The sequence below is a fragment of the Arthrobacter woluwensis genome, from assembly GCF_900105345.1.
Lineage (GTDB): Bacteria > Actinomycetota > Actinomycetes > Actinomycetales > Micrococcaceae > Arthrobacter_E > Arthrobacter_E woluwensis.
This window is the reverse complement of sequence record NZ_FNSN01000003.1, coordinates 1,018,883-1,075,269: the sequence shown is the minus strand read 5'-3', so window position 1 is coordinate 1,075,269 and position 56,387 is coordinate 1,018,883. Positions and strand designations below refer to the sequence as shown.

52 protein-coding genes and 1 tRNA gene (2 of these 53 running past the window's edge) are annotated in these 56,387 nt (G+C 68.9%); 26 read left to right on the top strand and 27 right to left on the bottom strand.

What is annotated here, in order from left to right:
- Together BLV63_RS05510 and BLV63_RS05505 are read left to right on the top strand one after the other, a co-directional pair.
- A protein-coding gene (locus tag BLV63_RS05510) for an HAD-IC family P-type ATPase (protein WP_082724036.1) crosses the window boundary here: on the top strand, positions 1-1,660 show its 3' portion. It extends 794 nt beyond the left edge of the window; the window shows 1,660 of its 2,454 coding nt (coding positions 795-2,454); its start codon lies off the left edge, out of view; its stop codon occupies positions 1,658-1,660.
- A 195-nt stretch (positions 1,661-1,855) separates the two neighbouring features.
- Positions 1,856-3,994: a phosphocholine-specific phospholipase C gene (locus BLV63_RS05505; protein WP_066211704.1), complete on the top strand. Its 2,139-nt coding sequence runs from the start codon at positions 1,856-1,858 to the stop codon at positions 3,992-3,994.
- Positions 3,995-4,106: 112 nt separating this feature from the next.
- Here BLV63_RS05505 and BLV63_RS05500 read toward each other — a convergent pair whose 3' ends face one another.
- The gene (locus BLV63_RS05500; protein WP_066211706.1) at positions 4,107-5,426 is read right to left on the bottom strand and encodes a polysaccharide deacetylase family protein; all 1,320 of its coding nucleotides are present in this window, start codon (positions 5,424-5,426) and stop codon (positions 4,107-4,109) included.
- A 543-nt stretch (positions 5,427-5,969) separates the two neighbouring features.
- Between BLV63_RS05500 and BLV63_RS05495 the strand changes: the two genes are divergently transcribed.
- Positions 5,970-6,341, top strand: coding sequence for a helix-turn-helix domain-containing protein (locus BLV63_RS05495; protein ID WP_066211708.1), 372 nt, complete (start codon positions 5,970-5,972; stop codon positions 6,339-6,341).
- A 21-nt stretch (positions 6,342-6,362) separates the two neighbouring features.
- Here the strand turns inward: BLV63_RS05495 and BLV63_RS05490 are convergent, their stop codons facing one another.
- From BLV63_RS05490 to BLV63_RS05465, 6 genes are all read right to left on the bottom strand, one after another.
- Positions 6,363-6,950, bottom strand: coding sequence for a ClpP family protease (locus tag BLV63_RS05490; RefSeq protein ID WP_066211710.1), 588 nt, complete (start codon positions 6,948-6,950; stop codon positions 6,363-6,365).
- Positions 6,947-7,576, bottom strand: coding sequence for a ClpP family protease (locus BLV63_RS05485; RefSeq protein WP_066211712.1), 630 nt, complete (start codon positions 7,574-7,576; stop codon positions 6,947-6,949). Before BLV63_RS05485 ends, BLV63_RS05490 begins: the two co-directional genes overlap by 4 nt.
- An 81-nt stretch (positions 7,577-7,657) precedes the next feature.
- On the bottom strand, positions 7,658-8,443 hold the full coding sequence (locus BLV63_RS05480; RefSeq protein WP_066211714.1) for a VOC family protein: 786 nt from the start codon (positions 8,441-8,443) through the stop codon (positions 7,658-7,660).
- Positions 8,444-8,741: 298 nt separating this feature from the next.
- Entirely contained in the window at positions 8,742-9,908 is a 1,167-nt protein-coding gene (locus BLV63_RS05475; protein ID WP_066211715.1) for a cystathionine gamma-synthase, read from the bottom strand.
- Between the two features lie 36 nt (positions 9,909-9,944).
- Positions 9,945-11,330, bottom strand: a complete 1,386-nt coding sequence (locus BLV63_RS05470) for a cystathionine beta-synthase (protein ID WP_066211716.1) — start codon at positions 11,328-11,330, stop codon at positions 9,945-9,947.
- A gap of 100 nt (positions 11,331-11,430) precedes the next feature.
- Positions 11,431-11,979 (bottom strand): Chromate resistance protein ChrB, encoded by a 549-nt coding sequence (locus BLV63_RS05465; RefSeq protein ID WP_139244651.1) that lies wholly within the window; start codon positions 11,977-11,979, stop codon positions 11,431-11,433.
- Positions 11,980-12,061: 82 nt separating this feature from the next.
- Here BLV63_RS05465 and BLV63_RS05460 point away from each other — a divergent pair, with 82 nt between their 5' ends.
- From BLV63_RS05460 to BLV63_RS05440, 5 genes are all read left to right on the top strand, one after another.
- A complete protein-coding gene (locus BLV63_RS05460; protein WP_066211718.1) occupies positions 12,062-13,246 on the top strand; it encodes an MFS transporter in 1,185 nt (394 codons plus the stop codon).
- A 213-nt stretch (positions 13,247-13,459) separates the two neighbouring features.
- Entirely contained in the window at positions 13,460-14,206 is a 747-nt protein-coding gene (imuA', locus tag BLV63_RS05455) for a DnaE2-dependent mutagenesis accessory factor ImuA' (RefSeq protein ID WP_066211720.1), read from the top strand.
- On the top strand, positions 14,203-15,924 hold the full coding sequence (locus BLV63_RS05450; RefSeq protein WP_082724037.1) for a Y-family DNA polymerase: 1,722 nt from the start codon (positions 14,203-14,205) through the stop codon (positions 15,922-15,924). Before imuA' ends, BLV63_RS05450 begins: the two co-directional genes overlap by 4 nt.
- Positions 15,925-15,990: 66 nt before the next feature.
- Complete coding sequence (locus BLV63_RS05445; protein WP_066211724.1) at positions 15,991-19,989, top strand: error-prone DNA polymerase; 3,999 nt, start codon at positions 15,991-15,993, stop codon at positions 19,987-19,989.
- 85 nt (positions 19,990-20,074) lie between these two features.
- Complete coding sequence (locus BLV63_RS05440; protein ID WP_306306589.1) at positions 20,075-21,082, top strand: DNA-3-methyladenine glycosylase family protein; 1,008 nt, start codon at positions 20,075-20,077, stop codon at positions 21,080-21,082.
- Between the two features lie 19 nt (positions 21,083-21,101).
- Here BLV63_RS05440 and BLV63_RS05435 read toward each other — a convergent pair whose 3' ends face one another.
- The 3 genes from BLV63_RS05435 to BLV63_RS05425 form a co-directional block, all read right to left on the bottom strand.
- Positions 21,102-21,395: a DUF1905 domain-containing protein gene (locus tag BLV63_RS05435; RefSeq protein WP_066211726.1), complete on the bottom strand. Its 294-nt coding sequence runs from the start codon at positions 21,393-21,395 to the stop codon at positions 21,102-21,104.
- Between the two features lie 63 nt (positions 21,396-21,458).
- A complete protein-coding gene (locus tag BLV63_RS05430; RefSeq protein ID WP_254780480.1) occupies positions 21,459-22,589 on the bottom strand; it encodes an NAD(P)-binding domain-containing protein in 1,131 nt (376 codons plus the stop codon).
- Positions 22,586-23,086: a MarR family winged helix-turn-helix transcriptional regulator gene (locus BLV63_RS05425; RefSeq protein ID WP_066211727.1), complete on the bottom strand. Its 501-nt coding sequence runs from the start codon at positions 23,084-23,086 to the stop codon at positions 22,586-22,588. The genes BLV63_RS05430 and BLV63_RS05425 overlap by 4 nt, the downstream gene beginning before the upstream one ends.
- Before the next feature lie 82 nt (positions 23,087-23,168).
- Between BLV63_RS05425 and BLV63_RS05420 the strand changes: the two genes are divergently transcribed.
- Positions 23,169-23,831 (top strand): NADPH-dependent F420 reductase, encoded by a 663-nt coding sequence (locus tag BLV63_RS05420; RefSeq protein ID WP_066211729.1) that lies wholly within the window; start codon positions 23,169-23,171, stop codon positions 23,829-23,831.
- A gap of 61 nt (positions 23,832-23,892) precedes the next feature.
- Here BLV63_RS05420 and BLV63_RS05415 read toward each other — a convergent pair whose 3' ends face one another.
- The 4 genes from BLV63_RS05415 to BLV63_RS05400 form a co-directional block, all read right to left on the bottom strand.
- Positions 23,893-24,813 (bottom strand): hypothetical protein, encoded by a 921-nt coding sequence (locus BLV63_RS05415; protein WP_066211731.1) that lies wholly within the window; start codon positions 24,811-24,813, stop codon positions 23,893-23,895.
- A 127-nt stretch (positions 24,814-24,940) separates the two neighbouring features.
- A complete protein-coding gene (locus BLV63_RS05410) occupies positions 24,941-26,626 on the bottom strand; it encodes an AMP-binding protein (RefSeq protein ID WP_066211733.1) in 1,686 nt (561 codons plus the stop codon).
- Positions 26,627-26,636: 10 nt separating this feature from the next.
- Positions 26,637-27,266, bottom strand: coding sequence for a rhomboid family intramembrane serine protease (locus tag BLV63_RS05405; protein ID WP_066211735.1), 630 nt, complete (start codon positions 27,264-27,266; stop codon positions 26,637-26,639).
- Between the two features lie 101 nt (positions 27,267-27,367).
- Positions 27,368-27,760: a thioredoxin family protein gene (locus BLV63_RS05400; RefSeq protein WP_066211737.1), complete on the bottom strand. Its 393-nt coding sequence runs from the start codon at positions 27,758-27,760 to the stop codon at positions 27,368-27,370.
- 95 nt (positions 27,761-27,855) lie between these two features.
- Here BLV63_RS05400 and BLV63_RS18760 point away from each other — a divergent pair, with 95 nt between their 5' ends.
- The 4 genes from BLV63_RS18760 (at position 27,856) to BLV63_RS05380 (ending at position 30,754) form a co-directional block, all read left to right on the top strand.
- Positions 27,856-28,224, top strand: coding sequence for a hypothetical protein (locus BLV63_RS18760; RefSeq protein ID WP_217640441.1), 369 nt, complete (start codon positions 27,856-27,858; stop codon positions 28,222-28,224).
- A 71-nt stretch (positions 28,225-28,295) separates the two neighbouring features.
- Entirely contained in the window at positions 28,296-28,952 is a 657-nt protein-coding gene (locus BLV63_RS05390; RefSeq protein ID WP_066211743.1) for a TetR/AcrR family transcriptional regulator, read from the top strand.
- Position 28,953: 1 nt separating this feature from the next.
- Positions 28,954-29,961, top strand: a complete 1,008-nt coding sequence (locus BLV63_RS05385) for an ABC transporter ATP-binding protein (protein ID WP_074784060.1) — start codon at positions 28,954-28,956, stop codon at positions 29,959-29,961.
- Between the two features lies 1 nt (position 29,962).
- Complete coding sequence (locus BLV63_RS05380) at positions 29,963-30,754, top strand: ABC transporter permease subunit (protein WP_139244650.1); 792 nt, start codon at positions 29,963-29,965, stop codon at positions 30,752-30,754.
- Positions 30,755-30,783: 29 nt separating this feature from the next.
- Here the strand turns inward: BLV63_RS05380 and BLV63_RS05375 are convergent, their stop codons facing one another.
- Both BLV63_RS05375 and BLV63_RS18315 read right to left on the bottom strand, forming a co-directional pair.
- Positions 30,784-31,326, bottom strand: a complete 543-nt coding sequence (locus BLV63_RS05375) for an acyl-CoA thioesterase (RefSeq protein WP_066211746.1) — start codon at positions 31,324-31,326, stop codon at positions 30,784-30,786.
- A 16-nt stretch (positions 31,327-31,342) separates the two neighbouring features.
- Positions 31,343-32,149: a N5-glutamine methyltransferase family protein gene (locus BLV63_RS18315; protein ID WP_066211748.1), complete on the bottom strand. Its 807-nt coding sequence runs from the start codon at positions 32,147-32,149 to the stop codon at positions 31,343-31,345.
- A 170-nt stretch (positions 32,150-32,319) separates the two neighbouring features.
- Between BLV63_RS18315 and BLV63_RS05365 the strand changes: the two genes are divergently transcribed.
- Complete coding sequence (locus BLV63_RS05365) at positions 32,320-32,529, top strand: hypothetical protein (protein WP_066211749.1); 210 nt, start codon at positions 32,320-32,322, stop codon at positions 32,527-32,529.
- 107 nt (positions 32,530-32,636) lie between these two features.
- Here BLV63_RS05365 and BLV63_RS05360 read toward each other — a convergent pair.
- Both BLV63_RS05360 and BLV63_RS05355 read right to left on the bottom strand, forming a co-directional pair.
- Positions 32,637-32,721: transfer RNA gene (locus BLV63_RS05360), tRNA-Tyr, on the bottom strand.
- A 116-nt stretch (positions 32,722-32,837) separates the two neighbouring features.
- Positions 32,838-33,140 carry a hypothetical protein gene (locus BLV63_RS05355; RefSeq protein WP_066211752.1) on the bottom strand — a complete coding sequence of 101 codons (303 nt, stop codon included), beginning with the start codon at positions 33,138-33,140 and terminating at the stop codon, positions 32,838-32,840.
- 193 nt (positions 33,141-33,333) lie between these two features.
- On the opposite strand from BLV63_RS05355, the gene BLV63_RS05350 reads away from it, so the two are divergent.
- Positions 33,334-33,825, top strand: coding sequence for a YajQ family cyclic di-GMP-binding protein (locus BLV63_RS05350; protein WP_066211754.1), 492 nt, complete (start codon positions 33,334-33,336; stop codon positions 33,823-33,825).
- On the opposite strand, the gene BLV63_RS18640 is transcribed toward BLV63_RS05350, so the two are convergent.
- Complete coding sequence (locus BLV63_RS18640) at positions 33,822-33,986, bottom strand: hypothetical protein (RefSeq protein ID WP_175533606.1); 165 nt, start codon at positions 33,984-33,986, stop codon at positions 33,822-33,824. The two genes, BLV63_RS05350 and BLV63_RS18640, sit on opposite strands and share 4 nt — an antisense overlap.
- A 103-nt stretch (positions 33,987-34,089) precedes the next feature.
- Here BLV63_RS18640 and efeU point away from each other — a divergent pair, with 103 nt between their 5' ends.
- From efeU to efeB, 3 genes are read left to right on the top strand one after another with little or no spacing between them, the layout of a single operon-like run.
- The gene (gene efeU, locus BLV63_RS05345) at positions 34,090-34,989 is read left to right on the top strand and encodes an iron uptake transporter permease EfeU (protein WP_066211756.1); all 900 of its coding nucleotides are present in this window, start codon (positions 34,090-34,092) and stop codon (positions 34,987-34,989) included.
- A 32-nt stretch (positions 34,990-35,021) separates the two neighbouring features.
- On the top strand, positions 35,022-36,194 hold the full coding sequence (gene efeO, locus BLV63_RS05340) for an iron uptake system protein EfeO (protein ID WP_066211758.1): 1,173 nt from the start codon (positions 35,022-35,024) through the stop codon (positions 36,192-36,194).
- Positions 36,195-36,196: 2 nt separating this feature from the next.
- Positions 36,197-37,552, top strand: coding sequence for an iron uptake transporter deferrochelatase/peroxidase subunit (efeB, locus tag BLV63_RS05335; RefSeq protein WP_066211761.1), 1,356 nt, complete (start codon positions 36,197-36,199; stop codon positions 37,550-37,552).
- Between the two features lie 104 nt (positions 37,553-37,656).
- Here efeB and htpX read toward each other — a convergent pair whose 3' ends face one another.
- From htpX to BLV63_RS05320, 3 genes are all read right to left on the bottom strand, one after another.
- Positions 37,657-38,526 carry a zinc metalloprotease HtpX gene (gene htpX, locus BLV63_RS05330; RefSeq protein WP_066211763.1) on the bottom strand — a complete coding sequence of 290 codons (870 nt, stop codon included), beginning with the start codon at positions 38,524-38,526 and terminating at the stop codon, positions 37,657-37,659.
- A gap of 92 nt (positions 38,527-38,618) precedes the next feature.
- On the bottom strand, positions 38,619-39,890 hold the full coding sequence (locus tag BLV63_RS05325) for an MFS transporter (RefSeq protein WP_066211765.1): 1,272 nt from the start codon (positions 39,888-39,890) through the stop codon (positions 38,619-38,621).
- Between the two features lie 3 nt (positions 39,891-39,893).
- Complete coding sequence (locus tag BLV63_RS05320) at positions 39,894-40,505, bottom strand: TetR/AcrR family transcriptional regulator (RefSeq protein ID WP_066211766.1); 612 nt, start codon at positions 40,503-40,505, stop codon at positions 39,894-39,896.
- 190 nt (positions 40,506-40,695) lie between these two features.
- Between BLV63_RS05320 and BLV63_RS05315 the strand changes: the two genes are divergently transcribed.
- The 6 genes from BLV63_RS05315 (at position 40,696) to BLV63_RS05290 (ending at position 47,722) form a co-directional block, all read left to right on the top strand.
- Complete coding sequence (locus BLV63_RS05315; protein ID WP_066211767.1) at positions 40,696-41,310, top strand: DUF6230 family protein; 615 nt, start codon at positions 40,696-40,698, stop codon at positions 41,308-41,310.
- On the top strand, positions 41,301-41,882 hold the full coding sequence (locus BLV63_RS18905) for a DUF6114 domain-containing protein (protein WP_254780478.1): 582 nt from the start codon (positions 41,301-41,303) through the stop codon (positions 41,880-41,882). Before BLV63_RS05315 ends, BLV63_RS18905 begins: the two co-directional genes overlap by 10 nt.
- Positions 41,879-42,715, top strand: a complete 837-nt coding sequence (locus BLV63_RS18310; protein WP_066211769.1) for a hypothetical protein — start codon at positions 41,879-41,881, stop codon at positions 42,713-42,715. Before BLV63_RS18905 ends, BLV63_RS18310 begins: the two co-directional genes overlap by 4 nt.
- A gap of 87 nt (positions 42,716-42,802) precedes the next feature.
- On the top strand, positions 42,803-43,273 hold the full coding sequence (locus tag BLV63_RS05300; RefSeq protein WP_066211771.1) for a Fur family transcriptional regulator: 471 nt from the start codon (positions 42,803-42,805) through the stop codon (positions 43,271-43,273).
- Between the two features lie 62 nt (positions 43,274-43,335).
- Positions 43,336-45,510: a catalase/peroxidase HPI gene (gene katG / locus BLV63_RS05295; protein WP_066211773.1), complete on the top strand. Its 2,175-nt coding sequence runs from the start codon at positions 43,336-43,338 to the stop codon at positions 45,508-45,510.
- Positions 45,511-45,613: 103 nt separating this feature from the next.
- A complete protein-coding gene (locus tag BLV63_RS05290; protein WP_066211774.1) occupies positions 45,614-47,722 on the top strand; it encodes an acyltransferase family protein in 2,109 nt (702 codons plus the stop codon).
- Positions 47,723-47,796: 74 nt separating this feature from the next.
- On the opposite strand, the gene BLV63_RS05285 is transcribed toward BLV63_RS05290, so the two are convergent.
- The 4 genes from BLV63_RS05285 to BLV63_RS05270 form a co-directional block, all read right to left on the bottom strand.
- The gene (locus BLV63_RS05285; protein ID WP_066211776.1) at positions 47,797-48,219 is read right to left on the bottom strand and encodes a hypothetical protein; all 423 of its coding nucleotides are present in this window, start codon (positions 48,217-48,219) and stop codon (positions 47,797-47,799) included.
- A gap of 117 nt (positions 48,220-48,336) precedes the next feature.
- Positions 48,337-48,894: a TetR/AcrR family transcriptional regulator gene (locus BLV63_RS05280; RefSeq protein ID WP_066211778.1), complete on the bottom strand. Its 558-nt coding sequence runs from the start codon at positions 48,892-48,894 to the stop codon at positions 48,337-48,339.
- 216 nt (positions 48,895-49,110) lie between these two features.
- Complete coding sequence (locus BLV63_RS05275; protein ID WP_066211780.1) at positions 49,111-50,607, bottom strand: APC family permease; 1,497 nt, start codon at positions 50,605-50,607, stop codon at positions 49,111-49,113.
- A gap of 130 nt (positions 50,608-50,737) precedes the next feature.
- Positions 50,738-52,219 (bottom strand): FAD-dependent oxidoreductase, encoded by a 1,482-nt coding sequence (locus tag BLV63_RS05270; RefSeq protein WP_066211782.1) that lies wholly within the window; start codon positions 52,217-52,219, stop codon positions 50,738-50,740.
- A gap of 63 nt (positions 52,220-52,282) precedes the next feature.
- Between BLV63_RS05270 and rarD the strand changes: the two genes are divergently transcribed.
- Complete coding sequence (gene rarD / locus BLV63_RS05265; RefSeq protein ID WP_074784054.1) at positions 52,283-53,278, top strand: EamA family transporter RarD; 996 nt, start codon at positions 52,283-52,285, stop codon at positions 53,276-53,278.
- 85 nt (positions 53,279-53,363) lie between these two features.
- On the top strand, positions 53,364-55,802 hold the full coding sequence (locus tag BLV63_RS05260) for a polysaccharide lyase 8 family protein (RefSeq protein WP_373277814.1): 2,439 nt from the start codon (positions 53,364-53,366) through the stop codon (positions 55,800-55,802).
- A gap of 133 nt (positions 55,803-55,935) precedes the next feature.
- On the opposite strand, the gene gabT is transcribed toward BLV63_RS05260, so the two are convergent.
- A protein-coding gene (gene gabT, locus BLV63_RS05255) for a 4-aminobutyrate--2-oxoglutarate transaminase (protein WP_066211784.1) crosses the window boundary here: on the bottom strand, positions 55,936-56,387 show its 3' end. 901 nt of this gene lie beyond the right edge of the window; the window shows 452 of its 1,353 coding nt (coding positions 902-1,353); its start codon lies beyond the right edge, outside the window; it ends in the stop codon at positions 55,936-55,938.

Here is a 56,387-nt window from a genome sequence, read left to right as displayed (position 1 = left end):
AGGCCTGGTCCTCATGACCACCATCGCCTTCGCCGTCGGCGTCATCCGCCTCGGCCGCCGCCAGTGCCTCGTCAACGAACTGCCGGCCATCGAGGGCCTGGCGCGCGTGGACGTGGTGTGTGCGGACAAGACCGGAACGCTCACGGAGAACGCCATGCGGCTGGGCTCCGTGGAGACCCCCGGCGACTTCTCCGCGGACGACGACGCCGGCGCCACCCCCGGCGCCGACGGAGCCGCCCGGCAGCTGGCCGCCTCAGCCCTCGCGGCGCTGGCGGCGAGCGACCCACGGCCCAACGCCTCCATGGAAGCCATCCGCGAGGCGTACCCCACCGCACCGGCCTGGGAGGTAGCCGAGACCCTGCCCTTCGCCTCCAGTCGCAAGTACAGCGGCGCGACCTTCCGGGGCGACGCCGCCGCGGACGCCTCCGGCAGCTGGCTCCTCGGAGCGCCGGACGTCCTCCTGGACGCTGCCGAGGCCGCAGGCGTCACGGGGCTGGAATCGTGGCGTCGCGAGACCGACCGCTTCGGCTCCACCGGCCTGCGCGTGCTGCTCCTGGCCCGTGCCCGCGACCTCGACTCCGCCACGATCCAGGCGCCGGCGGCCCTCGTGATCCTGGAACAGAAGGTCCGGGCCGAGGCGCCCGCCACCCTGGAGTACTTCGCGGAGCAAAACGTGAAGGTCAAGGTGATCTCCGGGGACAACGCCGATTCGGTCGGCGCCGTGGCCCGGTCCCTGCACCTGGCCGGGGCGGAGCGCACCGTGGACGCCCGCACCCTGGACGCCGATCCGGCCACGCTGGCGGACGAGGTGGACCGCGGGACCGTCTTCGGCCGGGTGACCCCGGATCAGAAGCGCGCCATGGTCAAGGCCCTGCAGTCCAAGGGCCACACCGTGGCGATGACGGGCGACGGCGTCAACGACGTCCTGGCCCTCAAGGATGCGGACATCGGGGTGGCCATGGGCGCCGGCAGCCCCGCCACCCGTGCCGTGGCCCAGATCGTGCTGCTCGACAACTCCTTCGCCACCCTCCCTCACGTCGTGGCCGAGGGGCGCCGGGTCATCGGCAACATCGAGCGCGTCGCCACGTTGTTCCTGACCAAGACGGTCTACTCCGTGCTGCTGGCCATTCTCGTGGGGCTGCCCGGCTTGATCGGGCTGGACCAGGTGCCGTACCCGTTCCTGCCACGCCACGTGACGATCGTGGGGTGGTTCACCATCGGCCTGCCCGCCTTCGTCCTGTCCCTCGCGCCCAACCATGACCGGGCTCAGCCGGGCTTCGCCTCCCGGGTCCTGCGGCGCGCGCTGCCGGCCGGCGTCGTCGTCGGCATCGCGGCGTTCGTGTCCTATCTGATGGTGCGCGGCGATGCCGTGCCGCAGGCGCAGAGCTCGACCGCGGCCCTGCTGACCCTCATGACGATCGCCCTGTGGGTGCTCGCGATCGTCGCGCGGCCGTACACCTGGTGGAAGGCGCTCCTGCTGACCGCGATGATCGGCGGGACCGTGGCCATGTTCGCGATCCCCTGGGCCCGCTCGGTGCTGCAGCTCGAGATCGGCGGACCGGCGCAGCTCTGGACGGCGTTCGGCGTCGCGGCCGTCGGCATCGTGCTGGTGGAGATCGCCTGGTGGTTCGGCAACCGGAAGACCCGCGCCGCAGTCTGACCCTCTCCCTCACGCGAACCGCCAGTTGTGGCCCGTATCCCAGGTGAATACGGGCCACAACTGGCGGTTCGCGTGCGAGAGTAGCCCCGCGCACTTCTGTTCGGGTGGTTGCCGGAAGATGTACAGACAAGTCACCGTGGGTTCACCGGGGCCTTCTAGCGTGGGAGGTCCCAACCCCTCACGGAAGGCATTCGCATGACGTCGCTACCTCCCGCTTCCCCGGACGACAACCCCACCGGCGCCACCGGCCTCTCCCGCCGCGGCTTCCTCGGCGCCACAGCCGCCGCCACCGCACTGGCCGCAGCGGGCTCCCTGCTCCCGCCATCGGTGCAGGCAGCCATGGCCCGGCCCGTCCGCCCGGGTGGCCTCCAGTCCATCAAGCATGTGGTGATCCTGATGCAGGAGAACCGCTCCTTCGACCACTACTTCGGCTCGCTGCGCGGCGTGCGCGGCTACGGCGACCGGTCGATCACCCGCCTGCCCAACGGCAAGAGCATGTATGAACAAGCCCGCCCCACCGGCGAGACGGTCCTGCCGTTCTCGCTCCGCAAAGCCGCGGAGCTCGCCGGCCGGCCGGATTCGGACATCCAGTACCTCGGCGCCCTGGACCACTCGTTCGCCGGCACCACCAAGGCCTGGAACAACGGCTGGTGCGACCAGTGGATCCCCGCGAAGGGCCCGTCGACCATGACGTTCTACGAGCGCGCGGACATCCCGCTGCAGTACGAACTCGCGGACACCTTCACCATCTGCGACGCCTACCACTGCTCCGTGAACGGCTCCACCAACCCCAACCGCACCTACCTCTGGAGCGGCACCACGGGCTACGAACCCGGCTCCACGCAGCGCGCCGTCACCAACGCGGCGTACGACTACGCCCACGGCGGCTACGACTGGACCACCTACCCCGAGCGCCTCGAAAAGGCCGGGGTGTCCTGGCGGATCTACCAGGACTGGGACAACTTCACGGACAACGCCGTCGAGTACTTCCAGACCTTCAAGAAGATCGGGCACACCATGCTCGCGGCCGTGGACGGGAACTTCCGCACCACTGAGGAGTTCTACGACTCCCTGCACGGCAAGACCCCCGCCGAACAGGACCGTCTGCTGGCGCAGCTCGACGCCGGGCGCGCCCGCCTGAGCAAGGCCGACCAGGCCCTGTTCGACAAGGCCATGCACCGCGGGCGCCCGGACACGCTGCTGGAACGCTTCGCGGCGGACATCACCGGCCGCACGCTCCCGAAGGTCAGCTGGCTGGTCCCCTCCGCCGCCGACTCGGAACACCCCAGCTCCTCCACGCCCGTCGGCAGCGCGAACTTCGTCTACCGGATGCTGGACATCGTCGCCAGCGACCCGGAGACCTGGGACAGCACCGCGATCTTCCTGAACTTCGACGAGAACGACGGCTACTTCGACCACGTCCCGCCGCCCGTCCAGCCCCGCCCGGCCTCGGGCGAGTCCACCGACTGGACCACGGCCCGGCCCATCGGCCTGGGCCCGCGCGTTCCCATGACCGTGGTCTCTCCCTGGACCATCGGCGGGCACGTCAGCTCCGAGGTCTTCGACCACACCTCCGTGCTGCGCTTCCTCGAACAGTGGACCGGCGTGCAGGAACCGAACATCTCAGCCTGGCGGCGCGAGGTCTGCGGCGACCTCACCGGGGTCTTCGACTTCACGGCGGGCGGCACCCCGCCGCAGCTGGATCACCCGGCGCCCGTGCCCGCCGCCGTGGGCCGCTGGCACCCGGTTCCCCCGGTCGCGCAGGTGGCCCCGATCCAGGAACGCGGCACCCGCCCGGCGCGGCCGCTCCCCTACCGGCCGCGCGTCGCCGCTTCGCTGCACGACGACGGCGTCGAGCTGTCGCTGCGCAACACCGGCACCCGCTCCACGCACTTCACCGTGTACGGCTACGCGGGCGAGGTCACCGAGCCGCGGCACCTGGACGTGAAGTCCGCGGAGACCGTCCGTCTCCCCGCGCCGAACGGCCGGGTCGACCTGATCGTGACCGGCCCGAACCGCTTCCAGTATGAGCTGAAGGGCACGACGACGGGCGCCGCGGCCGGCGTCGACGTCTCCGTGGACCGCCGCACGGGTGACTCACTGCACCTGGAGCTGCGGAACAACGGGACCGCAGCGGTGACCCTGCGCCTGACTTCGCTGCAGTACCGGGACCGGACGACCACGGTGCGCCTGAAGCCGGGGGCGCGCAAGCCGCTCGGCTGGGAGACGAAGAACGGCTGGTACGACGTCGAGATCACGTCCGAGCAGGACCCGACGTTCCGCCGTCGTCTGACCGGCCGGGAGGAGAACGGCCGGCCCGGCATCTCCGGCTAACGCCTGGTTCCGGCCCGGAACGCCGGTCGCGCGCCGTTCCCCTTCGGGGTGCGGCGCGCGGCCGGCGTTTCGCTGCCTGGGGCAGGGGCGTCCGCACCTGGGAGCGAACGTACTATTTCCCGGTCGCTCCCGAGTAGTAAGCGCTCCCTGGGCTCAGCTGGGGGATGAGATCTGAGACGGTGACCAAGGTGTATCCCTGACTCTTGAGCTGGTCGATGATGCCGGGGAGGGCCTTGGCTGTCGAGGGATGAATGTCGTGCATGAGGACGATGGCGCCACGATGGGCGCCTTCGATCGCTCGACGGGTCGTGATGGCGGCATCACGGTTCTTCCAATCCTCCGTGTCGACGTCCCAGAGGATGAAGGGGAAGCCCTCATGAGGGGTCGACTGGTCGAAAGCCCCGTAGGGTGGCCGAACCCCCATCGGCCGCCGGCCGGTGAGGCCCTGAATGACGTCCGCTTGAGAACGGACCTCCCGCTTGACCTCGTTCGGCGAGAGGAGGGTGAACTGCGGATGGGACCAGCTGTGATCGCCGAGATCCATTCCGAGGGCAGCCATCCGTCGCACGATGTCGGGCTGCGACTGCGCCGCAGGGCCGAGCATGAAGAACGTGGCCTTGGCCTTCTTCGCTTCGAGGGTGTCGAGGATCTGCGGCGTGTACGGGCCGGGGCCGTCGTCGAAGGTCAGGGCGATGCACTTGGCCACGGCGCAGTTCGTGCGGCTCGACGCACTGGGAGCCGGTGTGGCGGACGCAGATGGCGTGGAACGGTTCTCGCGTCCCTGGGCCAGGACCGCGGCCCGCACCTTTTCCCCGATAGGCGACAGGTGCTTCTCGGGAATCGTGAATTGCAGGACTCCCTGCGACATCGATGCCAGTTCGCCCGGCCTGACCCGGATCTGGACTTGCCCGGCATCGGTGAAACTCACGTCCTGAAAGACCTGGTCCGAAGGATCCGCAGGCGGGATGCCGGGATCCGGGGTTTCGCGGGTGAACTTCTGAGCGGCCTCCCGCATCATCGTGGCGAGCGCCGGACGGTCCTCGCTCCGCAGCAGGTCCTTCGAAGTCCACGGGTTCGCCGGGTCTCCGTAGAGGGCGACGCTCTCCGTCGCACTGTCGGCTGCCGTGGTCTCCGCTGTCAGGCGGACTCCCACGATGCCCTCGTGGTTCAGCATCGCCGACCAGTAAGCGCTCAGGTTCGCACGCTCGGCTCCTCGCATCGAGGTCACGTACGACTTCTTCCACGCCTCCATTTGCTCCCGGATCTTCCGTGTCAGACCGTCATGCCCGGGCACTGCGGGCCATTGAACCAGGTAGCGAGGCAGGTCCCAGGAAGACTCCGCGTGCAGGTCGGCCGGCGTCAGGCGCAGGAGCTCTGCACTCCTCGTCGACTCGGCGTCAGAGCTTTCGGCGCTCGTGTTCACGGCCTGCACGGCGAGTTCCTGGGTGGCGGCCGATGAGGGCGCAGGCTGTGCCGGATCTGCGGAACAGCCGGCGACTGCCAGGAGGGTGCACAGAGCTAAAATCAGGGGGCGGATCGGTCGACGGAGTGGCACAACGATTCCTTCGGCCCGCGCGGGGTGCGGACACAGTCGGTAGAGGGTGAGGCGTTTTCGGCCCCGGTGCGAGTCAGTTTAAAGCAGACTTCCCAACGCCACCTGAACGCGCCATGACGTCGAATCACCTGCGCAGCGTCCGGCGGCCCAGGCCTGGTTCAAGTCCACCGCCCAACACCTCCTGGCCAGGGTCGACTTCTACGTCGACCTCCTGCGCCGCTACGACGTCGCCTGCGAGCTGTTCCACTCCGACGATCCCGGCCGGGTCGTCTACGAGGACGACGTCCAGATCGTCGTCGTGCCGGAGAGGGGTTTCTCCCCGGAGCCGCCGTCCGAGGCGGCAGCGCTCTCGCCACGGTGAGGTTCTCTGCTGACAGCAGAGAACCTCCTGCCCGGCAGCCCGCCGTCTTACGATGAAGCATGGCTGAGAATCCCTTCCCCGGACAGCGTTCCGAAGCCCCCGACGTCGTCGCTCACCTCTCGCCGGTGAGCCCCCTGAGGCGGGAGCCGCTGTGGCGTCACCTCCTCGGCGGTTCGCTGCGCCGCCGGCGGACCGAGCGGGGCGAGACCCTGGAGACGGTCGCCGCGCGGGCCGGCGTCTCGACGCAGTACCTGTCCGAGATCGAGCGTGGCCGCAAGGAGCCGTCGAGCGAGATCATCGCCGTCGTGGCCCGTGCCCTGGACGTGACCCTGGTGGATCTCACGCTCGACGTCGCGCAGGCACTCACGGTCGAGCGTCCGGCGGTGGAGCAGAGGACAGCCAGCGCGACGTGCTTCGCGCTGGCCGCCTGAACCTCATTCCCGGCGCGGCCCTCAGCGGCTCGTGATCACGAGGTCGAGGAGACCGTAGTCGCGCGCCGCCTGAGCGGTGAACGTCCGGTCCCGATCGGTGTCCCTGCGAAGGGTCTCGACACTCTGGCCCGTGTGGAGCGCGAGTGCCCCCTCGATGTCCGACCGGATCCGGATCACCTCGTCGGCCTGAAGGATGAGGTCGGGAATCGTCCCCCGGCCCTGCGCCGCGGGCTGGTGGAGCACGATGCGGGAGTGCGGAAGCGCCGCCCTCTTGCCGGCCGCGCCGGCGGCGAGCAGCACCGCGCCCACCGCGACGGCCTGGCCGACACAGGTGGTCGCCACGTCCGGCTTGATGAACGTCATGGTGTCGTAGATCGCCAGCATGGCGCTCGGATCGCCGCCCTCGCAGTTGATGTAGAGGTGGATGTCGTGCTCCGGGTTCTGCGCCTCGAGATACAGCAGCTGCGCGATGAGCGCGTTCGCGACGCCGGCGTCGATCCCCGTGCCGAGGTAGACCACCCGCTCGGTGAGCAGGTGCGAGTAGACGTCCATGATGCGTTCACCGCGCGGATGCTGGGCGATGACATTCGGGATGGTGTAGCTGCTCATCGGACGGCCCCTCCCATGGAATGCGCGAACCCTGCGGCGACGCGCGACGACGGCCGGAAGTCCTCGAAGGAGCCGACCACCGTGTCGACGAACCCGTAAGCCCTGGCCTCCTCGGCCGTGTACCAGTGGTCGTGCAGGGAGTCCTCGTGGATGCGCTCCACCGGCTGCCCGGTGTCCTGGGCGATCAGCCCGAGGACGGTGTCGCGCATATGGCGAAGATCGTCAGCCTGCAGGGCGATGTCCACCGCGGTGCCCCCGATGCCCGCCGATCCCTGGTGCATCAGGATCCGGGCGTGAGGGAGCGCCTTCCGTTTGCCCAGGGCGCCGGAGGAGAGCAGGAACTGCCCGGCGCTGCATGCGATCCCGAGGGCGAGCGTGGAGACATCATTGGGGATGGTCCGCATGATGTCCCGGATCGCCAGCATCGCGGGAACGGAGCCGCCCGGGGAATGGATCCAGAGGGCGATGTCCGCCGATGGGTCCTCGGCGGCCAGCAGCATCAGCTGGGTGGCGAGGACGGTGCCGTTGTCGTCGTCGAGGACGCCGTCCAGGACCAGGACCCGGCGCTCGAAGAACTCGCGCCGCATGGACTCGGAGAAGAGGGATTGTTTCGGAGCATCAGTCATGAAGCCATCGTCACCCTCGGCGCTCCGGTCCGGGACCCTTCTCTGCCACGGGCAGAGCAGCCCACAGCAGAGGGGTCCGGGTCACCTGATGATCTGGCTGAGAGCGAGCACGCCGCCCTGGGGGTCGGCGATCAGAGCGTTCCGGAAGCCCGGCGCATCCGTCGGCGGCATGAGCACGGCCCCGCCGAGCTCGACGACGCGGCGCGCGATGTCGTCGACGTCGGCGGCCTGCACATTGATGGCCCAATGGGTCGGCACGCCCGAGGCGGCGGGGGTTTGGGTGGCCACGGCGACCACGTCGTCGGGAAGGGTCGGATCGGAGGCCTTGCGGGTGCTGCCGTCCAAGCGCCAGAGGGCGAGCGCCGAACCGGGCACCGGCTCCATCCGCCACCCGAAGACCGTGGCATAGAACGCCCCGGCCGCCTCGACGTCGGGGGTGTGCAGCGCGCTCATCTGCCAGGCATCAGTCACGTCGACCGCTTCGCTGACGGTCGAAGCGATGCCTTCGCGTGCTCCGAACGCCGCGCCTGCCGGGTCCGTGAAGAGCGCGGAGCGCTCACCCTCCCGGATCTCCAGGGGCCCGGCAAGGACCGTGCCCCCGGCTTCCTGGACGGCATCGACGGTCGCGTCCAGGTCACCCACCAGGACGTACATCACCCAGGCGCCGCGGTCGAGGATCGACGGTGCCTGCGCGACGCCGGCCACGCGCCGCCCGTCGAGGCGCGCGACACGGGAGCCGTCCGGCGCTGCCTCGTCGAACGTCCAGCCGAACAGCTCACCGTAGAAGGACGCCGCGGATTCCGGGTCGGGCTGAAGCGTCTCGACCCAGCAGGGCGACCCTGCGGGAAATGAAGGGGTGCCGGTCATGCCATGAGCTCCTCACCTGAGAGACATCGTTGTTCCTGAAACTGCCGCAGGCCGACTGGACCACACCGGAGGTGTCTTCCGAGGCGTTCACCCAGAGTCGGCTGCGCGTTCCCTGTCCAGCCTAGACGTCGGGCTGCTTGGGGTCTTGGCGGAGGAACAAGATCAGCGAAGTCTCGAGTGGGCTCACTGTCGCTCTTTGAGGAAGTGGACCCAGCGCCTCAACGCACAACGCCGGCCGAGCACCGCCCCGTGAGGGGCCTCGTGCTCGACCGGCGCTTCAGGCCGGAGTCCCGGGGAATCAGAACTGTGCGAAGGCCTGCTCCAGGTCCGCCAGGAGATCCTCGACGTCCTCGATGCCGCAGGAGAGGCGCAGCAGGTTGTCCGGAACGGCCAGCTCCGTGCCCTTGACCGAGGCGTGGGTCATCTCGGCCGGGTAGTTCATGAGGGACTCGATGCCGCCCAGGGATTCCGCCAGGGTGAAGACCCGGGTGGACTCTGCCACCTTACGAGCCGCCTCGGCGCCGCCCTTGAACTGGACGGACACCATGCCACCGAAGCCGCGCATCTGCTTCGCGGCGAGCTCGTGACCGGGGTGGTCGGGCAGTCCCGGGTACAGCACGGCCTCCACTTCGGGACGGGTCAGCAGCCACTCGGCCACGGCCTGTCCGTTCTGGCAGTGACGGTCCATGCGCACGCCCAGGGTCTTCAGACCGCGGGTGGTGAGGAACGCGTCCATGGGGCCGGAGACGCCACCGGCGGCGAACTGCAGGAACTGCACCTTCTGAGCCAGTTCCTCGTCGTTGAGCACCACGGCGCCGCCCACCACATCGGAGTGTCCACCGATGTACTTGGTGGTGGAGTGGATGACGATGTCGGCACCCAGCGCCAGCGGGTTCTGCAGGTACGGGGAGGCGAAGGTGTTGTCCACCACCAGGAGGGCCCCGGCGTCGTGGGCGATGTCCGCGAGCGCCGCGATGTCGCTGATGCGCATCATGGGGTTCGACGGCGTCTCGACCCAGAGCAGGCGGGTCTGGTGGTCGCGCACGGCCTGAGCGGTGGCTTCCAGATCCGCCAGGTTCACGGCGGTGTTGCCGATGCCCCAGTCCCCGTGGATGCGGGAGATCAGACGGTACGTGCCACCGTAGGCGTCGTTGCCCAGCACGATGTGGTCCCCCGGGCGGCAGAGGGCCCGGATCAGGGCGTCCTCCGCGGCCAGGCCGGAGCCGAAGGAGTAGGCATACTTGCCGCCTTCCACCGCGGCGAGCTGCTCCTGGAGTGCGTCACGGGTGGGGTTGCCGCCACGGCCGTACTCGTACCCGTCGCGCAGGCCGCCGATGCCGTCCTGTGCGTAAGTGGAGGAGAAGTGCAGGGGCGGGACCACGGCGCCGGTCCGGGGTTCGAAGGCCTGGCCGGCGTGGACTGCGGTGGTGTTGAACCCCGCGGGGCGGTCAGCTGCGTGGGACATGGGATTTCCCTTCGATGAGGCGTGTGCCGGTGGGCGTCAGTTGCTGAGATAGGCGAGGAGATCGTGACGGGTCACGATGCCGACGGGCGCTCCGACGAACGTCACCATGATGGTGTCCGACTCGGAGAGCAGGGCGCGGGCCGCGGAGATGGACTCGAGGGAGCCGATCACGGGCAGCTTCTCCCCCATGTGATCCGCGATCTTGTCCGTCATCTTGGCTTCGCCGCGGAAGAGCTTGCTGGTCAGGGTGCGTTCGTCCACGGATCCCAGGACCTCACCCATCACCACGGGCGGTTCGGCGGAGAGCACGGGGATGTGGTCCACCCCGTATTCGGTCATGATGTTGATGACGTCGCGAACGGACTCGTTGGGGTGGATGTGGACCAGGTCCGGCAGGGACCCGTTCTTCCCCTCCAGCACGGCGCCCACGGTGTCCTCTTCGGCGCCCGGGAGGAATCCGTAGGACCGCATCCACTGGTCGTTGAAGATCTTGGCGAGGTAACCACGCCCGGAGTCCGGGAGGATCACCACGACGACGGCGTCCTTCGGGAGGTCTTTGGCCGCGCGCAGAGCGGCGACCACGGCCATACCGCTGGATCCGCCCACCAGGAGGCCCTCTTCACGGGCGAGCCGGCGGGTCATGGCGAACGAGTCGGCATCGGAGACGGCGATGACCTCGTCCGGCACGGACTTGTCATAGTTGCCGGGCCACATGTCCTCGCCCACACCCTCGACGAAGTACGGGCGTCCCGTGCCGCCGGAGTAGACGGAGCCTTCCGGGTCCGCGCCGATGACCTTGACCTGGCCGCCTTCGGATGCGGGACGGTCCGCGGAGACCTCTTTGAGGTAGCGGCCGGTGCCGGTGATGGTGCCTCCGGTACCCGCGCCGATCACCACGTGGGTGATCTTGCCGTCGGTGTCCTGCCAGATCTCGGGACCGGTGGACTCATAGTGGCTGCCCGGGGCGGCGGGGTTGGAGAACTGATCCGGCTTGTAGGCGCCGGGGATCTCGCGGACCAGACGGTCCGACACCCCGTAGTAGCTCTGCGGGCTGTCCGGGGCGACGGACGTGGGGGTCACCACGACTTCAGCGCCGTACGCCTGCAGCACGGCGCGCTTGTCCTCGCCCACCTTGTCCGGGACCACGAAGATGCACTTGTAGCCCTTCTGCTGAGCCACGAGAGCCAGACCCACACCCGTGTTGCCGCTGGTGGGCTCCACGATGGTGCCGCCGGGCTGGAGTTTGCCGCTCGCCTCCGCATCGGCGACCATCTTCGCCGCGATGCGGTCCTTGATGGACCCGCCGGGGTTGAGGTATTCGAGCTTGACCAGGACGGTGGCTTCGATGCCTTCCGTCACGTGGTTGAGCTTGATGAGGGGCGTGTTGCCGATCAGGTCCAGGACGGACTCCGCGTACTTCATGGCATCAACTCTATCCGCTGCCACTGACAGTGCGGGGGCGGCGGGAGGGATGTGGAAATCCAAGGTCACGCGGACTTGTGGAAAGGCCCCGCGAGGGGGTTCAGGCTCCCGGCTCGCGCGTCGCCCGGTAGACGTGCTCGGAGAACCGGGTGAGGTCGTTTTCGCACCCGGAGAGCCGGCCGGCAGCCTCCTGCGCCTCCGGGAGGGCGAGGACGTCGCGCCTCTTCAGATCCCGGTACCAGCGGCGCAGCCGGTCCAGACTCTGTTCCTCCTCCTCGAGTTCGGCGAAGGTGAATTTCTCCTTGGCGATCTCACGGTCGATCTCGTCGGTGAATTTCCCGCAATCGGCCAGGAACTCACGCCATTCATCCACCCGTGCCGCCCGGAACGCGGCATCGACGAAGTCCCGTGAGGCGCGGTCCCGCGGGCCGGCGTCGAACGTCGCGAGAGTCCCGCCGCCGTCGGCCGCGAGCTGTGCCGCCTTCTCCAGTGCCGAGCGGAAAGGTTCGGTGGCAGGCAGCGCCCAGGTGCTCTGCGAAATGAGGACGGCCCCCGCACGGCGCAGCTCACGCCAGACGGCCACCCGGTGCCGCGACGGCTCGGCCGGGACCTGGACGACGGCAAGAACCCATTCGATCTCTGCACCCATGCCTTGGACCGTAACACCTGACAGACCTTGATCGCCCACCCCGGACACACCAGAATTTGTAACAGGTGTTACATTATCTGATGTGACGGCATCGAATGACGCGGCTCGGCCTCTCATCCCCCTCTATCTGGCGGGCTTCACCTCCGCCTTCGGAGCGCACGGAGTGGCCTCAGTCCTGGGCGCGGAATCCGCCGATCTGGGGCTGACCCTTCTGGGACTCGGGGCGGTCCTGGCGCTGTACGATCTGGCCGAGGTCGTCCTGAAACCGATCTTCGGCGCGCTCAGCGACCGGATCGGCGCGAAACCGGTGATCATCGGTGGGCTGATCGCCTTCGCCGCGGCGTCCCTCCTGGCTCTGCTCAGCGCCTCCCCCGCCATGCTGGCCCTCGCCCGGCTGGGGCAGGGCGCGGCCGCATCGGCATTCTCCCCGGCGTCGTCGGCCGCGGTCGCGCGACTGGCCGGCAAGGAGCGGCTCGGCCGCTACTTCGGACGGTACGGCGCCTGGAAGAGCCTGGGGTATGTGCTGGGACCGCTGATCGGGATCGCCCTCACCGGCTGGTTCGGGATCCAGTCCCTCTATCTGGCTCTCGCGCTCTTCGCCCTGGCCGCGACCGTCTGGGTGAGCCGCGGCCTTCCGGCGCTGCCCCCGGCGCCCCGGCAGCGCTCGACCCTCAAGGATCTGATGCGCCAGACGACGACGCGCGGCTTCCTGCTGCCCACCCTGCTGATGGCCATGACCACCGGAGTTCTCGGCGTCACGGTCGGCTTCCTGCCCCTGCTGGCGGTCCGCCTGGAGCTTCACCCCCTGACGGGCGCCGCCGCCGTGGCCCTGCTCGCGCTGACCTCGACAGCCGTACAACCGGTCATCGGACGCCTGCACGACGAAGGACGGCTCCGGACCTCGACCGGCAGCGCCATCGGCATGGCCCTGGCCGCTGGCGGCCTCGCCCTCCTCGCCCTCTGGCCGAACGCCGCCACCCTCTTCACCGCGACCTTGTCATTCGGCGCCATGGCGGGCACGTTGACGCCGCTCGCCTTCGCGCACCTCGCCGCGACGACGCCCGAGGAGCGGATGGGCCGGACGATGGGCAGCGCCGAAATGGGACGTGAACTCGGCGACGCCGGCGGACCCCTCCTCGTCGGCGCGCTCGCCACCGTCTGGACCCTGCCGGCCGCGCTCCTCACGCTGGCAGGCCTCAGCGCGGTCGTCGGCGCGGCAGGCTGGAGCGGTCTCCGCCGCGACGACGACGGCGCACGACGCGCCTGACCACGCCCGGCCGGGCGCCGCCACCGCTCGCCGGACACCTGACCAGCGACGACGTCACCAGCCGCTCCGGAAGGGTCCCCGGAACCCGCAGAAAAGCGCCCGGAACAGCCCCTCCCGAAGCTTCGCCGGCCCCTCCGAAAAGGGGCCCGAAGTATCCACAGGCACCTCTTCGCCCGATTGACTTAATCGAACATACTTTCGAATAATGGAGGCATGCCACTCCCGCTCAGCTCCGTCTCCACCGCCTCCGCGGAGGACGGTCTGCGCGCGCTCCAGGAACGCATCCACGTGATGCAGGGCAGGGGCAACAGGGAGGGCTCCCACCCCGTGATCCCGGGGTTTCGAGGGCTTTTCCCCTATGGACTGAAGGGTGGTGCCGCGTATTCGCTCGCGGCCCCTCTTTCGGTGGCCATGGCCCTGCTCGCCGGGCCGTCCGCGAACGGCCAGTGGTGCGGCGCGGCGGGCATCCCCGACTTCGGCGCCGAGGCCGCCGCGGGCTTCGGCGTCGCGCTCGAACGGTTCGTGCTCGTCCCGGACACCGGACCGGAGTGGGTCCCTGTCATCTCGACCCTTGCGGACGTCCTCCCCGTGCTCCTGGTGCGGCCGCCCGGCAAGGTCTCCCCCGGGGATGCCGCGCGCCTCGCCTCACGCCTGCGCGAACGCGGCGGAACGCTCCTGGTTCTCGGGCCCTGGCCGCAGAGCGAGGGACTGCTCCGGGTACGCGGCTCGCACTGGGAAGGACTCGGTGACGGCCATGGGCATCTGCGGCGGCACCGGGTGGAACTGGAGCTCCAGCACCGCGGGCGCACCCGGACCGCGTCCCTGGATCTCGCGGCACTGGATTCCTCCGGAAACCTGGACGGCGCCGGAATATGGCAGGGCACCGGAGGACAGTCAGCGTCCCGGGCTCCGCGCACGTCGACGGTTCGCCGCCCTGCCCTCGTGCAGGTCTCACCATGAACGCGAGAACACCGGACACGGGAACACCGGACACGGGGACGCCGGACACGGGGACGCCGGACACGGGAACGCCGGGCACGGGGACGCCGGACACGGGAACGCCAGCCGGCGTCCCCCGGGCCCTCATCGTGTGGTTTCCCGACTGGCCCCTCGTCGCGGCCCAGCTGGCCGAGGAGATCCCTGAACGCGTCCCCGCCGCGCTCCTCGAGAAGGGTCTCGTCGCGGTCTGCTCGTCCGAGGCCAGGGCAGCCGGTGTGGTCCGGGGCATCCGCGTCCGCGAAGCGCAGTCCCGTTGCCCCGACCTCGTCACGCTGCACGCCGACCCTGACCGGGACTCCCGGGAGTTCGAACCGGTCGTCACGGCCCTCGAGGCCGTGCTGCCGGGGGTGCAGATCCTCCGGCCCGGGCTGTGTGTCATCCGTGCCCGGGGCGCCGTCCGGTACTACGGGAGCGAGGAGGCCGCCGTCGGCGCCGCCCTTGAAGCGGCCGCGCAGCTGGGACTCGAGGCGAGGGCCGGGATCGCCGATTCGGTGTTCGCGGCCGAACAGGCAGCGCGCAGCACCACGGAGCTCTCACCGCTGTTCATCGTGAAAGAAGGAGACTCCCCCGCTTTCCTCGCCGGGATCCCGGTCACGGTCCTGGGCGAGCCCCGGCTCGTCTCCCTCCTGATCCGGCTCGGCATCCAGACCTTGGGCAGCCTCGCGGCCCTGTCGCCGTCGGATGTCCGTTCCCGGTTCGGCTCCGCAGGGTTCCTGGCCCACGCCTGCGCCTGTGGGCGGGATCCACGGGAGATCGTGCCACGGATCCCTCCCCCTCCGCAGGACCGGACCATCACGTTCGAACCCGGCCTGGACCGGGTGGATCAGATCGCTTTCGCCGTGCGTCCGACCGCGGAGGAATTCGTGGAGCGGCTGCGCCGGCAAGGACTCGCCTGCACCACCCTGCGGGTGAGCATCACGGACGACGCCGGGCATCGTTCCGAACGCAGCTGGGGACACCCGCATCACTTCGGCGCGGGCGACGTCGTGGACCGCGTCCGCTGGCAGCTCCAGTCGTCGGGGACTCCGGCTGCGGCACGCCGGAAGACGAGCCCGGCGAACACCTCCGCTCCGGGCGCCCGATGGCGGATGACGGGCGAAGCCCTCGGCGCGCCCATCATCCAGATCAGGATCATCCCGGATGCCGTGGATCTGCTGGGCCGCCGAGGTCAGGCCTTGTTCGGCGGGGTGGACGAGCGCCTCGATCACGGTCTCCGGCGTCTCCAGACGATGCTGGGCCATGGCTCCGTGCTGCACCCCGTGCCGGGAGGCGGCCGGCTCCTGGCGGAACGCAGCCTGCTGGTGCCCTGGGGCGAGGAAGCCCCCTCCGGCACGGCGGCACGTGCCGGACGGCCCTGGCCCGGCGCCGTCCCGGATCCCTTGCCCGCCACGGTGTTCCCCGAACCCCTCCCCGTCCGCCTGCTGGACGAACATTCCGGCACCTTGCAGGTCGGGGAACGGGGGGATCTGGCCGCACCGCCGGCCTGGTTCTCGCCCGGCCCGCGCGCCCTGCGCCGGGCTGTCGTGGGATGGGCCGGACCCTGGCTGCTGCGGCAGCGCTGGTGGGATGCGGAGGAGAAACGCCAGGCCGAGCGCTTTCAGATCCTCGACAGCGAGAACGAAGCCTGGCTTCTGCTCGGCGAGGGCGGCGAATGGTGGGCGGAAGCACGGTACGACTAGCAGCGTGAGCGGGCGGGGCAGCCACTCTGAACAGCGGTCACTCTGAACCGCGGAAAGGAGAAGACGGTGGGCTGGAACAACCCCTCCATGCCATGGCAGCAGCTCCATGACATCCTCGACGGCACCGAGGTCCGGCGTGCCGGGAAACGGAAGACCAAACGCACCGACGCCGGACGGGCTCCGATCGAGCGCGACGGCGGTGACAGCCCCGCATGGTCCCATAAACGCGGCCCGTACATCCCGCTCCCCGAGCTGCTCGCCGCAGCCTCGGGGACCGCCGACGTGGACTCCGCCGCAGACACCGTCTCGCCCCTCAGCGTCGCACCTCTCAACGGCGCACCTCTCAGCGGCTCATCTCTCAGCGCGGACCCGCAGCGCTCCGGCGAAAGCGAAGACGAAGGCGAGGGCACGACGGCGGAGCCGGGCCCCGCGCGGAGCGGACGCCGCGAGCGGGCGGCCCGGACCCTGTCCACCGTTCCCTACGCCGAGCTCCATGTGCATTCCCACTACAGCTTTCTGGATGGCGCCTCCTCTCCGGAGGAACTCGTCGAAGAAGCCGTGAAGCTGGGCCTGCATGCCCTGGCCATCACGGACCACGACGGCTTCTACGGAGTGGTCCGACTGGCCGAGGCCGCCGAAGCCTACGGGCTCAGGACCGTCTTCGGCGCGGAGCTGTCCCTCGGTCTGAGCGCCCCGCAGAACGGAGTGGCCGATCCCGAGGGGGAGCATCTCCTGGTGCTGGCGCGGGGTGAAGAGGGATATCACCGCCTCTCCGGAGCCATCACCCAGGCCCAGCTGGCCGGTGGTGCGGAGAAAGGCCGCCCCGTGTTCGACCTCGACGACCTCGCCGTGCGGCTGCGCGGACACGCCGTGGTGCTCACGGGCTGCCGGAAAGGGGCCGTCCGGCGGGCCCTCGCGGGAGCCGGCGCGGACGCCGGGTTCCGCAGTCCGGAAGCCGCCGCCGAACACGCCGTGCGCCGCCTCGTCGAGCGGTTCGGGCCGGCCGGCGTCGCCGTCGAGCTGTTCGACCACGGCAACCCTCTCGACAGCGCCCACAACGACGCTCTCGCCGCGATCGCCGACCGGCTGGGGCTGCCCTGCGTCGCCACGAACGCGGTGCATTTCGCGGAGCCGACCCGCCACCCGCTGGCCACGGCCCTCGCCGCGGTGCGGGCACGCCGGAGCCTCGATGAGATGGACGGCTGGCTCCCCGCGAGCGACGGGGCTCATCTGAGAAGCGGGGCGGAGATGGCCCGGCGCTTCGAACGGTATCCGGGCGCGGTGGAGAACACGGTCCTCCTGGCGGATCAGCTGTCCTTCTCCCTCCGGTCGGCCCGCCCGAAACTGCCGAAACAGGACGTTCCCGCAGGCCATACGCCCATGTCGTATCTGCGGGAACTGGTGGAGCAGGGCATCACGGAACGGTATGGCACTCCCGGGCCGGGGTGGCGTGGGCCGGCGCCCGTGGCGGAGGTGCGGGCGCGGGTCGAGCAGGAGCTGGCCGTGATCGAGAAGAAGGACTTCCCGGGCTATTTCCTGATCGTCCATGAGATCACCCAGTTCGCGAAGAGCCGGGGCATCCTCTGCCAGGGCCGGGGATCCGCTGCGAATTCCGCCGCCTGCTACTTCCTCGGCATCACGGCCGTGGACAGCATCAAGTACCGCCTGCCGTTCGAGCGTTTCCTTTCGAGCCTGCGGGAGGAGGAACCCGATATCGACGTCGATTTCGACTCGGACCGGCGCGAAGAGGTCATTCAGCACGTCTATGCCAAATACGGGCGGGCCAATGCGGCACAGGTGGCGAACGTCATCAGTTACCGCCCCAAGAACGCCGTGCGGGACGTCGCGAAGGCCTTCGGCTACAGCCAGGGGCAACAAGACGCCTGGTCCAAGCAGCTGAACCGCTGGGACGCCCTCTCGGTAGCCCGGGAATCCTCCGCGGATCCGGCCGCGGCAGAAGAAGATGAGGCGGAGGGCAAGTCCACGGAGGGCCGGCCGCAGTCCTCCCCTTCCTCCGGGCCATCCAGGTCGTCACGACCCTCCGGGTTCTCGTCCTCCTCGAAGGGAGCATCAAATTCGGCCAGCCCCTCGGACGACGCCGTCATCCCGGAACCCGTTCTCGCCCTCGCGGAGCAGCTGCTCGGCTATCCGCGGCACCTCGGCATCCACTCGGGCGGCATGGTCCTGACCGAACGCCCCGTGGGGGAAGTGGTGCCGATCGAGCACGCACGCATGGAGAACCGCACGGTCCTGCAATGGGACAAGGACGATTGCGAGTGGATGGGGCTCGTCAAGTTCGACCTCCTGGGCCTCGGGATGCTCGCAGCGCTCCAGTACTGCTTCGACCTGGTCGAGGAGAACTTCGGCGAGCGGTGGACCCTGGCTGATCTGCCGAAGGAGGAGCCCGCCGTCTACGACATGCTCTGCCGGGCCGATTCGGTGGGGGTCTTCCAGGTGGAGTCCCGGGCTCAGATGAGCACCCTCCCCCGCCTGCGTCCACGGGAGTTCTACGACCTGGTGGTGGAGATCGCACTCATCCGGCCCGGCCCCATCCAGGGCGGCGCCGTCCACCCTTACATCCGGCGCCGCTCCGGGGAAGAGAAGGAAACCTACCCTCATCCTCTCCTCGAGCCGGTCCTCAAACGGACCCTCGGCGTCCCCTTGTTCCAGGAGCAGCTCATGCAGATGGCCATGGCGATCGGCGGATGCAGTGCCGAGGACGCCGATCTCCTGCGCCGGGCCATGGGCTCCAAGCGCGGGATCGAGAGGATCGACAGCCTGAAGAAGAAGCTCTTCGCCGGCATGGCGGAGAACGGGCTGAGCCCGGAGGAGGCCCAGACCATCTATCTGCAGATCAAGGCATTCGCCAACTTCGGTTTCGCGGAATCGCATTCCCTGAGCTTCGCGCTGCTCGTCTATGCGAGTTCCTGGCTCAAGCTGCACTACCCAGGCGCGTTCCTGGCGGCTCTCCTCCGGGCTCAGCCCATGGGCTTCTACTCGCCGCAGACCCTGGTGGCCGATGCCCGACGCCACGGGGTGAGGGTGCTGCGCCCGGACATCCTGCGTTCCCGGGCGGAAGCCTGCCTGGAGCCGGACGACGGCGAACCGGAGGACGGCGAGGACCCCGGCGATGCGCACCAGGACTCCGCCCGGAGCCACGGCACTCCCCGGACACCCGCCTCATCCCACGGGGGCTCATCCCACAGGACCTCATCCCGCGGAGCCTCATCCCACGAGCCCTCATCCCACAGGACCCCCTCCCGCGGGCTCGATTCCTGCCTGGACGCCCTCCAGCCGGAGGTCGGGCTCTTCGATCCCGAAGCCCCGGATGACAGCGAGGCCCACCGCCGCGACGGCACCCACGCCGTGCGGCTCGGGATCGCCGCCGTCACGGGTATCGGGAAGGACCTTGCCGAACGCATCGTGACCGAACGGGAGGTGAACGGGCCCTTCCTCAGCCTGACGGATCTCTCCCGGCGCACCGGCCTCACCGCGGAACAGCTCGAAGCGCTCGCCTCGGCCGGAGCCTTCGAATCCCTGGGGCTCAGCCGTCGTGAGGCCCTCTGGCAGGCTGGTTCGGCCGCGCTCGAACGGCCGGGTCAGCTCCCCGGCACGCAGCCCTACATCCAGCCGCCCCTCCTGCCCGAACTGGGTGACGAGGAAGCCGTGGCGTATGAGTTGTGGGCCACCGGCATCGCCACGGACGACCACCCGGTCCGGCACGCCCGGGGCCCCCTCGACGCCCGCGGAGTCCTGCGGATCACGGCTCTGCGCAGCGCGGAGGACGGCACCAGGGTGGAGGTCGCGGGGCTCGTGACCCACCGCCAGCGGCCTCAGACCGCGCAGGGCATCACCTTCATGAATCTCGAGGATGAGACCGGGATCCTCAACGTGGTGTGCAGCGTCGGGGTGTGGACCCGCTATCGCCGCGTCGCGCAGACCGCCAAGGCCATGGTGGTGCGAGGCCTGATGGAGCGCAGCAAGGAGGGCGTCATCAATCTGGTGGCCGATCGGCTGGAAGCCCTTCCCCTGCGCGCCAAGACCTCCTCGCGGGACTTCCGGTGAGCGCGCACCCGGCGGCGATGAAAGGAACCCCCATGAAACGACCCGGCGAAAGGAAGCGTCCAGTGTCCCGTGACATGATGCTGCAGTGACCTCCGTGCTTCCCGTCTCCCGTGCCTCCGGCACTGCGGCACCCGCCGCACGCCCGGTCCCGGTCGCCGCGTCGCCCGACGCGGAAGGCGTCTGGGAGGCGCCGGCACACTACTCGCTCGCGGCCACCTGCTTCCCCTTGCAACGCGGCGACGGCGACCTCACCTTCGCCCCGCACCCGGGTGGGATATGGATGGCATTCCGTACCCCCGAGGGCACGGTGTCCCTCCTGCTCACGCACCACCGGGACAAGCTGAGGGCGCGGGCCTGGGGCGACGGCGCGGCGCACGCCATCGCCTCCGCTCCGGCCCTCCTCGGCCTCACCGACGACTGGACCAGCTTCGACGCCGGCCCCTTCCACAGCTCCCTGCCTCCCCTGGTTCAAGAGGCACGACGCCGGAACCCCGGCCTGCGGGCACCTGCCACGGGGCGGGTGGTCGAGTCGCTCGTGCCCACGATTCTCGAGCAGAAAGTCACCACGCTCGAGGCCCGCAGAGGCTACCGCTATCTGGTGCGCCGGTTCGGCTCACCGGCGCCGGGATCCGGCCGGGTGGCTCCCGCCGGGCTGATGGTGGCGCCGTCGGCCGCTCAATGGCTGCGCGTGCCGTCCTGGGAGTGGCACCGCGCGGGGGTCGGCCCCCAGCGGTCGGCGACGGTCCTGCGAGCGCTGCGGTCGGCGTCGGGCCTCGAACGGCTGGCGGAGAAGAGCGCCACCGAAGCCGCCGCGGGGCTTCAGAGCATCCCAGGCATCGGGGTGTGGACCGCGGCCGAAGTCACCCAGCGCACGCACGCCGATCCCGATTCCATCTCCGTGGGCGATTACCACTTGGCCAAGTTCGTGGGCTTCGCACTGACCGGCGAACGGACCGACGACGCCGGGATGCTGCGTCTCCTCGCCCCCTGGGAAGGCCAGAGGCAACGGATCGTCCGGATGCTCTACGCGGCCGGAGTCCGGGCGCCGCGCTTCGGACCGAAGATGACGATCCAGGATCATCGACGCCACTGAGACCGCGAAGCCGACCCCTTCAGGCCCGCCGCTCGGTCAGGTGAACCGTCACCTCGTCGCCCGTGGTCTTGCCGCTCCGTCGCCGCAGCGCCGCGCTGATCGGCAGCTTGTGCGTGCCGTCGCCCAGGGCCATGAAGGAGCTTTCGAACGGCTCGCCGTCGACGGTGCCGCTGACCCGCACGAGCCCACGGGTTCCGAAGAACTCCGCCGAACCGTCCATCTGCACATAGGTCCAGCCGCCCTTGGCGGGACTCGTCACGAGCGTGGCGGTGAACGTCACGTCCAGTGGTCCCGGCTGTGTCGCGTCGGCCATTCGGGTTCCTCTCCTCGCTGAAAGCCTGCCCACCCGCCACGCTACGCCTCCGGACGGCTGCCGTCAGCCCCCGGCAGGAACCCGCTCCCGGTCGAGCAACCGGACGATCCCGTTCACGGCGTCCCGTCCGGCGCGGTTGGCCCCGACGGTGGACTGCGAGGGGCCGAAACCGATCAAATGCACCCGCGGCTCGGCCAGCACCTGAGTGCCCCGGACCTCGATTCCTCCCCGTGCGTTGCGCAGGCCGAGCGGCTCCAGATGCGCCAGAGCCGGCCGGAACCCGGTGGCCCAGAGAATCACGTCGACTCCGGTGAAGGAGCCGTCCGCCTCCCGCACGCCATAGGGCTCGATGGCCGTGAACATCGGACGTCGCTCCAGCGCTCCGCGGGCCTTGGCCGCACGCGCGTAGGGTGTCCAGGCGAGCTGCGTGTAGGAGACGATGCTGCCGGTCGGGTTGCCTGCCTCGGCGTCGGCGGTGACCTTCTCAATGGTCTCGCGCCCTTCGACTTCCGGGCTGAATCCCGCCTCGCGGAAGACCGGTTCGCGCCGGGTGTACCACCGGACCGTGGCGACCCGGGAGATCTCCTCGAGCTGCTGCACGGCCGAGATCCCGCCGCCCACCACCGCCACGCGGAGCCCCGCGAACTCGTCCAGGGAGACGTAGTCCTTCGTGTGGAGCTGTCGGCCCAGGAACGTGTCCTGTCCCGGGTAGTCGGGCAGCACAGGGTTGGTCCACGTGCCGCTGGCATTGATCACCGTACGGGCGATCCATCGGCCGGCGCTGGTCTCGACCAGGAGCTCGCCCGCCGGATCATCGTCCACACGGGACACGGAAAGCACCGTGACCGGCCGGAGGATCGGGAGATGCTCGGCCTCTTCGAACGCGGTGAAGTACTCCGGAACGGCGGTCCGGCTGGGTGTGCCCGGATCGACCGAGGGCTGCCGGAGTCCGGGCAGGTCGAAGATGTTGTTGACGGTCGCCATGGTGAGCGACGCCCAGCGGTGCTGCCACGCGCCGCCCGGCCGCTCCTCGGCGTCGAGCATCACGAAGCCCCGCTCCGCGTCCGGCTCCGCGAGCGCGCTGACGAAGCCGCTGCGCCGCAAGTGGTGACCGGCGGAGAGACCGGCCTGCCCCGCCCCGATGACGACGACGGCGGCGCGCCGGGCGCCGTCGCCCGCCACGGCGCCGCTCACTTCCGGCCGTCCCGGTCGAGTCCGAGATTCCGGCGCAGGGCGTGGCTCACCCGGTCGACGTCCACGAGCTCGTCCGGGGTGAAGGCCTCGAGGAACAGCTCGTGCACTGCTTTCAGATGGGGGACGGATGCCGCCCGGAAGGTCTCCAGGCCGTGGTCCGTGGCGCGGACGTCGATGCCCCGCGCCTCATCGGTGCAGGTGTTCCTGCTGATGAGTCCGCGCTTCTCCATCCGGCCCAGATGGTGCGACAGCCGGCTGCGTTCCCAGCCGACCAGATCCGCGAGTTCGGACGAGCGCAGGGTGTTCCGTTCCGCCTCACTCAGCGCCAGAAGCACCTGATAGTCGCCCGCGGACAGGGCGGTCTCGCTCAGAAAGCGCGCCGCGAGCCGTGACTGCAGGGCCTCAGCGGTCTCCAGGTAGTTCCGCCAGATGCGCAGTTCCTCCCGCGTGGGCAGGTGGTCCCGGGCGGATCCGGGGTGGTGTGGTGCGTGGGCCATGATTCCTCCCGAGTTGACATGTCAACTGTAGGAGCGGACTATTGACGTGTCAATTCATTTGCCCAGCGGAAGGCGTCCGACCATGACGGCACAGCAGGAGAACCCCCTCACCCTCGGCATCCTCGGCGCCGGAAAGGTGGGCACCGTCCTGGCCCGCCTGGCCGTGGCGGCGGGCTACAAGGTGCTGATCTCGGGCTCCGGCGACCCCGCAAAGATCTCCCTCATCACCGCCGTGCTGGCGCCGGGCGCCGTCGCGGCGCGTCCGGAGGAAGCCGCGCGACGGGCGGATCTGGTCGTCCTCGCCCTGCCCCTGGGCAAGTACCAGAGCCTCCCGGTCGAGGAACTCCGCGGGAAGCCGGTCATCGACGCCATGAACTACTGGTGGGAGACGGACGGCCTGCGCGAGGACCTCCGGAACCCTGCCACGTCCACGAGCGAGATCGTGCAGGATTTCCTGCCCGAGTCCCGCGTGCTGAAGGCCTTCAACCACATGGGTTATCACGACCTGGACGAAGGCGCCCGGCTCGCCGGGGCGCCCGGACGGAAGGCGATCGCCGTCGCGGGCGACCTGGAACCGGATCTGGACGCGGTCTCAGGCCTGGTCGACGCCCTGGGCTTCGATCCGGTGGTCCTGAGCCCGCTGTCCGCGGGAGCACGCCTCGAGCCGGGGAACCCCGCCTTCGGGGCGAACGTGGAGGCAGACGAGCTGCGCGAACTCATCGGAGTGGAGTCTGCCGCCGCCTAGCACTGCGGGGTCACATCACGTCCTCTCGGGACCTGGCAACCGGCATCAAGTGACCCCGTATTCAAGCCGCTCTCCGAAGCCCGCGTTTGATCCGTTCGATCGCTCCGACGAATCCTTCCGCAAGGTCGTCTGCATTCATCTTGAAGTAGAGCCAGCCGGCGTTGATGAAGGCCTCATCCCGTCGACTGTCCCGGCTCTGCTGAAACCGGCTTCTGTGGTGCGCCCCTTCGTACTGAATGGCCAGCCGAAACTCCCGGTAGCCGAGATCCGCGGGAGGCGACCACGGGTCGGTCGGATCCACCCGGATCTGAAGTTCCGGTTCGGGCAGCCCGGCCTCGAGCATCGCGAGCCGGAGAAACGTCTCAGGGAGCGAATCAGCACCGATCCGCATCTGCTCCAGGGCCAGCCCGGCCTTCCGGACACCTTTCATTTTGCGATGATTCCGGATGATCGCAGCGACATCCGACGGCGACGCGTACGGATCCGTCCGGCCCTCGAACCGTTCCCGCGGAATCCGGATCAGCTGATCCCCCATCGCGATCAGATACGGCAACGGAAGAGCATGCGCGAGATCGAGCCATGTCCTGAGAGGGGTTGACATCGGGATGCCATCCAATTCCTCGACTTCTCCAGGGAAGACCCGAACCCGATGCCCCACCACGCCTTCCCGACGTACTCGCGGCAGACCGTGCGGTTTGCTCAGGTGCACCTGCGTCTCGTCCACCAGCCACGACGGCAGACCCAGTCCGCTCAACACGGCGGCTGTCTGATGCGAGACCCACGCGGTCGGCGTCGCTTTCGTCAGGACCCTGCTCCGCTCCCGGAGGTCGGGAAGCACACCGCTCGGCACTCGGATCAGCCGGCCGGCCGTTTCGAGATCCTTCGCACGCAGCCGCCCCGGAGAGACACCCATATCCCGGGACTCGTGCACCGTGAAAGGCCGGGCCCGGAGTCCTTCCGGGAGCGGTTTCGGCTTGGTCATGCTCCCAGCTTTGCCTAAATTTCCTCGACCCGCTGACGGTATCCACAACCTCCCGATGCGGGGTCAGTTAATGCCGTCCGAAGGGGCCGGAACCGGCATTAAGTGACCCCGCATTCGCGAAGAAGCCCTACAGCCCCATCCTCTTCACCGCTTCCTCCCGCATCTCGACCTTCCGGATCTTGCCGGAGACCGTCATGGGGAAGCTCTCCCGCAGCTCCAGATACCGCGGGATCTTGTAATGCGCCAGGCGTCCCGCGCAGTACTCACGGAGGCTTTCCACCGTCAGCGCAGGCGCCCCGGGCTTCAGGATGATGCAGGCCATGAGCTCCTCGCCGTACTTCTCATCCGGGACACCGATCACCTGGACGTCCTGAACGTCCGGGTGCTGGTACAGGAACTCCTCGATCTCCCGGGGATAGATGTTCTCCCCGCCCCGGATCACGAGGTCCTTGATACGGCCCTCCACCACCACATAGCCGTCCTGGTCCATCCGGGCGAGGTCCCCGGTGTGCATCCAGCCCTCAGCGTCGATGGCCTCCGCGGTCTTGTCCGGCTGATCCCAGTAGCCCTTCATCACGACGTAGCCGCGCGTGCACAGCTCGCCGATCTCACCCCGCGGCACCACCTCGTCGCTCAGCGGATCGATGATGCGGCTTTCGCAGTGCGGCATCGTGCGTCCCACCGACTCGGTGCGCTGAGCCAGGGTGTCGCCTTCCCGGGTCATCGTGGAGACGGGCGAGGTCTCGGTCATACCGTAACAGATGGCTACGTCCTTCATGTGCATCTCCCCGATCACACGCTTCATGACCTCGATCGGACAGAGTGACCCCGCCATGACGCCGGTCCGCAGGGTCTCGAGGCGGTACGAGTCGAAGTCGGGAAGGGCCAGCTCGGCGATGAACATGGTCGGCACCCCGTAGAGCGACGTCGCCCCGAACTCCTGCACCGCCCGCAGCGCGGCCGCCGGGTTGAACGAGCGCGACGGGATGATCGCCGTGCCCCCGTAGGAGAAGATGTTCAGATTCCCGATCACCATGCCGAAGCAGTGGTAGAACGGCACGGGAATGACCACCTTGTCCTCCTCCGTGTACTTCAGGAGGGCGCCGATCTGGTGTCCGTTGTTGAGGATGTTGTGGTGCGTGAGGGTGGCGCCCTTCGGGAACCCCGTGGTGCCGGAGGTGTACTGGATGTTGATGGCATCGTGCGGATCCAGTCCCGCCATCCGCTCCGCGAGCGCTTCGGGCACGACGACGGCGGCCTCCTCGAGCAGACCGTTCCAGCTCCATTCCCCGGGGCTCTGCGGGACCCCCTCGCGCAGGCTCAGCTGCGGATCGGTCTCGTTGTTGCCGGGCAGGAAGACGAGTTCCCGCAGTTCGGGACAGTGCTCGACGGCCGCTCGGGCCATGGCCACGTAGTCGCTGTTCCGGTCGTCCGGCGCGAGGACCAGCATCCGCATGCCGTTCTGCCGGGCCACGAATTCGAGCTCGTGCGTGCGGTACGCGGGATTGACGTTCACCAGGATGGCGCCGATCTTGGCCGTCGCATACTGGAGGACCGTCCATTCGGCGCAGTTCGCACTCCAGATGCCGACCCGCTCCCCCACGCCGATGCCCACGGCGAGGAGAGCACGCGCCAGGAGGTCGACGTCGTCGTTCAGCTCGCGGTACGTCCATCGGCGCGGAGGATGGCCGGGAAGTCCCGCCTCGACAAGTGCCTCCCGCTCGGGGAAACGCTGGACGACGGTTTCGAAGTCGTCGCCGATCGTCCGGTTCAGCAGCGGGACGCTGGCGTCCCCGGCGGTGTAGGAGTCCATGTGAGGCAGGTTACTGGTTGGTACGTGTCGGCGGCCAGACCTCGGGGCTGTCCTGCCGGGGCTTTTCGAGGCGGGCCGCCAGCCCTCCGCCGATCGCGCCGAACAAGTGCCCCTGCCAGGAGATCCCAGTCTGACCGGGGAAAACACCCCAGAGGACGGCCCCGTAGGCGAGGAGGATGACCACTCCGAGCGCGATCTGGAGCACGCTTCGGGTGAAGACGCCGCGCAGCACGAGATAGACGATCCAGCCGAACACCAGCCCGGAGGCGCCGAGGTGCAGCGATCCCGGCCCACCCGTGAGCCAGGTGCCGATACCGCCCACGAGCCAGACCACGGCGGTGACGCGCAGCCACGCCCCGACCCCGGACAGCAGGATCACGAAACCCAGGACCAGCAGCGGACCGGTGTTCGCGATCAGGTGTCCCCAGCCCAGGTGCAGCAGCGGCGCGAACAGGATCCCGCTCAGCCCGGACGGGTTCCACGGCCTGATCCCGAAGGAGTCGAGCCGGTGGCCGGTGACGGTGTCCACCAGCTCGATGACCCAGAGCAGCAGGACGAACCCGCCGATGGTAACGGCTGCGGTCGCGACGCGGCTCCGGCCAGGCCGCTCCTGCTCGTCCTGCTCGGGAATGAGACTCATGCGGACAGTCTAGAAGGCCGCCCTTCCTGCCTCGCGGACGACGACGGCCCGGCGGCGCCCGCTGGGGCGCTCACCGGGCCGTCGGCACGGAAATCGTGGGGTCAGGCCTGCTCGGGGCCGTCCGCTTCGGCCTGGGCCTGGGCCTTGGCGACCTGAGCGTGAACCTCGGTCATGTCCAGGCCCTTGACGGCCTCGACGAGCTGCTCGAGCTGCGGGGCGGACATGGCGCCGGGCTGGGAGAAGACCAGGACCTGCTCGCGGAAGGCCATGAGCGTCGGGATCGAGGTGATGCCGGCCTCGGCGGACAGCTGCTGCTCGGTCTCGGTGTCCACCTTGGCGAAGAAGACGTCCGGGTGCTTCTCCGAGACGGCGGCGTAGTTGGGGGCGAACATCTTGCAGGGTCGGCACCAATCGGCCCAGAAGTCCACCAGCACGATGTCGTTGCCCTGAATGGTCTCGGTGAACTGTTCTCCGGTGATGTCTACGGTAGCCATGTCTCCACGGTAGCCACCCGAACGTCGCCTGGCCACCGTGCCCGCGCCCTTTCCGCTGAGGGCGTGACCGTTTCCGCCGCGGCGACGTCCGTAAGATGGCCAAGGGACAGGGGGTGCCGATGCGGCAGAGGATCATCACGTGGGTGCGGGAACAGAAGGGCTTCCTGGTGTGTGTCTGCGCTCCACTCGCCGTGGCCGTGCTCGTGAACGCCATCGTGCGCCCGAAACTGGCGGGACAGCTGGGCGGGCGACGCCGTGCGTGGTCGAACACCCGCGGCTCGGACAATTGGTACGAATTCCCGCCCGAGACCCAGCGCGACCATCCCCTGCTCACCGGATTCCTCTCCTGGCACGACAGCGCCGTGGCGATGATCGCCCTGGGTTCGGTCGTGGTGCTCTGCCTCGGCTGGGCGGCGCTCGGGCGCCTCACCCGCCGTCGCGCACGACGTCGCGCCGGCCACTGAGCCCGCCACTCACACGACGCCCAGGCCCGCACCTCTTCCCTTCCATTGAACGCCTGTTTAGTATCTTAAACATGCGTTCAGCACCGCAGAACGACTTCACCACCAAGGCCCGGATCCGCGACACGGCCATCCGGCTCTACGTCCGCGACGGCTTCACGAAAACGAGCCTCCGCACCATCGCCACGGAGGCCGGGGTCAGTCCCGGCCTCCTCATCCACCATTTCGGTTCGGCCGCCGGTCTGCGCGAAGCCTGTGACGAGCAGGTTCTCGGCGTGACCACTGAACGGGCGAGCAGCAAGATGCGGCCCGGCGGACTCAAACACCTCATGGCGGAGTTCAACCGCAATCCGGAGGGCTACACCTTGGAGATGGACTATCTCCGCCAGGCGCTGCTGGAGGGCACCGCCACGAGCGCCTCACTGTTCCAGCACCTGGTGGAGCTGAGCGAGTCGGTGATCCGCAGCGGCATCGAGGACGGGACCGTCCGGCCCTTCACCGACATCCGCGGGGTCGCCGTCCTCACCGCTCTCACCAGCGTCGGCTCACTCGCCTTCGGCCCGATCGCGGCGGAGGCCCTGGGAGTGGAGGGCGATTGGCAGAGCGTCATGCAGCGCATCGGCGGGCCGGGCCTGGAGCTCTACACCCACGGCTTCTACACCACGGACGCCTTCCTCATGGCTTACCGGGAGGCCACCTCCCCGGACCACGACGAACCTCAGGAGGCCTGACATGTCGTCCAGCACCAGCTCAATCGGTACCAGTCCAGTCAGCATCAGCGTCGAATCCCTGCACAAGTCCTTCGCACGGAACGAAGTGCTCCACGGGCTCAGCTTCGAGCTGCCGCCGGGTTCCGTCCTCGGCCTGATCGGGCCGAACGGCGCCGGCAAGACCACCACGCTCCGGTGCCTCGTGGACATCATCCGGCCCAGCAGCGGGACACTCCGGGTGCTGGGCGAGGACCCACGGCACGCCGGCCCCGAGCTGCGCCGCAGGATCGGTTACCTTCCGGGCGAACTGATCCTGGAATCCCGGGTCACGGGCCGCAAGCTCCTCCAGCACTTCGCCCGGCTGAGCGGCCCCGTGCGGCACGGCCGGATCGAAGAGCTCGCCGAACGGCTCAACGTCCCGCTGGACAAGCAGGTCCGCGAGCTTTCCAAAGGCAACAAGCAGAAGCTCGGGCTCATCCAGGCCTTCATGCACGACCCCGAACTCCTCATCCTGGACGAACCGACCAGCGGTCTGGACCCACTCCTCCAACAGGAATTCCTGGCGATGGTCGCCGAGGTCCGCGCGGACGGCCGTTCGGTCCTCCTCAGCTCCCACGTGCTGAGCGAACTGCAGCAGAGCGCGGACCGGGTGGCGATCCTCCGCGCCGGGACGATCGTCGCGGACGCGAGCGTCGAGGAATTGCGGGCGACCGCGGTCCGCACCCTGCGGGTCCGGCTCGAGGACGGCGACCAGCAGCGCGAGGACGCTCTCGAACGTCTGCGTGGCGTCCCCGGCGTCGACGGCCTGACCACCCTCCCGGACGGACGGCTGGAGGCGAGCGTGCACGACGGCGTCCGCCCCCTGCTCGCCGCCCTCGCCGCCCTGCCGGTCACCGACGTCGTGCTGGAAGAGCCCGATCTGGAGCAGGCGGTGCTGACCCTGTACGGCACCCACCCGGGCTCCGCGCATCCCGCAGATGCGGAACGACGGGGCGGCCGCCATGAGCGGCACGCACGGAAGGAGTCCTGAGATGTTCGCGATCTTCACGCGTGGCGTGGTGGACAGCTGGCGGGCGACGCTCGCCTGGGCCGTGGGTCTGGTGGCCGCGGCGGCGCTCTACCTGCCGCTGTTCCCTTCGATGGTGGGCAACGGGCAGATGCAGCAGCTGCTGAAATCGCTGCCCACCCAGCTGGTCAGGACCCTGAACTACGACCAGCTCGGCAGCGGCCCGGGGTACACCCAGTCGACGCTGTTCGGGCTGCTCGGCTTCCTGCTGCTCAGCATGGCCACGATCGCCTGGGGCGCGTCGGCGGTCGGCGGTGACGAGGAGTCCGGGCTGCTGGAACTGACCCTCGCGCACGGCGTGACCCGGGCGCAGCTCGTGGTGGGGCGTGCGCTGGCGATCCTGGCGCGGCTGCTCTTCCTGGTGCTGGTCATGTACTGCGCGGTGGCGGTGCTCAACGGCCCGTCGCAGCTGAACCTGGACCTGGGCAAGGTCGCGGGCGCGGCCCTCGGGTACGCCGGGCTGCTGGCTCTGAGTGCCGCGGCCGCCCTGCTCGGCGGAGCACTGCGGGGACGCCGTGCCCACGGGCTCATCCTCGGTGCGGCCGTCGCGGTGCTCGGTTACGTCTTCAACGCGGTGGGCAAGCAGAGTGACTCCGCCAAGTGGCTCCTGGACTTCTCGCCGTACCACTGGTTCTTCGGCTCCGACCCGTTCAGTCAGGGCGTCGACTGGGGTGCCTGCGCCGGGATGTGGGGCGGGACGATCGTCCTGATGGCGCTGGCCGCGCTCGTCCTGCGCACCCGCGACGTCGGCCGCTGAGCCTCACCTTCACCGCGCCGCGGGGTCAGTCACCACTCATGCGGCGCCGGCGTGCGCGACCCCGGCAGTGCGACGTCGGAACGCCACTCGTGGATCCATTCCGGCAGTACGAGGTCCTCCGGCACGGGGCCGACCTCGGCGATGATCTCCTCGTTGCTCACCGGACGTCCCCGGTGGACCAGCCGCGTGGCCATGTAGGCCCGGGCGTAGATCTCGCCGTTGGCGACCATGCGCTGCTCGAAGTAGATGGCTTTGGCGTCGAGGCCGATGATGCGGGATTCGATCGTGTAGCGCTGCCACAGCTTGACCGACTTGCGGTAGCTGATGGTCTGGGCGGAGACCACGGGGCTCCACCCCTTCCTGCGCATGCGCTCCCACACCCCGGCGCGGACCATGAGGTCGAAACGGCCCAGATCCATGAGGGAGAAGTACATGCCGTTGTTGATGTGGACCGCGATGTCCACATCGGTCGGCAGGGCACGCATCGGCAGACTGGACGTGTCCCAGATGCTCAACGGTGAACGGCGACGCGAGGCGAACAGCAGCCAGAGGGTCCGGAAGATGAGGTGCATGCCCTTATGTTACTTGTCAGTAACTTAGTGCGGAAGACCCGGACCGGGACAGGCGTAGCACGCCGGTGTGGCCGTCCTCCGCGACAAGGCGCTCCACGTCGTACCCGGCCACTTCGGCGTGAGCGGCCGCAGCCGCAAGCTGTTCACGATTCATCTCCAGAAGGATCCGCCCCGAGGGACTGAGCCACGGATCGGCCTCGTCGATCACGGTCCGGACGAAGTCGAGCCCGTCCGCTCCGGCATAAACGGCAGCGCCGGGTTCGTGTTCTCGGGACTCGCGGGACATGAACAGGGCCTCCGACTCCGGAACATACGGCGGCACCGCGGCCAGGACGTCGACGGCGCCGCGGAACCGCGGCGGCACCGCCGACAGCACTGTCCCCCGCGACACCGCAGCCCCGGAGCCGAGGTTCCTCTCCGCATGTGCCAGCGCGACGGCGTCGGCATCGCTCGCATGAACCGTCGCCTCAGAGAGGTGGTGCGCCACCCAGGCGGCCACCGGCGCCGCGCCGGAGAAGGCTTCCAGCACGACCGGGGACGGATGTTCCCTGGCAGCGGCGAGCGTCAGCCCGGCCAGGAACAGGGTCCGCTGCCGGGGGATGAAGACTCCGGGCCCCACCGAGAGCCGCAGGCCGCCGAAATCCACCCAGCCGACGAGCTGCTCCAGCGGTTCGCCCCGTTCCCGCCGCTCGCACAGCCGAAGGAGATGCGCCTCGTCCTGCGCGCTCTCCTCCAGAATGGCGGCCTCCTCCTCGGCGAAGACGCAGCCGGCGGCGCGCAGACGGAGCACCAGGGAGTCGGTGTCCAGGGTCGGGGTGTTCATGGGATTCATGCTCGGCGATGGTCTGATCCGATACAAGAAGATGCGCATCGCATGTGGACGAAGGGCGAAGCCGACCTGGGGGTAATTCACGGCGGAAGTTCACCCGCCATTCATTCAACTCCTGGAAAATGAGGTCATTACGAAGAGAACAAGCAGCAAAGGAGACTGCCGTGAGTGCACTGGGCGCCACCGAGATCAACCACCTCTGGCCTGAAATCCCGTCGGGCCAGCCGATCGCCCTCGCGGACCAGCGAGGCGACCGCATCGTCGGCCACGTCGACGGCATGACGCACGACCGCACCACCCTTTGGATCCAGCTCGACGGCGGCCTGGGCCGCCGCCTGGTCCACCACCTGGACGGCTACGCGCTGGAGAACTGAACCCGCTCACGGCCGGGGCCGCCCCCGGTGCGTCGGCGGCTGCCGGCACGGCGACTTCGCCCAGGAAACACGAAAGGCCCGGAACCATGTGGTTCCGGGCCTTTCCGTGGTGGCAGATGAGGGATTCGAACCCCCGTAGGCAGTGCCAGCTGATTTACAGTCAGCCCCCTTTGGCCGCTCGGGTAATCTGCCGAGCTTCACGAAGAAGCACTTCCGCCCGTCGTTTCCGGCGAGTGGAAGCAAGACAACTTTACAGAAGATTCTCCGCAGAATCGAATCGGGCCTCTTCAGGCCCTTCGGACGGCGGATCAGGCCTTGCTCTCGTCCTCCCCGGAGCCCTCGCCGGACCCCAGGATCGTGCGGCTCATGCGCTCCTCGAAACGTGCGGCCTGCTCGGGCGTGAGCTGCTTGAGCTGCACCGCGCGCTGCAGGTCCGCGTGGATGCCGTTCACCCGTGCCTGAGGCGCGGCCTGCGGGGCGAAGGCCACGGACGCGGCCACCACTGCTGCGGAGGCGAGCGCGGCCGACGCGCCCTTGATCACCGTGGCCGTCCGGCTGCTCTGCTTGCCGACCGAGGCCGGGACCGCGTCCTGCTTGCGTTCCGCCGTCATGACTTCTCCTGCCTTCACTCTCTTCGGGAACCTTGTCGGAGTTCCTACTGAGGCAACTCTTCCCCGCCCGGATGAGTTCCGCCCAGAGATCAGCTGAGAGTGAACTGTGAGCCACGAGGCCGACTCCCCGCGCGTTCCGTAGCGCCAGGCCTTAAACTCGTAGGAAGAAACCACCCACCGCCTAAGGAGAATCATGGCCGGCGAGTCCACGTTCGACGTTGTCAGCAAGGTAGACAAGCAAGAGGTTGCCAACGCCCTCAACCAGTCCCAGAAGGAGATCGCCCAGCGTTACGACTTCAAGGGCGTCGGCGCCGAGATCGACTTCAGCGGCGAGAAGATCCTCATGAAGGCCAACTCCGAGGACCGCGTCAAGGCCGTCCTGGACGTCTTCGAGTCCAAGCTCATCAAGCGCGGCATCTCCCTCAAGTCCCTCGACGCCGGCGAGCCCTTCCCGTCCGGCAAGGAGTACCGCATCGAAGCCTCCATCAAGGAAGGCATCGAGCAGGACATCGCCAAGAAGATCAACAAGCTCATCCGCGACGAGGCCCCCAAGTCCGTCAAGTCCCAGATCCAGGGCGACGAGCTGCGCGTGACCTCCAAGTCCCGCGATGACCTGCAGGCCACCATGGCACTGCTCAAGAACTTCGAGGACGTCGACCTCCAGTTCGTGAACTTCCGCAGCTAGCCGGACCGGCGCATCGGCGCCGCACCGAGCCAGCCCACGACGACGGCGGGCGCCTCCCACGCGGTGGCGCCCGCCGTCGTCGTCTGCGGACGTCGCCGCGGACCGGAGACGGGACCGGCCGCGAGCCGTGCCGGACCGAGGCCAAGCTCACCTGACTCCAATAGCCAACATAAAGTTTGCATAATTCAGCCGAGAGAGTAATGTTCTGCTCGGCGCACCCCTCCCCGGGCCGCGCTGCACCCCATACACAGCAAGGAATCCAGCATGCTCGGGAACTTCCTGATCGGTCTGCGCGAAGGCCTCGAAGCGACCCTCGTCGTCGTGATCCTCATGGCCTACCTGGTCAAGAGCGGACGCTCCCACCTCCTGCCGAAACTCTGGATCGGGATCGGCGCCGCCGTCTCCATCTCCATCGCGTTCGGCGCGCTCCTCACCTTCGGCCCGCGTGGCCTGACGTTCGAGGCGCAGGAAGCGATCGGCGGATCGCTCTCGATCGTCGCCGTCGGCATGGTCACCTGGATGGTCTTCTGGATGGCGCGCACCGCCCGGACGCTGGGCACCGAACTGCACGGCAAGATCGACGCCGCGGCCACCGGCGCCGCCTGGGGCATCATCCTGGTGGGCGCTCTCTCCGTGGGCCGCGAAGGCCTCGAGACCGCCCTGTTCCTCTGGGCCGCCGCGCAGGCGACCGGCGAGAGCACCGTCCCGCTGCTGGGCGCCGTCCTCGGCCTGGCCGTCGCGGTCCTGCTCGGCTACCTGCTGCACCGCGGGGTCCTCAAGATCAACCTCGGCAAGTTCTTCACCGTGACCGGCATCTTCCTGATCCTGGTGGCCGGCGGAGTGCTCTCCTACGGCATCCACGACCTCCAGGAAGCCGGCCTGCTCCCGGGCCTCCACCACCTCGCGTTCGACGTCTCCGGCGCGATCCCGCCGGACTCCTGGTACGGCACGCTCCTCAAGGGCACCTTCAACTTCTCCCCGGCCACCACCTGGCTGGAAGCGATCGCCTGGTGGGCCTACGTGGTCCCGACCCTGTACTTCTACCTGCGCAACTACCGCCGCTCGCAGGCCGCCCGCAAGGCAGCCGCCGCACGCCGCGCCGCGCAGAGCATCCCCGCGGAGGCCGCAACGGTCGTCTCCCGCACGGCCGCCCCGGCCTCCTGAACCCCTCCTTCACGAACTCTCCAAGGACAGTCATGCCCGCTTCCCCTCGCCGCGCCCTCAGCTCCCTCGCGGTCCTCGCCGTCGTCGCTCCCCTGGCGCTGACCGCCTGCACGGACAACGCCAAGCCGGCCGCCGGCGCCACGGACGGTCCGATCTCCGTGAGCAGCACGGACAAGGAGTGCAAACTCAGCACCGTCACGGCGAAGAGCGGCCACCTGACGTTCGAGGTGAAGAACGACGGCCAGCAGGTCACCGAGTTCTACCTTCTGGCCGAGGACGGCCTGCGGATCGTCGGAGAAGTCGAGAACATCGGCCCCGGCCTGTCCCGCAAGCTCGTGGTGACCGCTCCCGAGGGCAAGTACCTCACCGCCTGCAAGCCCGGCATGCAGGGCGAGGGCATCCGTTCGGCCTTCACCGTCGAGGCATCCGGCACCACCGCCTCCGTGGACTCGGACACCAAGGCACTCCTGGACACCGCCACCAAGCAGTACGTCTCCTACGTCAAGGACCAGACCGAGCAGTTGCTCACCGGCACCAAGGCCTTCGCGGCCGCCTACGCCTCCGGTGACGCCGCGAAGGCCCGCACCCTCTACGCCTCGGTCCGCATGCACTGGGAGCGCATCGAGCCCGTGGCCGAGTCGTTCGGCGATCTCGACCCCAGCCTCGACCTCCGCGAGGCCGACCTGGAGAAGGGTCAGCAGTGGACCGGCTGGCACAAGGCCGAGAAGGATCTCTTCCCGCCGAAGGGCTACACCGCGCTCACCGCGGCCGAACGCCAGAAGCTGTCCCAGAAACTCGTGGCGGACACCCAGACGCTGTTCGAGCGGACCCGCACGCTGACCCTGACCCCGGACAAGCTCGGCAACGGAGCCAAGGAGCTCCTGGACGAGGTCGCCACCGGCAAGGTGACCGGCGAAGAGGAGATCTGGTCCCACACCGACCTCTGGGACTTCCAGGCCAACGTCGACGGCGCGCGCATCGCCTACCAGAACCTCCGCCCCGTGGTCGCCCTCAAGAAGCCCGAACTGGCCAAGACCCTGGATCAGCGGTTCGCGGCCCTGCAGACCGAGCTGGACAAGTACAAGGTCGGCGACGGCTTCAAGTACTACAACGAGCTGACCCCCGACCAGGTCAAGCAGCTCGCCGCCCTGGTGGACGCCCTCGGCGAACCCCTCGGCCAGCTGACCGCCGCGGTGGTCCTCTGACCATGCCCGAGCAGGACAGCACCCCGGTCCCGCCCGCCGCCTCCCAGGAGACCACCTCCCAGGAGACGGCGGGCGTTCCGTCGTCCTCCGGCCCGCGGGTCAGCCGGCGCGGGCTCCTCACCACCGCGTCGCTGGTCGGCGCGGGCGCCATCGGCGCCGCCGCGAGCTACGCCGTCACGCGCCCGTCCGGCGCCGACGCGCAGCCCGCGGCCTCCGCCGTCGTCCCGTTCCACGGCGAGCATCAGGCCGGGATCGTGACGCCGGTCCAGGACCGCCTGCACATCGCGGCCTTCGACGTCACCGCCACGAGCCGGGACGACGTCGTCGGCCTCCTGAAGGACTGGACGGCTGCCGCGGAGGCGATGGCCGCAGGGCGTGAGGCCGGCGAAGGCGGCGCCGTGGGCGGCGACTACGAGGCCCCGCCGTCGGACACCGGCGAGGCCATGGGCCTCTCCGCGTCGAACCTGACCATCACGTTCGGTTTCGGCCGCTCCTTCTTCCTGACCGACGACGGCGCGCCCCGCTTCGGTCTCTCCGGCCGCCTTCCGGAGGCGCTCATCGAGCTCCCGCACTTCCCGGGCGATCAGCTGGAACCTCAGCGCACGGGCGGGGATCTGGTCATCCAGGCGTGCGCGGACGACCCGCAGGTGGCCGTCCACGCGATCCGCAACCTGTCCCGCATCGCCTTCGGCCGGGCCCGGCTGCGCTGGTCCCAGCTGGGCTTCGGCCGGACGTCCTCCACGTCCACCAGCCAGCAGACGCCCCGCAACCTCTTCGGCTTCAAGGACGGCACCGCCAACCTCAAGGCGGAGGAACCGGCGCAGCTGGCCGAGCACGTCTGGGTGGCCCCGGGCGGTAAGCCCGGCGAACAGTGGATGGCCGGCGGCAGCTACCTCGTGGCGCGCAGGATCCGCATGCACATCGAGGTCTGGGACCGGACGTCGCTCGGCGAGCAGGAGGCCGTGATCGGGCGGACCAAGTCCACCGGCGCCCCGTTGTCCGGTGGCCAGGAGTTCACCGAGCCGAACTTCGAGGCCAAGGGGCGTGGCGACGCACCCCTGATCGCCATGGACTCCCATGTGCGGCTGGCGCACGCGGCCACGAACAAGGGCGTGAAGATGCTCCGCCGCGGCTTCAACTTCACGGACGGCAACGACTCCCTGGGCCGGCTGGACGCGGGCCTGTTCTTCATCGCCTTCGTCCGGGATCCCCGCACGCAGTTCGTGCCCATGCAGAACCGATTAGCGTCCAGCGACCGGCTGAGCGTCGAGTACCTCAAGCACACCGGTTCCGGCCTGTTCGCCGTGCCGCCGGGGATCAAGCCGGGCGAGTACGTGGGCCAGGGGCTCTTCGCCTAGGCGCCCTGCGCTCTTCTGGGAAGGCCCCGCCTCGAGAAGCCAGTGGAGCTCCACCCCGGGCCACGGGGTGGAGCTCCACTGGCTTCTCGCGAGATACGAAGGGTTCAGCGGCCCGCCATGCGCTCCAGACGGGCGATCCGGTCCTTCATCGGCGGGTGCGTGGCGAACAGCTTCGCCACGTTCGCGCCGCGGAACGGGTTGGCGATCATGAGGTGCGAGGTGTTCACGAGCGTCTGCTCCGCCGGCAGGGGGTACTGGCTGACGCCGCGCTCGATCTTGCTCAGAGCCGAGGCGAGCGCCAGCGGGTCGCCCGTGAGCTTCGCGCCGTCCTCGTCGGCGTCGTACTCCCGGGTCCGCGAGATCGCCATCTGGATCAGCGACGCGGCGAAGGGTGCCAGGAGCGCCATCGCGATCGCGGCGAGCGGGTTCATGTTCCGCTCGCCGTCGCGGCTGCCGCCACCGAAGAACATCATGAACTGCGCCACGGAGGTGATGACGCCGGCCACCGCCGCGGCGACGGACGAGGTCAGGATGTCCCGGTTGTAGACGTGCATGAGCTCATGGCCCAGAACGCCCCGCAGCTCCCGGTCGTTCAGCAGCTGCACGATGCCGTGGGTCACGCAGACCGCGGCATGCTGCGGATTGCGCCCGGTGGCGAAGGCGTTCGGGGTCATGGTGGGTGAGATGTAGATCCGCGGCATCGGCTGGCCGGCCGTCTGGGAGAGTTCTCGCACCACGCGGTACAGCTCAGGCGCCTGGGATTCCGGGATCTCCACGGCCTGCATGGAACGGATGGCGATCTTGTCGCTGTTCCAGTAGCTGTAGAAGGTGGTGGCCACGCCGATCAACGCCATGATCCAGATCGGGGCGGTGCTGCGCGTCCAGAACCCGATCAGCGCACCGAGCCCCAGAAGCACCGCCCAGAGCACTCCGAAGAGCGCTGCGGTCTTCAGGCCGTTGTGATGATTGTGCACGGATGGCTCCTCACTCGCGAAAGCCCCGGACGGTTCCGGGCGGGCGGCTGGTCTCTTTCCATTCTCCAGCGTCTCTCCTGTCCAACGTGCACTCAGGGCACCGGGTTCCGCGCGTCGTAGGCCAGGAATCCGTTCTGCGCCCGGGACACCGCCCAGGTGATCAGGATGCACACCAGCCCGCCGATCAGGAGGACCCAGCCTTCACGGAACCAGGTGGTGGCGCCGCCGGCCAGCATGTCGCCGAGCCTCGGCCCGCCGGCCACCACCACGATGAAGACGCCCTGGAGCCGCCCTCGGAACTCGTCCGGCGTGGCCGCCTGAAGGATCGTGCTGCGGAAGACGGCGCTGATGGAGTCCGCCACCCCGGCCGCAGCGCAGCAGAGCGCGGCGGGCAGGAGCCAGACCGTGACGCCGTGGCGGCCGCCGTCGCCGGCCAGGACGACCATGAGACCGAAGGCGCCGAGACTCGCTCCCCACGCCATGATGGAGAAGACCACGGCGACACCCTGTTTCCGCACGTGGTTGAGGGGACCGCTGAACAGACCCGCCAGGAAGGCGCCCAGCGCGAAGGCCGCGAGGAGGATGCCCACCGTGGTCTCCCCGCCGCCGAGCATCACGGCGCCGATGGCCGGGAGGAGTGCCCGAGGCTGGCACGTGATCATCGCGATGAGGTCCAGGATGAAGGTCATGCGCACATTGGGGCGGGTGCCGAGGAAGCGGAAACCCTCCAGGACGCTCGCCACCCCGACCGTGCGGGGCGCGCCCTCGGGCGGCATGGCAGGCAGCCGCAACAGGGCCCACATGACCACGAAGTAGCTGATCGCGTCGAGGGTGTAGGTCCATTCGAACCCGAGCGACGCCACCAAAAAGCCGCCCAGGAGCGGCCCCACCATGGTGGAAAGCCCGAAGGTGATCATGTTGAGCGCGTTCGCGGACGCGAGCAGCTCGGGGCGCACGAGCAGCGGGATCATGGCGGAGCGCGCCGGGGCGTTGATACCGAGCGCGGCGCTCTGCACGGCGGCGAGCGCGAACAGCAGCCAGACGTTCTCCAGGTGGAGCCAGGCCTGCACGGCCAGTCCCAGCGCGCTCAGCCAGAGGGCCGCGGAGGCGACGATCGCGACCGTCCGGCGGTCGTACACATCGGCGACCGACCCGCCGAAAAGCCCGGCGATCACGAGCGGGACCAGGGCGAACACGCTCAGCAGGCCCACGTAGGAGCTCTCCTGTGTGATCTTGTAGACCTCGAGGCTGAGCGCCACCACGGTGAGCTGGCTTCCGGCGTTGGAGACGGCGGTCCCGATCCAGAGGCGCTTGAAGGCGGGACTCTCCCGCAGGGGCGTCAGGTCAGCCAGGAATCTCCGCACCGGCTAAGCGTAGTCCGGCGCCTGAAGTTCGCGAGTCGCACCGACCATGCCCCGCAGCCCGGCCTCCAGGAAGCGCACGACGGCGTCCGCGTCGGTGTCGCGCTCGATCGCCAGGCTGATCAGCGCCTCCTCAGCGTAGGAGACCCAGGCGCGCAAAGCCACGCGGAGCATGGCGGTGTCCTCGAATCCCAGCTCGATGAACGCGTCCAGGAGACGTTCCGCGTTGAGTTCGCGGGATTCGTCCACGACGGTCCGGACGGCCGGATCGCCACTGGCAATGCCGCGGACCAGCGAGTAGAAGGTGCCGCGGTGCTGCTGCACGAAATGCGTGATCCTCAGCAGGGTCTCGTGAACCCGCTCCCGCGGCGGCAGGTCGAGGCGCGGCTCGGTGGCGACCAGCAGACTGTCCCTGGCCTTCGTCACCACGGCCAGGTGCATCCCTTGCCGGGTTTCGAAATAGTGGAACAGCAGCGGCCGTGAGACCCCGGCCCGTCGGGCCAGCTCGTCCATCGTCAACTCATCGAGGGAATGATCGGCCAGGAAGTTGACGCCGGTGGCGATCAGCTGAGCCCGGCGTTCCTCTGGACTCAGGCGGATGCGCTGCACTTCGGACACCCTCTGAGTCTACTGACGCGGGCCACGGTGAACGCCACGGAACGCCATACGACGCAGGCTGACCCTGGCGATCCTCCCCGCCCCGGCGCAGCGCGCCTCGACGGACCACTATTGACTCGAAGTCAACTAAAAAGTTATCTTCGTCACATGCGCGCCGCCGAAGGGGTCGGCGCCCGTTCCAGGAGGTCCGATGAATTTCCCCAGGTCTGAGCGTCTCCGTAAGGTCACTTCCTCGCACACAGCCCGCATCGTGCTCGCCGCGGTCCCCGCCGCACTCGTCGCCAGCGCTCTGATGGGCGGCATCGCCCAGGGCGCAGTCCCCGTCTCCTTCGCCGTCTCCGGCAGTCAGTTCCAGATCGGCGCCTCGTCACTGGAAGGCACCGGCTTCTCCCAGTACGCCGGCGTCGCGAGAGACACCGAGGGCAAGAACCACACCGTGGCCATCGCCAACATCAAGAGCGCCACGCTGAGCGATCTCTGCCAAGCCGTCACCACCGACACCCCCCTCGGCAAGGTCGGCGTGCTCATCAAGGCCGGTGGCGGCGGCAACCCCGCCTCCGCTTCCGACCTTCAGATCGGCATGACCGGCCTGAAGGGTGACGCCTCGTTCGGCAAGATCCGCATCGGCGTGGACGCGTCCACCGTCAACACGGCGGCGAAGGGCACGCCCGGCGACTTCGCCCAGGATGCCGACACCGTCACCATCAAGAACCTCGAACAGACGGCCTGGAGCACTCAGGCCTCCGTCTTCACCCTCAACGGGATGAAGCTGGAGCTGACGGACGGGTCCAAGGGATGCTTCTGAACGGCGACGGCAGTCTGGCGGAGAACGGCCTGACACCGCAGGCCTCGCGACGGGCGCGGCGCGGTGACGCCGACCGGACGCTGCGGCATCCGGTCACGCCCGCCGCGGAATCCCGGGCGGAACCGACCGAGCCCACGGAGCCCCTGGAGTCGATCCTCGCCTCCGAAACGACTGAGGCGCCGGAGACGTCCGAGGCTCCCGCGGCGAGCGATTTCCGGACCTGGCGGAAGGAGCGCCCCTTCATCGGCGGCCTTCTCGTGGCGCTCGGCGGCGTGGAGATGTTCTTCTCCGGCCAGCTCGACATCGGTCACCTGCACGTCCAGCTCGGCATCGAAGGCCTGCAGGCGACCATCATCCCGATCGCTCTGCTGCTGCTGGGCATCCTGTCGATGACCATGCCGGACCACCATGTGTTCTACGGCGTGCTCGCCCTCGCGGTCGCCGTGTACTCGCTGGTGGGCGTGAATCTCGGCGGCTTCCTGATCGGCATGCTGCTGGCCGGGACCGGCGGCGTGCTCGTGGCGGCCTGGATGAGACGGAGTCCCGCACCCCAGGGAGAACACGCCTCATGACACAGCGCCGCCGCCGCGGACTGGGAGCGCTGCTGGCCGGCGCCGTGCTGGTGACACCCTTCACCCTCGGCGCCGCCCAGGCCCCCGCGACCCAGCCCGCAGCTTTCTGCCTCCCCATCCTCTTCACCTGCGACTCCCCGACGCCGTCCCCCACCCCCGGAACGCCCAAGCCTTCTGCGACCACCCCCGCCCCTGGCGCCGGGACACCCGGCACCCCCGGGAACGGGTCCGGCGGCGCGCCCGGCATCCCCACGCCGAGCATCCCCCTGCCTGGCACCCCGGGAGCCGGCACCCCGGGAACCGGCGCGCAGGAGCCCGGCGGATCGCCGTCGTCCGCGCCCTCCGATCCTGCTCATCCGTCCCCCAGCGCCAAGCCCTCCCCGAAGAAGCCCGTGAAGGCCACCCGGGAGGACGGTGCCCCGATCTTCACCAGGACGCCCGCCTCCCTCGGCTCCCGCGGGCTCTCGTTCACCGGCCTGCACTCGATCGGGATCGTCTCGGTGCCGACCGTCGACGGCGGGAGCGTGCGCGCGCTGAAGATCAGCGCCGACTCGATCACCATCACCGGCTTCTCCCTCACCGTCCGGCCTCCGAACGGCCCCGGCCTGGTCACCACGGCGGACACCATGAAGCTCGAAGGCCACGTCGACGTGTACCTCGGCTCCGTCACCGCGACGACGGCGGGCGGCCGCTCGCTCACGCTCGGCACCGACACGCCGCCCCCGCTGGACGACGTCGCGCCGGGACTCCTGCGGGTCACGATGGGTCTGGTGGGAAGCACCGCCGACTCGATCAGTTACACCAATACGAATCAGAGGATCGTCGAGTCCTGAGCGCCTCTTCCGGGTCCGCCGAACATATTCCTGGGAATTTCCCGCCACTAATTGCGAGCTAGTCAAAATAAGTGCTTGAATGGGGTCATGTCCCAGTTCACGGCACTCCCCGATCGGGCCTCGGCCTGGTCCGAGCAGCTGCGCACCGCCGGACGGCGCGTCACCAAGCAGCGCCTTGCCGTGCTCGCAGCCATCGACACCCATCCGCATTCCACCGCGGACAACATCCTCGATCTGGCCCGGCGCGAGCTCCCGGGCCTCTCCGCGCAGTCCGTCTACGTGGTCCTCGGTGACCTGACGGAACTCGGGATGCTGCGGCGTTTCGAGCCGCCGCACTCCCCCGCGCTGTACGAGACACGCACCGGGGACAACCACCACCACGCCATCTGCACCCGCTGCGGGCGCATCGAGGACGTGGACTGCGCCGTCGGGCATGCGCCCTGCCTGCATCCCCACTGGAATGACGACCAGCAGCCCATGAGCATCCAGATCGCGGACGTCCTCTACCAGGGCATCTGCCAGGACTGCCTCGCCGCCGAACGCCAGGACGGCGGCTGAGCCGCACCCCGGCCCCAGAACTTCCCTTCACACCCGTATCAACCATCCCCGGAAGGAACACCGTGTCTGAGAGCACCGTCTCTAAATGCCCTGTCGCCCACGGCGGCCGTGTACACCCCACCAAGGGCAGCGCCAACACTGAGTGGTGGCCCAACAAGCTCAACCTGAAGATCCTGGCGAAGAACCCTGAGGTCGCGAACCCGCTCGACCCCGGCTTCGACTACGCCGAGGCCTTCAAGGCTCTCGATCTGGACGCGGTCAAGGCCGATCTGACGGCTCTCATGACGGACTCCAAGGACTGGTGGCCCGCCGACTTCGGTCACTACGGACCGTTCATGATCCGCATGGCCTGGCACTCCGCCGGCACCTACCGCTCCCACGACGGCCGTGGCGGCGGCGGCGCGGGCCAGCAGCGCTTCGCTCCCCTGAACTCCTGGCCGGACAACGTGGGCCTGGACAAGTGCCGCCGCCTGCTGTGGCCGATCAAGAAAAAGTACGGCCAGTCGATCTCCTGGGCCGATCTGTTCATCCTGGCGGGCAACGTCGCCCTCGAGGACATGGGTGTGAAGACCTTCGGCTTCGCCGGTGGCCGGCCGGACGTCTGGGAAGCCGACGACGACGTCTACTGGGGCCCGGAGAAGGTGTGGCTGGACAACGAGCGCTACTCGGGCGCCCGCGACCTGGAAGCCCCCCTCGCCGCCGTGCAGATGGGCCTCATCTACGTGAACCCGGAAGGCCCGGACGGCAACCCGGACCCCCTGGCCTCCGCCATCGACATCCGTGAGACCTTCCGCCGCATGGGCATGGACGACGAGGAGACCGTCGCCCTGATCGCCGGCGGTCACACCTTCGGCAAGACCCACGGCGCCCACAAGGATGACCAGATCGGCCCGGACCCCGAGGCCGCTCCGCTCGAGAACCAGGGCTTCGGCTGGAAGAACGGCTACGGCACGGGCTTCGGCGATGACACCGTCGGCTCCGGCCTGGAGGTCACCTGGACCTACCACCCGACCCGCTGGGACAACGAGTTCTTCCACATCCTCTACGCGTACGAGTGGGAGCTCATGGAGTCCCCCGCCGGCGCGAAGCAGTGGCGCCCCACCAATGGCGCCGGTGCGGACATGGTCCCCATGGCCCACTCGGAAGGCCGTCGCGAGCCGCGCATGCTGACGAGCGACCTGGCCCTGCGCGAGGACCCGATCTACGGCCCCATCTCCCTGCGCTTCAAGGACGATCCGGCCGCCTTCGAGGACGCCTTCGCCCGCGCCTGGTTCAAGCTGACCCACCGTGACATGGGCCCGAAGGTCCGTTACCTCGGCAAGGAGGTCCCGGCCGAGGACCTCATCTGGCAGGATCCGCTGCCCGCCGCTCCGGAGCAGACCATCGGCGACGCCGAGATCGCCGTGCTCAAGGAGAAGATCGCCGCATCCGGCCTCACGGTCGAGGAACTCGTCTCCACCGCGTGGAAGGCTGCGGCGTCCTTCCGCGGTTCGGACAAGCGCGGCGGCGCCAACGGCGGCCGAATCCGTCTGGAACCGCAGGTCAACTGGCCCGTGAACCAGCCGGACAAGCTGAAGCCCGTCCTCTCCGTCCTGGAGGGCATCGTGGCCGACTTCAACGCGACCTCTCCCGTCAAGGTGTCCTTCGCCGACGTCGTGGTGCTCGCGGGCAATGTCGGCGTCGAGAAGGCCGCGCAGGCCGCCGGTCAGACCGTCACCGTGCCCTTCTCCCCGGGCCGCGTGGATGCCACCCAGGAGCAGACCAGCCCGGAGCAGTTCGCCTGGCTGCAGCCGGTGGCCGACGGCTTCCGCAACTACAACAGCGGGTACATCAACCTGCCGGCCGAGTACCTGCTGATCGACCGCGCGAACCTGCTCAACCTCTCCGCTCCGGAGATGACCGTGCTCCTCGGCGGTCTGCGCGTGCTGGGCAACAACTGGGACGGCTCCAACACCGGTGTCTTCACCGACCGCCCGGGCGCCCTCAGCAACGACTTCTTCGTGAACCTGCTGGACCTCGGCCAGACCTGGATCCCGGCGGATGATGAGCAGAGTTACACCACCGCCGACGGCCGCTGGACCGGCAGCCGCGTGGACCTGGTGTTCGGCGCCAACTCGGAACTCCGCGCTCTCGCCGAGGTCTACGCCTCGGACGATGCTCAGGAGAAGTTCGTCAGCGACTTCGCCGCGGCATGGGCCAAGGTCATGGACAACGACCGCTTCGAGCTCAAGAAGTAGTCCACACCGCTCCACGGGGAAGGCCCCGGACCAGGCTTCCGGTCCGGGGCCTTCCCCGTCTGTGACGGGGCGGGCCGTCTCCCCCCGATATTCTGTGGGGACGATGAGCACCACATTCCGCCACCTGCGCCAGGCCCCACCTTCCGCACCCCGCCGCGCGTTCCGGGCGGACATCCAGATGCTCCGTGCGGTGGCGGTGTCCGCCGTGGTCCTGAATCACCTCTGGCCGGCGGTGTTCCGCGGGGGTTACATCGGCGTCGACGTCTTCTTCGTCATCTCGGGCTTCCTCATCACCACCCACCTCCTCAAAGAGATCGACGGGACCGGCCGCCTCAGGTTCGGCGCGTTCTACGCCCGACGGATCCGGCGGCTGCTCCCCGCGGCGTTCCTGGTCCTGCTGGCCGGCGGCGCGGCGTCGCTCCTTCTGCTGCCGTTCTCCCGCTGGCCGGACACCGCACAGCAGATCCTGGCCTCCACGCTGTACGGCGAGAACTGGCTGCTCGCCGCCAAATCCGTCGACTACTCGGCCCATACGGACAGCGCCACCATCGCCCAGCACTACTGGTCCCTGTCGGTCGAGGAACAGTTCTATCTCGTCTGGCCGCTCCTGCTGCTCGGGCTCTGGCTTCTCGCGGCCAGGATCCGCCGTTCGACCCATCGGGTGGTGACCGTCGGCCTCCTGGTGGTGGCCGCAGCGAGCTATGCGGCCTGCATCGTCGCCACGGCGACGGACCCGAACCCCGCCTACTTCGTGACGTACGGGCGCGCGTGGGAGTTCGCCGCCGGCGGGCTCATCGCGCTGGCGGCGCTGCGCCGCCCCCGGCTGCTGCCCCCGGCGCCGGCCAAGGTCCTCGGCGCCGCCGGTTTCCTCGGCATCCTGCTCTGCGGCTGGTTCTTCACGGCCGACACCGCGTTCCCCGGCTGGATCGCGGCGCTGCCGGTGCTGGCGACCGCCGCGGTGATCGTGGCCGGCAACGGCGGCAACCCGCCGTTCGCGCGACCGCTCACGGCATCACGCCCGGTCCAATTCCTCGGGGACGTCTCGTACTCCCTCTATCTGTGGCACTGGCCCCTGATCGTGCTGGCGCCGTTCGCCCTGGGCCGGCCGATCGGAACTCCGGACAAGGTGGTCCTGGGAGTCTTGGCCTTGGCACTCGCGGCCCTGAGCAAGAAGTTCATCGAGGACCCGGGCCAGCGGATGACCTGGCTGCGGTCCTCCTCGCCGCGGACGTTCCTGGCGATGGCCTGCGCCATGGCCGTGATGGCCTGCGGGACGGCCCTTCAGATCCACTGGGCCGGGGTGAAGGAGGATCAGGCGATCGCCTTGGCCGCCCAGCAGGCCCAGAGCCCTTGCTACGGTCCTCGGTCGCTGGTTCCCGGCGCGCACTGCCCGGGCTGGGACGGCCCGTCCCTCCAGCCGGTGATGACGAAGGACAACCAGTACTGGCTCTCCCCTCCGGAATGCCGCCCCGCGCACCAGGAGCTCTCCGCACGCGGCAAGCGGACCAGCCAGCTCTGCGACTTCTCCCAGGGGACTTCCCGGGCGCGCCACGTCTGGCTGGTGGGCGACTCCCACGCGCAGCAGTGGCAGTCCGCGGTGTACGACGTCGCGCGCCGGGAGCGCTGGGTCCTCACCACGAGCATGCTGGGCGGCTGCCCCGCGGGCGATGTCTCCTTCACCGGATTCGAGGGTGACCGCTCCCAGAACACCCGTGACTCCTGCCGCGTCTGGGCTTCGGCGGTCTCCAGGGCGCTGACCACCGACCGGCCGTCGCTCGTGATCACCTCCGCCTTCGCCCGCCACATCAGCGTCGACGACGGCTCCGGCCGTCCGCAGGAGGAACAGCTCGCCGCCGGGCTGGGCCGGTCCTGGCGCGGCTGGGCCGCCAACGGCTCGACCGTGGCGGTGCTCGCCGATCCGCCGCTCAACGGCGCGGTCAGGTCGCCGGACTGCGTCACCCTCAAATCGGACAACCCCGCGGCCTGCGCGGTGGCCCAGAGGATCGCCCAGCCCAAGGATCCGCTGGCAGCAGGGGTTCGGGCCGCCGCCTCGCCGCGCGTCCGGCTCGTCGACCTCACGCCGTACTTCTGCCGTCAGGAGAAGTGCTATGCCGTGATCGGCGGTGTGAACGTGTACTTCGACGCCAACCACCTCAACCGCCGCTACGCGGAACTGCTGGGCCCCGAGCTGGGACGTCTGATCCCGCGCTGACCGGTTCCGCTCCACGGGAAAGGCCCCGGACCGTGATGGTCCGGGGCCTTCTGCGAGGCTGAGGCGTGGAGGCCTTACTTCTTGCAGACCTTGCCGAGCTCGGTGAAGCTCTCCTGGATCTTGGTGACGGAGCTGGACAGCTCGGTCATCTTGGAGGAGGCGGTGGACGGGTCCGCGGCGGCGGCCTTGATCTTGGCGGTGAAGTCGGCGTACGCGGAGCTGGCGGCCTCGGCCTTCGGCTTCACGTCCGGGTTGGAGACGCCCTTGACGCTCTCGGCGAGCTTGTCGGAGAACTTGCTCAGGCCCTCTGCGGCGGCCTTCGGGTCGGACGCGAACTTGCTCATGTTGGACTGCAGCTCGGTGCTGATGCCGCTCATGTCGCTGTCCAGCTTGGAGCAGGCGTCCGCGACACTCTGGCCGCCACAGGCGCTCAGGCTCACGGCCAGCAGCGGAACGGCGACGATGCCGAGGGCGCGCGTGACGATGGTCTTGCTCATGGTTTCCCCTTTTTCAGGCACTGGAGCACTGTGCGAGTGAAATTCTCCAGCGATTTTCTTGTGACGATCGTCAGAGTAACACGGCGCAACAGACGAGCACGGCGGTGTGACGGGCCTTCAGGCGCCGCGCTTCAGCTCCGAGTCGATGGTGAGGAAGAACGACTTCAGGAGCCGCTCAAAGGCCTCCGTGGCAGCCTCGCGCTCACCCGTGACGATCACGTCGTAACGCAGGCCCGTCAGGGTGGCCACGAACAGACGCCCTGTCCGGCGGGCCTCCGGCTCGCCCAGGCCCTGGTTCCTGAGCCATTCCTGCACCACGTCCACCCAGGAGTGGTACAGCTTGCCGCCGTTGCCACGGGGCTTGTCCAGCACGGAATCCTGCATGGCCGCTTCGAAATGCAGACGCTGCAGCTGGATGCCGTACTCGCGCAGCCCCACCTTCCAGGCGGTCCGCAGCCAGGCTTCGAACTCCTCCCGTCCGGCGGTGACCAGTTCCGGGTCCAGCACTTCGGAGGGCCGGGCCTCGATCGCGTGCACGATCTGGGAGATGAGTTCTTCTCGGGAGCCGAAGTGGTACACCAGCACGTAGCTGCTGATGCCCAGTCCGTCGGCGAGGGTGCGGAAGGTGAGATCTGCGATCGACTTGTCCTGCAGGTACAGCAGGATGTCGTGCATGAGCTCTGATTTACGTTCGGGTCGGGGAGGACGCGCCATAAGCGCAATCTTAGGTCCCCACCCCCTCCCGGGGGCGCAGGCGGGGCGGGAGATGACGGTGCTCCGACCGTGTGCGTCTCGCGTGCTCTCCCCGCGGACGACGACGGCGCCGCACCCCGGGAAGGGGCGCGGCGCCGTCGTCGTGCACCGGCTCAGCGGTGGGAGGCGCGGGCTGGATCAGCCCACGAACTCCTTCGCCTCGGTGAAGCGTTCGTTCAGACGGGAATGCCGCTGACCATACGCGAAGTAGATGGCGAAGCCGAGCACGAGCCAGAGGAGGAAGAACAGCCAGGTCTGCACGGCCAGGTTGGTCATCAGGTAGAGGCAGAGCACGGCCGACAGGGCCGGGAGCACGGGGCCGAGCGGCACACGGAACGCCGGGCGCAGATCGGGGCGCTTGCGGCGCAGCACCAGGATGCCGATCGAGACCATCACGAAGGCGCACAGGGTGCCGATGTTGATCATCTCCTCCAGGATGTCCACCTGGGTCAGACCGGCCACGAGCGCCACGGCCACGCCGCAGAGGATCTGGGTGCGGGCCGGGGTGGAGTGCTTGTCGCTCGTCTTGGACAGGGCACGCGGCAGCAGGCCGTCGCGGCTCATGGCCAGGACCACGCGGGCCAGGCCCATCAGGAGCACCATGATGACCGTGGTGAGGCCGATCAGGGAGCCGAACGCGATGATCTTGGCGGCGTCGGTGTTGCCGACGGCCTCGAACGCGGTGGTGAGGGTCGGGTTCTTGGCCTTCGCGAGGTCCGTGTAGGACACCATGCCGGTCAGGGCGAGGGACACCAGGATGTAGAGCAGCGTGACCAGGGCCAGGCCGCCGAAGATGCCGCGGGGCAGCGTCTTCTGCGGGTTCTTGACCTCTTCCGCGGAGGTGGCCACGACGTCGAAGCCGATGAAGGCGAAGAACACCAGGGCCGCACCGGCGAAGATGCCCAGGGTGCCGTACTGCGCCGGGGCCGCGCCCGTCAGGAAGCCGAAGAGGGACTGCTTCATGACGTCTTCCACGGCGTTGCCGGCGCTCGGCACGGACTGCGGGACGAACGGGGTGTAGTTCTCGGCCTTGATGTAGAAGAAGCCCACGATGATGACGAAGAGCACCACGCCGATCTTGATGAGCGTGAAGACGTTGCCCACCCGGGCCGAGAGCTTGGTGCCGAGCACCAGCAGGACCGTGAAGATGGCCACGATCAGGAACGCGCCCCAGTAGACGTCCAGGCCGCCCACGTTGATGGCCTCGGGCATCTTGACGCCCACCAGGTCGAAGACCTTGGAGAGGTAGATGCCCCAGTACTTGGCGATCACGGCCGCGGCCGTGAAGAGTTCCAGGATGAGGTTCCAGCCGACGATCCAGGCCAGGACCTCACCGAGGGTCGCGTAGGTGAAGACGTACGCCGAGCCCGCCACCGGGATGGCCGTGGCGAATTCGGCGTAGCACATGATCGCCAGCGCGCACGTGACGGCGGCGATGACGAAGGACAGCGTGACGGCGGGGCCGGCGAAGTTGGCGGCGGCCTTGGCGCCAACGGAGAAGATGCCGGCGCCGACGGCCACGGCGACGCCCATGATCATGAGGTCCCAGGCGCTCAGGGAACGCTTGAGCCGGCGCCCCGGCTCTTCGGCGTCTGCAATTGACTGCTCAATCGACTTGGTACGGAGAATGTTCATCGGTGTCCACATTCTGTGTCGTGTAAAGGATCGTCACAAGGGTAGTGTCCACCCCTCGGACACCCCGTACTCGTCCAGTATGTGAGATTAGGAAATGAACACTTCATGTCCCGCATTCTCCCGGAATGTCCTACTGACCTCGGGAAATGCTCACCATCTCTTCGCGGGGTACCACCTTGACCCGCTCACGCGCAATACTCACGCCGTGCGAACCTCCGTTGGCGGTCGCCTCGGCCCCGAGGGCCAGTTCGTGAGCGTCCAGACGGTTCCAGCCCTCCCACGTCGTGTACTCGACGCCGCGCTCCTCGAGCAGGGTGACGACGGCGTCCTCGGACGGCTCGACGGCGGCGGGCAGCTGGAGGCGGTCCTCCAGGAGGTAGCCGATCGTTTCGAGGGCGTCCCCCTTGGTGTGCCCGATGAGGCCGACCGGTCCGCGCTTGATCCAGCCCGTGGCGTAGACGCCCGGCACCGGGGCGCCGTCCGCGCCCAGGACGCGGCCGCCGTCGTTCTTGAGGACGCCGCGGCGCTCGTCGAACTCCAGGCCCGGCAGCGGGGAGCCGAAGTAGCCGATGGCGCGGTACACGGCCTGGACGGGGTAGTCCAGGTACTCGCCGGTGCCGCGGGCGTTGCCTGTGCCGTCCAGCTCCATGCGCTCGAAGCGGATGCCGCCCACATGGCCGGGACGCTCCGGATCCTCCAGGATCTCCACCGGGGAGTGCAGGAAGTGCAGGTGCAGACGGCGGGACGCGGCGTCCTCGCCCTCGTGCGCCTCCTCGACCAGCCAGTTGGTCAGGGTGTTGACCATGGTCTTGACCTGGTTGTTCGTCTTGATGGCCTCATCGGAGGCCTCGTCGAAGTCAAAGTCCTCCGGGTACAGCACGATGTCCACGTCGCGGGAGTGGGAGAGCTCGCGCAGCTCCAGCGGGGTGAACTTCACCTGGGCCGGGCCGCGGCGTCCGAAGACGTGGACGTCCGTCACCGGGGACTTCTTCAGACCCTCGTAGACGTTGTCGGGGATCTCGGTGACGAGCAGGTCATCCGCGTGCTTGGACAGGACCCGGGCCACGTCGAGCGCGACGTTGCCGTTGCCGATCACGGCGATCTCCCGGGCCTCCAGCGGCCAGTCACGCGGCACGTCCGGGTGGCCGTCGTACCAGGAGACGAAGTCCGCGCCGCCGAAGGAGCCCTTCAGGTCGATGCCCGGGATGTTCAGCTCGGCATCCTTGATGGCGCCCGTGGCGAAGATGACCGCGTCATAGTGCTTCTGCAGGTCTTCGAGGCTGACATCCTGGCCGAAGTGCACATTGCCGAAGAAGCGGATGTCGCCGCGGTCCAGCACCTTGTGCAGGGCGTTCACGATGCCCTTGATGCGCGGGTGGTCGGGAGCGACGCCGTAGCGGATCAGGCCGTACGGCGCGGGGTAGCGCTCGAAGAGGTCGATCGAGACCTGCACTTCGCCGTCTTTCACGCCCTGCGACTTCGTGAGGATGTCCGCGGCGTAGACGCCGGCCGGGCCGGAACCGATGATGGCGACGCGCAGAGGGCGGGCGGATGTGTGCACAGACTCGACAGACAAGAGCTGACCTTCCAAAGTTGACAGTGCCCATGCCATTAGCACAGGCAGAACTATTCTAATTGTTCGGAATAACGCCCGCGTGCGGCCGGTTGTGCCCACGTGACGGACCCCATCTCGAAAACACTCGCTCCCACCACCCCCGTGAGCGGCGCCCCTGGCGGCAACCCGGCCGGCACCTCGGGCGCCGTGGCCGAGCAGGCGGCGAAGCGGGAGCGCCAGGGCCTCGCCTACGGCGTCGGCGCGTACACCCTCTGGGGCCTGCTGCCGCTCTACTTCATGCTGCTGCTTCCGGCCGGCCCGGTGGAGATCGTGGCGAATCGGGTGCTCTGGTCCCTCCTCTTCTGCGCCATCCTGCTGACGGTCACCCGGTCCTGGAAGACATTCACCCTCGTCCTGAAGCGGCCGAAGACGCCCGGCGTCCTGGCGATCGCCGCCCTGCTCATCGCGGTGAACTGGCTCGCGTACACGTTCGGCGTGATGAGCGGCCAGGCCGTGGAAGCCTCGTTGGGCTACTACATCAATCCACTGGTCTCGGTGCTGCTCGGCGTCCTGGTCCTGAAGGAACGCCTGCGGGCGCTGCAGTGGACCGCCGTGGGCATCGGGTTCCTGGCCGTCGTCGTGCTGACGGTGGCATACGGCAAGCTGCCCTGGATCGCCCTGACGCTCGCCTTCAGCTTCGGCTTCTACGGACTCGTGAAGAAGAAGGTGGGGTCCGGCGTCGACTCCATCACCAGCCTCAGCGTGGAGACGCTGGTCCTGGCCCCGTTCGCCGCCGTCACCATGGTGGCGCTGACGCTGAACCAGGCGGCGACGGTCACCGGCTACGGCTCGGCCCACTTCTGGCTCATGGCCGCGTCCGGCGCGGTGACGGCCGTCCCGCTCGTGTTCTTCGGCGCCTCCGCGGCCCGCCTCCCGCTCACCACCATCGGCATGCTGCAGTACCTGGCGCCGACGCTCCAGCTGATCATCGCCACCCTGGTCCTCCACGAGCACATGTCCCCCGAGCGCTGGATCGGCTTCGGCCTGGTGTGGATCGGGCTCATCATCCTCACCGTGGACGCACTGCGTCACACCATCCGCGTCCGCCGCAGCTGAAAGTAAATGAACACTTTCAACCTATTGTGATCAAGAACACTCACCTTTAGGCTCGGACTACCCACTCCCCGAGCACTGGAGGTCCGTGTTGTCCGCCGAGTTGAATCGCAGAACCCTTTTCGCACTCCTGGGGGCCGGCGCGCTCCTGGGCGCCACGGCCACCTCGGCGAGCGCCGCTCCCGTGGCCTCGCTGGACGAGCTGGTGGCCCGCCGTCGTCTGATGCTGGCCGGGGACGGCAGCGCCGCCACGGTCCCGGAGCTCGCCCCGGCACTCCAAGCCATGAGCGACGCCGCCGCCAAGACCTGGGCGTCCATGATCACCCCGAGCGGGACGTCTGGCCTCTGGGCCGACCTGCCGCTCACGGGCATCGGCAGCGCGGCTGACGCCACCGGCAACATGGGCGTGAGCTTCAACCGACTGTTCGACCTCGCTCTCGCGCATGCCACCGCGGGCTCCGCCCAGCACGGCGACGCGAAACTGGCCTCCGATCTGGTGGCGGCGCTGAACTATCTCAGCACCACCGCCTACAAGAGCGGCATGCGGGCCGCCGGCAACTGGTGGTTCTGGGAGATCGGCGTGCCGCGCAAGGCCGCGGACATCCTGGTCCTGCTGCACGACGTCGTCCCCGCCGCACTGCGCTCCTCCCTCCTGGCCGCGGCACGGTACTTCACCCCCGACCCCAATTGGCGCGGCCGCGGCACCAGCCTCGCGGAGACCGGCGCGAACCGGACGGACAAGGCGCTCTCCTGCGCCCTGCGCGGCATCCTCGACGGCCGGCCGGACGAAGTGGCCCTGGCCCGCGACGCCCTCAGCGACACCGTGCGCAACGGCAAGAACAGCGTGTTCGGCTATGTCACGAGCGGCGATGGCTTCTACGCGGACGGCTCATTCGTCCAGCACAGCTATCTCCCGTATGTGGGGACCTACGGCGTGGTCACGCTCGGCGGAATCGCCGAGATCCTGGGCCTGCTGGGCGGGAGCTCCTGGGACGTCACCGACCCGAAGAAGTCCGTCATCCTCGATGCGGTGGAAGCGAGCTACGCGCCCTTCATTTGGAACGGACGCATGATGGACACGGTCCGCGGCCGGGCGGTGTCCCGCCAGGCCAACCCGGACTACGTGGACGGCGCCGGCGCCATCACGGCCATCCTGCTGCTGGCGCCGGGGGCCGGCGAACCGTACCGCAGCCGGTACCTCTCCCTCGTGAAGGGCTGGCTGGAGCGCTGCACGGACGTCTCCCTGTTCGGCCTGCCCGGGCAGAGCATCGCCAAGTCCCTGCTGGTCACCTCGGCCCTCCAGGACTCCTCCATCGCCCCGGTGGTCACCCCGGTGGTCACCCGCGCGTTCGGGGACCAGGACCGCCTGGTGCATCACCGGCCGGGGTTCAGTTCGGTGGTCAACGTGTCCTCGAAGCGGATCGGCCGCTACGAATGGGGCAACTTCGAGAACAACCTCGGCTGGTACCAGGGCGACGGACTGACCTTCGTCTACACCCCGACGGACCCCTCCCAGTACAGCGCCGATTTCTGGCCCACCGTGGACCCGTATCGCCTGCCCGGGACCACGGTGACCACCGAACCGCGCGAGAGCGGGGCGACCAACGGCACCGGGATCCCCCGCGCGTATCAGGCGTTCGCGGGTGGTCTGGATTTCGAGGGCCACTGGGGTGTCCAGGGCATGGATCACCTGAACTTCAACAAGACCCTCAGCGCGCGCAAGTCGTGGTTCTTCCTGGAGGACAAGGTGGTCTGCCTGGGCGCCGGGATCACCTCCTCCGGCCCGCATGAGGTGATCACCACGCTGGAGAACCGTGCCTTCCCGCCCGGCAAGGCGCCGGAGCTGCGCACCGACAACCGCAAGCGGCCCCTGTCTCCCGGTGCGGCCGGCGTGAAAGTCACCCGCAACGCCCACATCGTGGGTCACGGCGGGTATGTCCTGCTGCCCGCGGAGAACGTGAGCGGGGACGTCACCGTGGCGGTGGTGGCCCGCACGGGAACGTGGAAGGCCGTCAACTCCGGCGCGGACACGGGCGGCACGGACGACGTCAAGGCCCGCGACTACGTCACCATCACCCACAGCCACGGCACGGTCCCTCAGGGCGGTGGTTACGCGTACTTGATGCTGCCGGGGGCGGAGCACTCGGACACCTTCAAGGAGTCCGCGAACCCCTCGGTGCGGGTCCTCGCGAACACGGCGGACGTGCAGATGGTGGCGGACCGGGCCCAGGGCGTGACGCTGGCCAATTTCTTCGCGGCCACCCCGGCGGACACGACCTCCGGGCACGGCGTCACCGTGAGCGGTCCGTGCTCCCTGGCGTTCCGGAAGGCCGACGACGGGACGGTGACGGTCGCGCTCTCCGACCCGAGCCGCACCCAGGCCGTCGCCCGGGTGAGCCTGGCGGGGGTGGCGGTGTCCGGCGTCGTGAGTGGGGATCCCGGCGTGACCGTGGTGAGCACCTCGCCGCTCACGCTGGATGTCGCGCTGGACGGACATGGCCATGCGCGCACGGTGGTGCTGCGCTGATGGTGGTGCTGCGCTGATCCGCTGAGCGGGGCGGGCGGCCTTGGTTAAAACAAGGCCGCCCGCCTCGACCGTTCGCGGGCAGGTGAACGGTCGGGACGGGCGGCCAGGCTCAGAGAGCCGGAGCCGGAAAGGCTCAGGCGTTGGCGCGGATGGCTGCCTCGAGCACGTCGAGCGCGTCGTTGAGGAGGTCCTCACCGATCGTGAGCGGCGGCAGGAGACGGATCACGTTGCCGTAGGTGCCACAGGTCAGGATGATGACACCCTGGGCCAGGCAGTAGTCGGCGATCGCCTTGGTCAGCGCGGCGTTCGGCTCCTTGGAACCGGCCACCACGAGCTCGATGGCCTGCATGGCGCCGCGGCCACGCACGTCACCGATCACGGAGAGCTCGCCGGCCAGGGAGTTCATACGGTCCTGGATGAGCTGACCGATGCGCTCGGCACGGGCGTTCAGATCGAACTGCTCCATGGTCTCGATCGCGGCGAGAGCGGCGGCACAGGCCACCGGGTTGCCGCCGTAGGTGCCGCCCAGACCGCCGCCGTGGACGGCGTTGAGCAGCTCGGCGCGGCCGGTCACGGCAGACAGCG

What these genes read in the sequence shown, in the direction of transcription:
- BLV63_RS05505 (WP_066211704.1), top strand. Translation starts at nt 1,856, where the DNA reads ATGACGTCGCTACCTCCCGCTTCCCCGGACGACAACCCCACCGGCGCC.
- BLV63_RS05495 (WP_066211708.1), top strand. Translation starts at nt 5,970, where the DNA reads ATGGCTGAGAATCCCTTCCCCGGACAGCGTTCCGAAGCCCCCGACGTC.
- BLV63_RS05490 (WP_066211710.1), bottom strand. Translation starts at nt 6,950, where the DNA reads ATGAGCAGCTACACCATCCCGAATGTCATCGCCCAGCATCCGCGCGGT.
- BLV63_RS05485 (WP_066211712.1), bottom strand. Translation starts at nt 7,576, where the DNA reads ATGACTGATGCTCCGAAACAATCCCTCTTCTCCGAGTCCATGCGGCGC.
- BLV63_RS05480 (WP_066211714.1), bottom strand. Translation starts at nt 8,443, where the DNA reads ATGACCGGCACCCCTTCATTTCCCGCAGGGTCGCCCTGCTGGGTCGAG.
- BLV63_RS05475 (WP_066211715.1), bottom strand. Translation starts at nt 9,908, where the DNA reads ATGTCCCACGCAGCTGACCGCCCCGCGGGGTTCAACACCACCGCAGTC.
- BLV63_RS05470 (WP_066211716.1), bottom strand. Translation starts at nt 11,330, where the DNA reads ATGAAGTACGCGGAGTCCGTCCTGGACCTGATCGGCAACACGCCCCTC.
- BLV63_RS05465 (WP_139244651.1), bottom strand. Translation starts at nt 11,979, where the DNA reads ATGGGTGCAGAGATCGAATGGGTTCTTGCCGTCGTCCAGGTCCCGGCC.
- imuA' (WP_066211720.1), top strand. Translation starts at nt 13,460, where the DNA reads ATGCCACTCCCGCTCAGCTCCGTCTCCACCGCCTCCGCGGAGGACGGT.
- BLV63_RS05450 (WP_082724037.1), top strand. Translation starts at nt 14,203, where the DNA reads ATGAACGCGAGAACACCGGACACGGGAACACCGGACACGGGGACGCCG.
- BLV63_RS05435 (WP_066211726.1), bottom strand. Translation starts at nt 21,395, where the DNA reads ATGGCCGACGCGACACAGCCGGGACCACTGGACGTGACGTTCACCGCC.
- BLV63_RS05425 (WP_066211727.1), bottom strand. Translation starts at nt 23,086, where the DNA reads ATGGCCCACGCACCACACCACCCCGGATCCGCCCGGGACCACCTGCCC.
- BLV63_RS05420 (WP_066211729.1), top strand. Translation starts at nt 23,169, where the DNA reads ATGACGGCACAGCAGGAGAACCCCCTCACCCTCGGCATCCTCGGCGCC.
- BLV63_RS05415 (WP_066211731.1), bottom strand. Translation starts at nt 24,813, where the DNA reads ATGACCAAGCCGAAACCGCTCCCGGAAGGACTCCGGGCCCGGCCTTTC.
- BLV63_RS05410 (WP_066211733.1), bottom strand. Translation starts at nt 26,626, where the DNA reads ATGGACTCCTACACCGCCGGGGACGCCAGCGTCCCGCTGCTGAACCGG.
- BLV63_RS05405 (WP_066211735.1), bottom strand. Translation starts at nt 27,266, where the DNA reads ATGAGTCTCATTCCCGAGCAGGACGAGCAGGAGCGGCCTGGCCGGAGC.
- BLV63_RS05400 (WP_066211737.1), bottom strand. Translation starts at nt 27,760, where the DNA reads ATGGCTACCGTAGACATCACCGGAGAACAGTTCACCGAGACCATTCAG.
- BLV63_RS18760 (WP_217640441.1), top strand. Translation starts at nt 27,856, where the DNA reads ATGGCCAAGGGACAGGGGGTGCCGATGCGGCAGAGGATCATCACGTGG.
- BLV63_RS05390 (WP_066211743.1), top strand. Translation starts at nt 28,296, where the DNA reads ATGCGTTCAGCACCGCAGAACGACTTCACCACCAAGGCCCGGATCCGC.
- BLV63_RS05385 (WP_074784060.1), top strand. Translation starts at nt 28,954, where the DNA reads ATGTCGTCCAGCACCAGCTCAATCGGTACCAGTCCAGTCAGCATCAGC.
- BLV63_RS05380 (WP_139244650.1), top strand. Translation starts at nt 29,963, where the DNA reads ATGTTCGCGATCTTCACGCGTGGCGTGGTGGACAGCTGGCGGGCGACG.
- BLV63_RS05375 (WP_066211746.1), bottom strand. Translation starts at nt 31,326, where the DNA reads ATGCACCTCATCTTCCGGACCCTCTGGCTGCTGTTCGCCTCGCGTCGC.
- BLV63_RS18315 (WP_066211748.1), bottom strand. Translation starts at nt 32,149, where the DNA reads ATGAACACCCCGACCCTGGACACCGACTCCCTGGTGCTCCGTCTGCGC.
- BLV63_RS05355 (WP_066211752.1), bottom strand. Translation starts at nt 33,140, where the DNA reads ATGACGGCGGAACGCAAGCAGGACGCGGTCCCGGCCTCGGTCGGCAAG.
- BLV63_RS05350 (WP_066211754.1), top strand. Translation starts at nt 33,334, where the DNA reads ATGGCCGGCGAGTCCACGTTCGACGTTGTCAGCAAGGTAGACAAGCAA.
- efeU (WP_066211756.1), top strand. Translation starts at nt 34,090, where the DNA reads ATGCTCGGGAACTTCCTGATCGGTCTGCGCGAAGGCCTCGAAGCGACC.
- efeO (WP_066211758.1), top strand. Translation starts at nt 35,022, where the DNA reads ATGCCCGCTTCCCCTCGCCGCGCCCTCAGCTCCCTCGCGGTCCTCGCC.
- efeB (WP_066211761.1), top strand. Translation starts at nt 36,197, where the DNA reads ATGCCCGAGCAGGACAGCACCCCGGTCCCGCCCGCCGCCTCCCAGGAG.
- BLV63_RS05315 (WP_066211767.1), top strand. Translation starts at nt 40,696, where the DNA reads ATGAATTTCCCCAGGTCTGAGCGTCTCCGTAAGGTCACTTCCTCGCAC.
- BLV63_RS18905 (WP_254780478.1), top strand. Translation starts at nt 41,301, where the DNA reads ATGCTTCTGAACGGCGACGGCAGTCTGGCGGAGAACGGCCTGACACCG.
- BLV63_RS18310 (WP_066211769.1), top strand. Translation starts at nt 41,879, where the DNA reads ATGACACAGCGCCGCCGCCGCGGACTGGGAGCGCTGCTGGCCGGCGCC.
- BLV63_RS05300 (WP_066211771.1), top strand. Translation starts at nt 42,803, where the DNA reads ATGTCCCAGTTCACGGCACTCCCCGATCGGGCCTCGGCCTGGTCCGAG.
- BLV63_RS05290 (WP_066211774.1), top strand. Translation starts at nt 45,614, where the DNA reads ATGAGCACCACATTCCGCCACCTGCGCCAGGCCCCACCTTCCGCACCC.
- BLV63_RS05285 (WP_066211776.1), bottom strand. Translation starts at nt 48,219, where the DNA reads ATGAGCAAGACCATCGTCACGCGCGCCCTCGGCATCGTCGCCGTTCCG.
- BLV63_RS05280 (WP_066211778.1), bottom strand. Translation starts at nt 48,894, where the DNA reads ATGCACGACATCCTGCTGTACCTGCAGGACAAGTCGATCGCAGATCTC.
- BLV63_RS05275 (WP_066211780.1), bottom strand. Translation starts at nt 50,607, where the DNA reads ATGAACATTCTCCGTACCAAGTCGATTGAGCAGTCAATTGCAGACGCC.
- BLV63_RS05270 (WP_066211782.1), bottom strand. Translation starts at nt 52,219, where the DNA reads ATGGCATGGGCACTGTCAACTTTGGAAGGTCAGCTCTTGTCTGTCGAG.